The sequence below is a fragment of the Mesorhizobium sp. M8A.F.Ca.ET.161.01.1.1 genome (assembly GCF_004792105.1).
GTDB lineage: Bacteria > Pseudomonadota > Alphaproteobacteria > Rhizobiales > Rhizobiaceae > Mesorhizobium.
Genome location: NZ_SRTD01000003.1, coordinates 56847 through 113617 on the forward strand (window position 1 = coordinate 56847; position 56771 = coordinate 113617).

General features: G+C 64.3%; 50 protein-coding genes, 2 tRNA genes, 4 pseudogenes and 1 riboswitch (2 of these 57 cut by a window edge). Of the genes and pseudogenes, 27 read left to right on the top strand and 29 right to left on the bottom strand.

What is annotated here, in order from left to right:
- From EN804_RS08925 to EN804_RS08945, 5 genes and pseudogenes are all read left to right on the top strand, one after another.
- Nucleotides 1-882 carry the 3' portion of a malate--CoA ligase subunit beta gene (locus EN804_RS08925; protein WP_127871572.1) on the top strand. 303 nt of this gene lie to the left of the window's left edge, so the window shows 882 of its 1185 coding nt (coding positions 304-1185); its start codon lies off the left edge, out of view; the stop codon is at nt 880-882.
- A gap of 14 nt (nt 883-896) precedes the next feature.
- Nucleotides 897-1796: a succinate--CoA ligase subunit alpha gene (sucD, locus tag EN804_RS08930; protein WP_127871573.1), complete on the top strand. Its 900-nt coding sequence runs from the start codon at nt 897-899 to the stop codon at nt 1794-1796.
- 5 nt (nt 1797-1801) lie between these two features.
- Nucleotides 1802-4477, top strand: a complete 2676-nt coding sequence (locus EN804_RS08935) for a phosphoenolpyruvate carboxylase (RefSeq protein WP_135919210.1) — start codon at nt 1802-1804, stop codon at nt 4475-4477.
- Nucleotides 4478-4536: 59 nt separating this feature from the next.
- Nucleotides 4537-4671 (top strand): annotated as a pseudogene (locus EN804_RS08940) (succinate--CoA ligase subunit alpha); the annotation flags it as partial.
- A 623-nt stretch (nt 4672-5294) separates the two neighbouring features.
- Nucleotides 5295-5522 (top strand): annotated as a pseudogene (locus EN804_RS08945) (ATP-binding protein); the annotation flags it as partial.
- Between the two features lie 85 nt (nt 5523-5607).
- Here the strand turns inward: EN804_RS08945 and EN804_RS08950 are convergent.
- A tRNA-Leu gene (locus tag EN804_RS08950) sits at nt 5608-5692 on the bottom strand.
- 234 nt (nt 5693-5926) lie between these two features.
- On the opposite strand from EN804_RS08950, the gene lipB reads away from it, so the two are divergent.
- Nucleotides 5927-6670, top strand: a complete 744-nt coding sequence (lipB, locus tag EN804_RS08955) for a lipoyl(octanoyl) transferase LipB (protein WP_135919211.1) — start codon at nt 5927-5929, stop codon at nt 6668-6670.
- Between the two features lie 80 nt (nt 6671-6750).
- Here lipB and EN804_RS08960 read toward each other — a convergent pair whose 3' ends face one another.
- From EN804_RS08960 to mce, 6 genes are all read right to left on the bottom strand, one after another.
- Nucleotides 6751-8001, bottom strand: coding sequence for a site-2 protease family protein (locus tag EN804_RS08960; protein WP_135919212.1), 1251 nt, complete (start codon nt 7999-8001; stop codon nt 6751-6753).
- Between the two features lie 650 nt (nt 8002-8651).
- Entirely contained in the window at nt 8652-9380 is a 729-nt protein-coding gene (locus EN804_RS08970; protein WP_189524476.1) for an ABC transporter ATP-binding protein, read from the bottom strand.
- Nucleotides 9332-10618, bottom strand: a complete 1287-nt coding sequence (locus EN804_RS08975; RefSeq protein ID WP_127871574.1) for a lipoprotein-releasing ABC transporter permease subunit — start codon at nt 10616-10618, stop codon at nt 9332-9334. The genes EN804_RS08970 and EN804_RS08975 overlap by 49 nt, the downstream gene beginning before the upstream one ends.
- Nucleotides 10615-11943, bottom strand: coding sequence for a proline--tRNA ligase (gene proS / locus EN804_RS08980; protein WP_127871575.1), 1329 nt, complete (start codon nt 11941-11943; stop codon nt 10615-10617). Before proS ends, EN804_RS08975 begins: the two co-directional genes overlap by 4 nt.
- 650 nt (nt 11944-12593) lie before the next feature.
- Nucleotides 12594-12878 (bottom strand): DUF1467 family protein, encoded by a 285-nt coding sequence (locus tag EN804_RS08985; RefSeq protein ID WP_127276486.1) that lies wholly within the window; start codon nt 12876-12878, stop codon nt 12594-12596.
- Nucleotides 12875-13279 carry a methylmalonyl-CoA epimerase gene (gene mce / locus EN804_RS08990; RefSeq protein ID WP_127276488.1) on the bottom strand — a complete coding sequence of 135 codons (405 nt, stop codon included), beginning with the start codon at nt 13277-13279 and terminating at the stop codon, nt 12875-12877. Before mce ends, EN804_RS08985 begins: the two co-directional genes overlap by 4 nt.
- A gap of 196 nt (nt 13280-13475) precedes the next feature.
- Between mce and EN804_RS08995 the strand changes: the two genes are divergently transcribed.
- Complete coding sequence (locus tag EN804_RS08995) at nt 13476-14261, top strand: MBL fold metallo-hydrolase (protein ID WP_246693402.1); 786 nt, start codon at nt 13476-13478, stop codon at nt 14259-14261.
- Between the two features lie 21 nt (nt 14262-14282).
- On the opposite strand, the gene EN804_RS09000 is transcribed toward EN804_RS08995, so the two are convergent.
- The 17 genes from EN804_RS09000 to EN804_RS09080 all read right to left on the bottom strand — a co-directional run bounded on the left by EN804_RS09000 (nt 14283) and on the right by EN804_RS09080 (nt 32780).
- Entirely contained in the window at nt 14283-15953 is a 1671-nt protein-coding gene (locus tag EN804_RS09000) for a ribonuclease J (protein ID WP_135919213.1), read from the bottom strand.
- Between the two features lie 95 nt (nt 15954-16048).
- A complete protein-coding gene (locus EN804_RS09005; RefSeq protein WP_135919214.1) occupies nt 16049-16870 on the bottom strand; it encodes a biotin--[acetyl-CoA-carboxylase] ligase in 822 nt (273 codons plus the stop codon).
- Nucleotides 16871-16874: 4 nt separating this feature from the next.
- A complete protein-coding gene (gene nuoN / locus EN804_RS09010; protein ID WP_127276494.1) occupies nt 16875-18311 on the bottom strand; it encodes an NADH-quinone oxidoreductase subunit NuoN in 1437 nt (478 codons plus the stop codon).
- 19 nt (nt 18312-18330) lie between these two features.
- Complete coding sequence (locus tag EN804_RS09015; protein ID WP_127276496.1) at nt 18331-19836, bottom strand: NADH-quinone oxidoreductase subunit M; 1506 nt, start codon at nt 19834-19836, stop codon at nt 18331-18333.
- Entirely contained in the window at nt 19836-21809 is a 1974-nt protein-coding gene (gene nuoL / locus EN804_RS09020; RefSeq protein ID WP_135919215.1) for an NADH-quinone oxidoreductase subunit L, read from the bottom strand. The genes EN804_RS09015 and nuoL overlap by 1 nt, the downstream gene beginning before the upstream one ends.
- Before the next feature lie 10 nt (nt 21810-21819).
- Nucleotides 21820-22128 carry an NADH-quinone oxidoreductase subunit NuoK gene (nuoK, locus tag EN804_RS09025; RefSeq protein ID WP_127276500.1) on the bottom strand — a complete coding sequence of 103 codons (309 nt, stop codon included), beginning with the start codon at nt 22126-22128 and terminating at the stop codon, nt 21820-21822.
- 1 nt (nt 22129) lies between these two features.
- Entirely contained in the window at nt 22130-22750 is a 621-nt protein-coding gene (locus tag EN804_RS09030) for an NADH-quinone oxidoreductase subunit J (protein WP_127276502.1), read from the bottom strand.
- Nucleotides 22751-22982: 232 nt separating this feature from the next.
- Entirely contained in the window at nt 22983-23474 is a 492-nt protein-coding gene (gene nuoI, locus EN804_RS09035; RefSeq protein WP_023763316.1) for an NADH-quinone oxidoreductase subunit NuoI, read from the bottom strand.
- Entirely contained in the window at nt 23474-24517 is a 1044-nt protein-coding gene (gene nuoH / locus EN804_RS09040) for an NADH-quinone oxidoreductase subunit NuoH (RefSeq protein ID WP_135919216.1), read from the bottom strand. The genes nuoI and nuoH overlap by 1 nt, the downstream gene beginning before the upstream one ends.
- Before the next feature lie 2 nt (nt 24518-24519).
- On the bottom strand, nt 24520-26601 hold the full coding sequence (gene nuoG / locus EN804_RS09045; RefSeq protein WP_135866580.1) for an NADH-quinone oxidoreductase subunit NuoG: 2082 nt from the start codon (nt 26599-26601) through the stop codon (nt 24520-24522).
- Between the two features lie 73 nt (nt 26602-26674).
- A complete protein-coding gene (locus tag EN804_RS09050) occupies nt 26675-27370 on the bottom strand; it encodes an NADH-ubiquinone dehydrogenase (protein WP_135915671.1) in 696 nt (231 codons plus the stop codon).
- Nucleotides 27371-27436: 66 nt separating this feature from the next.
- Nucleotides 27437-28741: an NADH-quinone oxidoreductase subunit NuoF gene (nuoF, locus tag EN804_RS09055; protein WP_015317342.1), complete on the bottom strand. Its 1305-nt coding sequence runs from the start codon at nt 28739-28741 to the stop codon at nt 27437-27439.
- Nucleotides 28742-28751: 10 nt separating this feature from the next.
- Nucleotides 28752-30032, bottom strand: coding sequence for an NADH-quinone oxidoreductase subunit E (locus EN804_RS09060; RefSeq protein WP_135915670.1), 1281 nt, complete (start codon nt 30030-30032; stop codon nt 28752-28754).
- Nucleotides 30033-31223: an NADH-quinone oxidoreductase subunit D gene (locus EN804_RS09065; protein ID WP_127871586.1), complete on the bottom strand. Its 1191-nt coding sequence runs from the start codon at nt 31221-31223 to the stop codon at nt 30033-30035.
- 9 nt (nt 31224-31232) lie between these two features.
- A complete protein-coding gene (locus EN804_RS09070; protein ID WP_127871587.1) occupies nt 31233-31838 on the bottom strand; it encodes an NADH-quinone oxidoreductase subunit C in 606 nt (201 codons plus the stop codon).
- Nucleotides 31839-31842: 4 nt separating this feature from the next.
- On the bottom strand, nt 31843-32424 hold the full coding sequence (locus EN804_RS09075; RefSeq protein ID WP_015317338.1) for an NADH-quinone oxidoreductase subunit B: 582 nt from the start codon (nt 32422-32424) through the stop codon (nt 31843-31845).
- Complete coding sequence (locus EN804_RS09080) at nt 32415-32780, bottom strand: NADH-quinone oxidoreductase subunit A (protein WP_006335683.1); 366 nt, start codon at nt 32778-32780, stop codon at nt 32415-32417. Before EN804_RS09080 ends, EN804_RS09075 begins: the two co-directional genes overlap by 10 nt.
- A gap of 333 nt (nt 32781-33113) precedes the next feature.
- Between EN804_RS09080 and EN804_RS09085 the strand changes: the two genes are divergently transcribed.
- From EN804_RS09085 to EN804_RS09120, 8 genes and pseudogenes are all read left to right on the top strand, one after another.
- Complete coding sequence (locus EN804_RS09085) at nt 33114-34313, top strand: winged helix-turn-helix domain-containing protein (RefSeq protein ID WP_135919217.1); 1200 nt, start codon at nt 33114-33116, stop codon at nt 34311-34313.
- 29 nt (nt 34314-34342) lie between these two features.
- A riboswitch (cobalamin riboswitch) is annotated at nt 34343-34549 on the top strand.
- Between the two features lie 37 nt (nt 34550-34586).
- Nucleotides 34587-35021 carry a DUF1636 family protein gene (locus tag EN804_RS09090; protein ID WP_127871589.1) on the top strand — a complete coding sequence of 145 codons (435 nt, stop codon included), beginning with the start codon at nt 34587-34589 and terminating at the stop codon, nt 35019-35021.
- Nucleotides 35018-36070: a cobalamin biosynthesis protein CobW gene (gene cobW / locus EN804_RS09095; protein WP_135881838.1), complete on the top strand. Its 1053-nt coding sequence runs from the start codon at nt 35018-35020 to the stop codon at nt 36068-36070. Before EN804_RS09090 ends, cobW begins: the two co-directional genes overlap by 4 nt.
- Nucleotides 36071-36088: 18 nt before the next feature.
- A complete protein-coding gene (locus EN804_RS09100) occupies nt 36089-39610 on the top strand; it encodes a cobaltochelatase subunit CobN (protein ID WP_135919218.1) in 3522 nt (1173 codons plus the stop codon).
- A pseudogene (gene cobG, locus EN804_RS09105) lies at nt 39607-41100 on the top strand (precorrin-3B synthase); the annotation flags it as partial. The gene EN804_RS09100 and the pseudogene cobG, both read left to right, overlap by 4 nt.
- A gap of 5 nt (nt 41101-41105) precedes the next feature.
- The gene (locus tag EN804_RS09110; RefSeq protein ID WP_127871593.1) at nt 41106-41738 is read left to right on the top strand and encodes a precorrin-8X methylmutase; all 633 of its coding nucleotides are present in this window, start codon (nt 41106-41108) and stop codon (nt 41736-41738) included.
- Entirely contained in the window at nt 41735-42487 is a 753-nt protein-coding gene (locus EN804_RS09115) for a precorrin-2 C(20)-methyltransferase (protein WP_127280970.1), read from the top strand. Before EN804_RS09110 ends, EN804_RS09115 begins: the two co-directional genes overlap by 4 nt.
- Entirely contained in the window at nt 42484-43248 is a 765-nt protein-coding gene (locus tag EN804_RS09120) for a precorrin-3B C(17)-methyltransferase (RefSeq protein ID WP_127280969.1), read from the top strand. The genes EN804_RS09115 and EN804_RS09120 overlap by 4 nt, the downstream gene beginning before the upstream one ends.
- Here the strand turns inward: EN804_RS09120 and EN804_RS09125 are convergent.
- On the bottom strand, nt 43212-43970 hold the full coding sequence (locus EN804_RS09125; RefSeq protein WP_135866560.1) for a cobalt-precorrin-6A reductase: 759 nt from the start codon (nt 43968-43970) through the stop codon (nt 43212-43214). The two genes, EN804_RS09120 and EN804_RS09125, sit on opposite strands and share 37 nt — an antisense overlap.
- A 154-nt stretch (nt 43971-44124) precedes the next feature.
- Between EN804_RS09125 and cbiE the strand changes: the two genes are divergently transcribed.
- From cbiE to cobT, 7 genes are read left to right on the top strand one after another with little or no spacing between them, the layout of a single operon-like run.
- A complete protein-coding gene (gene cbiE, locus EN804_RS09130) occupies nt 44125-45351 on the top strand; it encodes a precorrin-6y C5,15-methyltransferase (decarboxylating) subunit CbiE (protein ID WP_135919220.1) in 1227 nt (408 codons plus the stop codon).
- Entirely contained in the window at nt 45348-45734 is a 387-nt protein-coding gene (locus tag EN804_RS09135; protein WP_127280202.1) for a cobalamin biosynthesis protein, read from the top strand. The genes cbiE and EN804_RS09135 overlap by 4 nt, the downstream gene beginning before the upstream one ends.
- Nucleotides 45731-46495 carry a precorrin-4 C(11)-methyltransferase gene (cobM, locus tag EN804_RS09140; protein WP_135919221.1) on the top strand — a complete coding sequence of 255 codons (765 nt, stop codon included), beginning with the start codon at nt 45731-45733 and terminating at the stop codon, nt 46493-46495. The genes EN804_RS09135 and cobM overlap by 4 nt, the downstream gene beginning before the upstream one ends.
- On the top strand, nt 46492-47310 hold the full coding sequence (gene cobA, locus EN804_RS09145; protein ID WP_135919222.1) for a uroporphyrinogen-III C-methyltransferase: 819 nt from the start codon (nt 46492-46494) through the stop codon (nt 47308-47310). The genes cobM and cobA overlap by 4 nt, the downstream gene beginning before the upstream one ends.
- A complete protein-coding gene (locus EN804_RS09150) occupies nt 47307-48620 on the top strand; it encodes a cobyrinate a,c-diamide synthase (protein ID WP_127871599.1) in 1314 nt (437 codons plus the stop codon). Before cobA ends, EN804_RS09150 begins: the two co-directional genes overlap by 4 nt.
- Before the next feature lie 3 nt (nt 48621-48623).
- Nucleotides 48624-49400, top strand: a complete 777-nt coding sequence (cobS, locus tag EN804_RS09155) for an adenosylcobinamide-GDP ribazoletransferase (RefSeq protein ID WP_135919223.1) — start codon at nt 48624-48626, stop codon at nt 49398-49400.
- A gap of 37 nt (nt 49401-49437) precedes the next feature.
- Nucleotides 49438-50448, top strand: a complete 1011-nt coding sequence (cobT, locus tag EN804_RS09160; protein WP_127279491.1) for a nicotinate-nucleotide--dimethylbenzimidazole phosphoribosyltransferase — start codon at nt 49438-49440, stop codon at nt 50446-50448.
- Between the two features lie 68 nt (nt 50449-50516).
- On the opposite strand, the gene EN804_RS09165 is transcribed toward cobT, so the two are convergent.
- On the bottom strand, nt 50517-50804 hold the full coding sequence (locus EN804_RS09165) for a hypothetical protein (RefSeq protein ID WP_135919224.1): 288 nt from the start codon (nt 50802-50804) through the stop codon (nt 50517-50519).
- Between the two features lie 38 nt (nt 50805-50842).
- Nucleotides 50843-51193: pseudogene (locus EN804_RS09170) on the bottom strand (IS1 family transposase); the annotation flags it as partial.
- A gap of 438 nt (nt 51194-51631) precedes the next feature.
- Here EN804_RS09170 and EN804_RS09180 point away from each other — a divergent pair.
- Complete coding sequence (locus tag EN804_RS09180; RefSeq protein WP_135919225.1) at nt 51632-51940, top strand: hypothetical protein; 309 nt, start codon at nt 51632-51634, stop codon at nt 51938-51940.
- A 258-nt stretch (nt 51941-52198) separates the two neighbouring features.
- Here the strand turns inward: EN804_RS09180 and EN804_RS09185 are convergent.
- Both EN804_RS09185 and EN804_RS09190 read right to left on the bottom strand, forming a co-directional pair.
- Nucleotides 52199-52274: transfer RNA gene (locus tag EN804_RS09185), tRNA-Lys, on the bottom strand.
- 106 nt (nt 52275-52380) lie between these two features.
- On the bottom strand, nt 52381-53289 hold the full coding sequence (locus tag EN804_RS09190; RefSeq protein WP_135919226.1) for a PhzF family phenazine biosynthesis protein: 909 nt from the start codon (nt 53287-53289) through the stop codon (nt 52381-52383).
- Nucleotides 53290-53390: 101 nt separating this feature from the next.
- On the opposite strand from EN804_RS09190, the gene EN804_RS09195 reads away from it, so the two are divergent.
- The 4 genes from EN804_RS09195 to EN804_RS09210 all read left to right on the top strand — a co-directional run.
- The gene (locus tag EN804_RS09195; RefSeq protein WP_135919227.1) at nt 53391-54683 is read left to right on the top strand and encodes an efflux RND transporter periplasmic adaptor subunit; all 1293 of its coding nucleotides are present in this window, start codon (nt 53391-53393) and stop codon (nt 54681-54683) included.
- A gap of 4 nt (nt 54684-54687) precedes the next feature.
- On the top strand, nt 54688-55395 hold the full coding sequence (locus tag EN804_RS09200; protein ID WP_127871606.1) for an ABC transporter ATP-binding protein: 708 nt from the start codon (nt 54688-54690) through the stop codon (nt 55393-55395).
- 3 nt (nt 55396-55398) lie between these two features.
- Nucleotides 55399-56616: an ABC transporter permease gene (locus EN804_RS09205; RefSeq protein WP_135919228.1), complete on the top strand. Its 1218-nt coding sequence runs from the start codon at nt 55399-55401 to the stop codon at nt 56614-56616.
- Between the two features lie 129 nt (nt 56617-56745).
- Nucleotides 56746-56771: the 5' portion of a hypothetical protein gene (locus EN804_RS09210; protein WP_127280734.1), read on the top strand. The gene runs 214 nt beyond the window's last position; only the first 26 of its 240 coding nucleotides appear in the window; it begins with the start codon at nt 56746-56748; its stop codon lies beyond the right edge, outside the window.

Below are 56771 nucleotides of genomic sequence, written 5' to 3' on the forward strand. Positions count from 1 at the left end.
GTCGACATCGCGCAGGAGCTTTATCTCGGCTTCGTGCTCGACCGCAAGGAAGAGCGCGTCATGATCGTCGCCTCGGCCGCCGGCGGCATGGAGATCGAGGAGATCGCCGAAAGAGCGCCGGATTCCATCATCCGCGCCACCGTCGACCCGGGCGTCGGCATGCAGCGCTTCCAGGCACGCGAGATCGCCTTCGGGCTCGGGCTGGAGGACAGCCTGATCGGCAAGGCGACCGAGACCATCTTCAGCTGCTACCAAGTGTTCCGCGACTACGACGCCTCGATGCTGGAGATCAATCCGCTGGTGGTGACCCGCGACGGCAGCCTGGTGGCGCTCGACGCCAAGATGTCGTTCGACGAGAACGCGCTGTTCCGGCGGCCGGAAATCTCCGAATTGCGCGACAAGAGCCAGGAAGATCCGCGCGAAACCTTCGCCAGCGACCGCGGCCTCTCCTATGTCGGCCTCGAAGGCAATATCGGGTGCATCATCAACGGCGCCGGGCTCGCCATGGCGACGATGGACATGATCAAGATCGCCGGCGGCGAGCCGGCCAATTTCCTCGACATCGGCGGCGGCGCCTCGCCCGAGCGTGTGGCGAAATCCTTCCGCGCCGTGCTCGGCGACAAGAATGTCGAGACCATCCTGGTCAACATCTTTGCCGGCATCAACCGCTGCGACTGGGTTGCCGAGGGCGTCATCAAGGCGATCCGCGAGGTCGGCGTCAGCGTGCCGCTTGTGGTGCGGCTGTCCGGCACCAGGGCCGAGGAAGGACGCAAGATCCTGGCCGATTCCGGCGAGGCGGTGATCGTCGCCGACACGCTCGCCGAAGCCGCCGAAAAAGCCGTCGCCGCATGGCGCGCGGCCACCAGTAAAAAAGCAGCCTGAGGGAGGACAGAAGAATGGCAATCCTGCTCAACCGCAGCACGCGCGTCATCGTGCAAGGTTTCACCGGCAAGATCGGCAGCTTCCATGCCGAGGACATGAAGCGCTACGGCACCAAGCTCGTTGGCGGCGTCACCCCCGGCAAGGGCGGCCAGACGCATCTTGGCCTGCCGATCTTCAACACCGTCAAGGGCGCGGTGCGCGAAACCCGTGCCGAGGCCAGCATCGTCTTCGTGCCGCCGCCCTTCGCCGCCGATTCGATCATGGAGGCGGCGGACGCGGGAATAAAACTCTGCGTCTGCATCACTGACGGCATCCCCTCGCAAGACATGATGCAGGTCAAGCGCTACATGCGTCGCTACCGCTTCGAGGACCGCATGCGGCTGGTCGGGCCGAACTGCGCCGGCATCATTACGCCCGGACAGGCGCTGATGGGCATCATGCCCGGCAGCATCTACCTTCCCGGCCGCGTCGGCATCGTCGGGCGGTCGGGCACGCTGGGCTACGAGGCCGCCTCGCAGATGAAGGCGCTCGGCATCGGCGTCTCGACCAGCGTCGGCATCGGCGGCGATCCGATCAACGGCTCCTCCTTCAAGGACGTTCTGAAGCTGTTCGAGCAGGACGACGAGACCGACGCCGTGGTGATGATTGGCGAGATCGGCGGGCCGCAGGAAGCCGAAGCCGCGATCTGGGCGCGCGACAATATGAGGAAGCCGCTGATCGCCTACATTGCCGGGCTTTCCGCCCCGAAAGGCCGCCGCATGGGCCATGCCGGCGCCATCATCTCGGCTTTCGGCGAGTCAGCGCAGGAGAAGGTCGAGATCCTGAAAGAGGCTGGCGTCATCATCGTGCCGACGCCGTCGTCCTTCGGCGACGTCGTGGCCGAGACGCTGGAGCGCACGAAGAAGGCGGCTTGAGGCGGTTGGAACAGAGCAGACGCATCAAATTTCGGGAGGACGAGCGCAGCCTCTTGTTGCGCCTGCTGCTTCAGGTCGCAAGCGCGCGGGAGCCGGAGATCGCCGCCGTTCTGACCGGACGTCGGTCGCTTGTCTCGCTTGCCGCGGAGCAGCGCATCCCGGCGCTTCAGGCGAGCGGCGTCTGGTTCCAGCTGCTCGCCATTGCCGACGAGTTGCTCGCCATGCGGGCGCGCCGCGAACTCGAACAAGGCGCGGGTGTCGACGACGTGCCCGGCTCCTTCGGCAGTGTGATCGCGCGGATGGCGGCGAACGGCCATTCGGCGGAGCAGGTCCAGGCGAGCCTCGACGAACTCTGCGTCGGCCCGACCATGACCGCGCATCCGACGGAGGCCAAACGCGTCACGGTGCTGGAGATCCACCGCCGTATCTATCGCAAGCTGACCGAACTCGACCAGCCGCGCTGGGCGCCGCGCGAACGCGACCTGCTGGTCGCCGATCTGGAAAGCGAGATCGAGCTTCTGTGGATGACCGGCGAGCTGCGGCTGGAGCGCCCGACGGTCGAACGCGAAATCGCCTGGGGCCTGCATTTCTTCCGCGAAGTCATCTTCGAGGCAACGCCGCAGCTCTATGGCAGGCTTGAAGGCGCCTTCGAGCGCCACTATCCGGCAGCGTCGATCAGAATCCCCTCCTTCATGCGCTATGCCTCGTGGATCGGCGGCGACCGCGACGGCAACCCGAATGTGACGGCCGCCGTCACCGCCCATGCCCTGGCCGAATACCGCGATACGGCCATAGGCTGGTATCTGGCGCAGATGCAGCGGCTGGTGACGGTGCTCAGCGCCAGCTCGAACGTCATCGACCTGCCGACGAGCTTCAAGCCGGTGCTGCAAACGGCGCTTGATAAAAGCCGACAGGCTGATGGGATCAACGCCCGCAACCCTGACGAACCGCTCCGCCAATTCGCTTCGGCCCTGCTTGCCCGGCTGGAGGCGACACGGGACGGCGGTGCGGCGGCGTACCCGTCGCCGGACGCGTTTCGTGCCGATCTGGAGGGGCTGTCGAGCGTTCTCGAAGCAATCGGCGGGCGCGCGGTGGCCAGGCGTTTCGTCCAGCCTCTGCTCTGGCAGGTCGGCAGCTTCGGCTTCCGCACCGTCTCGCTCGACCTCAGGCAGAACTCCACGGTCGTCAACCGCGTGCTGGCCGAGCTGTTTGCGCTGACGAACCCCGCCGATCCGGTCGCGGCTGGCACGCCGCAATGGTCGGCGCGCATTCGCAAAGCCATCAGCGAGGGCGAGCGGCTGGAGATAGACGCTGGGCGGCTCTCGGCTGAAGCAGGCGAACTGCTTTCGACATTCTCCGTCATCGCCAGGCACATCTCCAGCTCTGATCCCGACGCTGTCGGCTCTTTCGTTCTCTCGATGACCCGCTCCGCCGACGATCTGCTCGCGGTCTATCTGCTGGCGCAATATTGCGGACTTTCGACCGCGCCCGCCGGCGGCACAATCAGGCTGCGGATCGTGCCCTTGTTCGAGACCATCGCCGACCTGCAGGCCGCCCCTGGCATATTGAACGGATTGCTCGACGTCTCGCTGGTGAGGCGCACGGTGCGCGATTTCGGCGCGCGCCAGGAAATCATGCTCGGCTATTCCGATTCCAACAAGGACGGCGGCTTCCTCGCCTCCAATTGGGAACTGGCCAAAGCGCAGAAGCGGCTCGCTGCCGTCGGGCGCAAGCACAAGGTTGGGATCAGTTTCTTTCACGGCCGCGGCGGCTCCGTCAGCCGTGGCGGCGCGCCGACCGGCCGGGCGATCGCGGCGCAGCCGCAAGGCACCGTCGCCGGCACCATGCGGGTGACCGAGCAAGGCGAGGTTGTATCGTCGAAATTCGCCAATCGCGGCACCGGCCTCAACCAGCTCGAGATCCTCGCCGCCGCCGTTCTGGTCCACAGCGTCGGATCGCCGGGCGATGCCGAGACGAAGGAGACGCCGGAGTTCGACGAAGCGCTCGAGGCGCTCGCCGGCATGTCGCAGGCATCCTATGCCACGCTGATGGCCGAGCCCGGCTTCCTCGATTATTTCAACCAGGCGAGCCCGGTCGCGGAACTGGCGCTCCTGAAAATGGGCTCCCGGCCGGACCGCCGTTTCGGCGCCAACGGCATCGCCGACCTGCGCGCCATTCCATGGGTGTTCGCCTGGAGCCAGAACCGTCATCTGTTGACCGGCTGGTATGGCATCGGCAGCGCGCTGAGCGCCTTCGTCGCGGTGCGCGGCGAGGTCGGGCGCGACCTTCTGGCCCGCATGTTCGAGCACTCGCGCTTTTTCCGCCTGATCGTCGACGAAGCCGAGAAGACGCTCTACCAGGCCGACATGGAGATCGCGCGGCTCTACGCCGGCCTCGTGTCCGACAGCGATGCCGCCAAACGAATCTTTGCCCGCATCGCCGGGGAGTACGAGTTGACGCGACGCCTGATCGGCGACCTCACCGGGGGTGATCTTTCCGAGCGCTTTCCGATGTTCAAGCGGCGTTTCGACAGCCTGCGGCGGCAGATGGACGACATCCACCGGCTGCAGGTCGATCTGCTGCGTGATGTCAGGGCAAGGACGATGGATCAAAAGCGGGCAACCGACGCCTTGCTGGTGTCGATTAATTGCATCTCGGCTGGGCTGGGGTGGACGGGGTAGCTCGCCGGCTGGCCGAGTTACGTCAGTCACCTTGCTTCATCATTCTGGGCTGATTGCCGATCGCCCAGATCATCGGCCTGTCTGCCCCGAAAGGCCGCCGCATGGGCCATGCCGGCGTCATCATCGTGCCGACGCCGTCGTCCTTCGGCGAGGAGGTGGCCGATACGCTGGCACGGATGAAGAAGGCTGCATAACCTCTGGGAACAGGCTGCCTAAGGGCAGTTCCCGGAGCACGGGGCGGCGCGATCTGAATGCGCGGCCCAGCGGTCCCTTCCAAACAGTCGAAAAGCTCACGCCACGATGGAAGCCCGCCCGCTTTCGACGGCGGGCGATGTGGCAGAAGCCGGTTCGGCCCAGCCCTTAGGTCGGGCAGCCGAAGCTAGGACAAGCTATCGCCGTCACGGCGGACAGCTTTTCGCGCCTTACGAACATCGGCTTCACATAAGTCTTCTTCATGGTATCTCCCCTTTGCCAAAACCCACGAAGCGATTCGTGCCGTGGTCTGGATCGCTTTGTCAAGCGAGCTGAGAGCAATAACAAAACAGCGACAGCCTTGTTTAGCAGCTCAGCTGAGGAAGCGGCCCGCCGCTGGTGAACTTTAGTTGGCCGACAAAAATCCCTCTCGACAGCGGTCAGGCCGGCCCAACGTCCTGACGAGCGGGACTATCAAACATTCCCGAGTCTGACGCTTTGCCGTTCTAGAGGCGCGCACGGAGCCAAGATCAAGCCAAGATTGCGCAACAAAACTTAACATCACTTCATGCATACAGCCATTTTCACCTGAAATAGTCCGGGCATCGGCCTCTTACTGCCTCCCGACGGGCCGGGCATTTCCATGACAGCGCGCTCGCGCGTGTTCGAACCGTTCTTCAAGGAGGACATGTCACGCGGCGTTGCCTCGAAGCACGGCTTCGGGCTCGGCCTTTCCATCGTAGCGGATATCATCCAGGGGCACGGCGGCAAGATCGAGTTGCACGACAACCAGCCAAGCGGCCTCGTCGTGACCTTTGATCTGCCGAGTGGAACCGAGATCCGGCCCTTATAGCAGGCCGGCGCCATACTCAGGATCTGATGATCGCCAGATTGCAGGAGGTCATTTCAAGACGTCCGAAGGCTTGCCTCAGGAATACTGGTGCGGTCGAGAAGACTCGAACTTCCACGGGTTGCCCCACAGCGACCTCAACGCTGCGCGTCTACCAATTCCGCCACGACCGCACGTGGTAGGAGCCGGAACCGACCGGCTCGCGGCGTGTAGCAAATCGTTTCCGGCGAAACAAGTGCGTGGCGAGCAATAATGTCAGGCAATTGGGATAACGTTCCACAGGATTGCAATGAGCATCCCGAACTGGACGTTTGCGCCCGATATAGCCATATGGAGGCCAAAGGCATGTCGCCCAAAAGTGCAAGGCGGTTTTGGGGCCGTGACATGGATAAGCAAAGCGATACGTCATGACTGAACGCAGCCAGATCGCCACGTCGTTCCTGCCCTTGTCCGGTTCGGCGCCGGTCGAATGGCTGGTCGAACCCGGCCTTACCGCCTATCCCGACGCGCTTGCCTTCATGGAGGCGCGCGCCGAGGCGATCCGCAGCGGAGCTGCCGCCGAGATCGTCTGGCTGGTCGAACATCCGCCGCTCTACACCGCCGGCACCAGCGCCCGCATCGAAGACCTGATCGAGCCGGACCGCTTTCCGGTCTTTTCGGCAGGACGCGGCGGCGAATACACCTATCATGGGCCGGGCCAGCGGGTTGCCTATGTCATGCTCGACCTGAAGCGTCGGCGCGAGGACGTGCGCGCCTTCGTTGCCGCGCTCGAACAATGGATCATCGGCACGCTCGCCGCCTTCAACGTGCGCGGCGAGCGCCGCGAGGACCGGGTCGGTGTCTGGGTGGTGCGGCCCGATCGCCCTGCGCTGCGGGACGGTGCGCCGGCCGAGGACAAGATCGCGGCGATCGGCATCCGGCTGCGGCGCTGGGTGAGCTTTCACGGCATCGCCATCAATGTCGAGCCGGACCTCGCCCATTTCGGCGGCATTGTTCCTTGCGGCGTGCAGGACCACGGCGTCACCAGCCTCGTCGATCTCGGCCTGCCCCTGACCATGGCCGATCTCGACCTGGCACTGAAATCCGCTTTCGAGGACGTGTTCGGTCCCGCGACGGCCTTGCCCGCCGAAGCTTCGCGCAAGGCCGGCTGACACTGTCGGCCTGGGAACTGCATAAGGTGTATTGAGATTCAGGTCAGGCCGAGTCGAAAGCTGTGGGTTCCGAGCGCCCCTTAGATCAGTTGGGCGGAAGCCCATAGCACGCCGCAGCCATGGATGGCGAACACCGCCAGCAAGGCGCCTGCGATGACGAACCGGTCGAGGGTGCCGATCGGCTCCAGTTCGTGACGCGGCTTCACCCCGCTGCCGACGGTGAGCAGGCTGAGGATCGAAAACACCGCACCGGCCGCCAGCAGGAAGCCCGAGGAAAAACCAGCCCGCCAGCCAAGCGCCAGAAAGGCCGAAAGCAGCGAGAAGGACGCCAGCGCCAGGACCACCGGCCCTGGGCAGATCTGGCGCAGCACCTGGCCGCCGTCGAATTTCCACACCGGCACCAGATTGGCGATGTTGAACAGGGCAGCACAACCTGCGAGGGCGGCCAGCAGCGCGGCGGCAACCTTGTGACCCTCGTTCCCGGCAAGCACGCTGGCGGCGATGACGATCGGCACCAGGAAGGCGGAGAACCCCGCCCCCATCAACGCCACGAAGGCCACTTCGAAACGGCTGTTGTAGGGTCGTCCGCCAATGGCGATGCCGCCAAGCAGCGGGATGAAGATCATCCGCGCCCTGCGATGGCCCGTCAGCCGGAACGCCGCCATGTGGCCGAGTTCGTGCAATGCCACCACCGACGTCAGGATCGCGGCCAGCGCCAGCCCGCCGAGGTGGAGGCCGAAGAACGGCCACAGGATCAATGCCGACAGCACGGCAAAGCCGACTTGGCTCACAGGATGCTCGAACCATCCGCCCTTGCGGTACTGCCCGGTCCTTGCCCAGCGCTGCAGCTTGGAAAGCTCGCGGCGCATGGCGAAGTAGCGGAACACCAGGAAGGCGACGCCGCGATACCGGTCGGTCCGGCTGAGCGTCACGCGTGTGCCGCTGCCCTCCGAAACCAGCTCGGCGGTCTCGCCATAATCCTTCCAGAACGAGCCATCGAGCGCGGTATCCTCGATCACCCGCATCGAGAAGCGGCTGCCCTCGACGACATCTTCAAACCGCGCCCTGCGCTCTATCGGCTTGCCGTCGCGGCCTTCCCACGACAGCATGATGCGAGCCACGCCCTCTTCGTCCAGCGGCTGCGCCGACAGGATCTCGCCGGACCAGCCGGCATCGCTGCCAAGCGGCCACAGCGCCTGCCACAGGCGCTGCCGGTCCAGTGCCACGATGCGGCTGGACCGGACCGTGCGCAAACCAAGCGGCACGGTCATCAAGAGAAAGATCAGTCCGAGATTGCTGGCCACGAGAATGGCCGTGACGATGGGCGACACCTGGACGCTGCTCCCTGCCTGGAGGACGCACCCTAACGTCGCGGCGGCAAGAAAAGCTTAACGGCGGAGCGGCTTAGGGCCATCGGGAAACAGCGATGGCAGACGCCGCCATCTCACATGGCTCCGATCCAGATCGCCATGGAAACAAGAAACGCACTCATGCAAACCAGCGAGATGACATCCTGAACCAGATCGGTCATAACTCTCTCCTGTTGTCGATATGTTTCCAATTTGTTCTAATTTTGTTCCAATGTCAATCGCTAGGGGATAGAGCGATAGGCGGGGAATTTTGCACGGTTAGCGAAAGGTTAATCGTTCGCCACGAGACGATGCTGAAAGCGCGGCGGCGTAGGCTTCCAGTCCTGGAGATCAGGATTAGCGCGCGCTTGTATTAAAGCGTGGCCGAAGCAATAATTCTTGGGCTGGGGCACTGCCGGGCGATGGATATGGGGAAGTACGGAGGCGCGAATCAAGGTGACCGTTGGCGAAAGCGCATGCGACAAGGCCGCCGGCGACGCCTCTCTCGCAACCTTGTAATCTGGTTGTTCATCCTGGCGACGAGCGCGATATCGTCCACTCTGATCGCAATGAACGCTCACTGGCGATTCTAAGCTACCCCCGCGCGGTACATTCCAGGCGAGAACCGTTCCTTACAGCGGCACCACCTTGCCGTCGGCCAGCGTGACACGCCGGTCCATGCGCGATGCCAGTTCATGATTGTGGGTAGCGATCAGCGCGGCGAGCCCCGATTGCCGCACCAGCGCCTCCAGCGCCTCGAAGACGTAGGAGGCGGTCACCGGGTCGAGGTTGCCGGTCGGCTCGTCGGCGAGCAGCACCAAGGGCGCATTGGCGACCGCGCGTGCGATGGCGACGCGCTGCTGCTCGCCGCCGGACAGCTCGGATGGCCGGTGCGACGCGCGCTTGCCGATCTGCATGTAGTCGAGCAGTTGCGCCGCGCGCTCGCCTGCTTCCTTGCGCGGCAGGCCCTTGATGAGCTGCGGCATCATGATGTTTTCCAGCGCGGAAAACTCCGGCAACAGATGATGGAACTGGTAGACGAAGCCGACATCGTTGCGGCGGATCGAGGTGCGCTCGTCATCGGACAGCCGGCCACAGGCGCGTCCGGACAGGATCACGTCTCCGGCGTCAGGACGCTCCAGCAGCCCCGCCGTGTGCAGCAGCGTCGACTTGCCGGAGCCCGAAGGGGCCACCAGCGCCACCATCTCACCGCGCCGCAGCGAGAAGTCGGCGCCGTTCAGGATGGTGAGCTTGCGCGGCCCCTGGACGTAGTGCCGCTCGACACTCTTCAGCTCGATAATGACCTCGGCCACTACTCGTACCTCAAGGCTTCGACCGGATCGAGGCGGGCCGCCCGCCATGCCGGAAACACCGTTGCCAGGAAGGACAGCGCCAGCGCCATGATGATGACATAGGTCGTCTCGCGTGGGTCCATCTTGGCCGGCAACTGGCTGAGGAAATAGAGTTCCGGATTGAACAGCACCTTGCCTGTCATCCACGAGAAGAACTGGCGGATCGATTCGATGTTGGTGCAGATCAAGACGCCGAGCAGCACGCCGGCGAGTGTGCCCGTCACGCCGATCGCCGCTCCCGTCATCAGGAAGATGCGCAGGATGGCGCCGCGCGAGGCGCCCATGGTGCGCAGGATGGCGATGTCATGCCCCTTGTCCTTCACCAGCATGATCAGCCCGGAAATGATGTTGAGCGCCGCCACCAGCACGATCAGCGTCAGGATCATGAACATCACGTTGCGCTCGACCTGCAAGGCGGAAAAGAAGGTCTCGTTGCGCTGGCGCCAGTCGACCAGGTCGATGGGGCGTTGTGCCGCCTCCTCCACCTTCGGCTTCAGCGCGTCGACATCATCGGGATTGTCGACATAGATCTCGATGGTCTGCGCCCGGCCGTCCATGTTGAAATAGAGCTGCGCCTCGGAGAACGGCATGTAGACGATGGAGCTGTCATACTCCGACATGCCGACTTCGAAGATCGCCGCGATCTTGTAACCCTTCATGCGCGGCGTGGTCCCGAGCGGCGTCACATCGCCGTCCGGCGAGATCAAGGTGATGGTATCGCCGAGCGTCAGGCCAAGATTCTCGGCCATCCGCTTGCCGATGGCGACACCGTCGCCCGTATCGAAGCCGTCGAGCGAGCCTTGTTTGATGTTGCTGGCAACGATGGCGATCTTGCCGAGGTCTTCACCCCGGATGCCGCGAACCAGCGCGCCGCTGCCGCCGCCGACATTGCCTTGCGCCAGCACCTGGCCATCGATCAGCGGAATGGCGTATTTGACCCCGGCCACACCGTTGATGCGGCTGGCGACCTGGGCATAGTCCTCAAGCGGCGAATCGAGCGGCTGCACGATCAGATGGCCATTGACGCCGAGAATGCGCGTCAAAAGCTCGGCGCGGAACCCGTTCATCACGGCCATCACCACGATCAGCGTGGCAACGCCCAGCATGATGCCGAGGAAGGAGATCGAGGCGATCACCGAGATCACCGTCTCCTTGCGCCGCGAACGCAAATAGCGCCACGCAACCGTGCGTTCGAAGATGGAAAAAGGGCCGGCGCCGGCCGATCTCGCTGCCGCCGCCTCGCTCATGCGGCGACACCGAAGCGTTTTTTCGCGTCGGCGATCGGCAGCGTCACGCGCTCGCCGCTCTTGCGATTCTTGATCTCGATCTCGCCGGCGGCCACGCCGCGCGGCCCGACGATCACTTGCCAGGGCAGGCCGATCAGGTCGGCGGTGGCGAATTTGCCGCCCGGCCGCTGGTCGGTATCGTCGTAAAGCACATCCTTGCCGGCCGCGGTGAAGGCGGCATTGAGTTCGTCGCAGACGCGATCGCAGTCGGCGTCGCCCGCCTTCATGTTGATCAGGCCGATATCGAACGGCGCCACCGCTTCGGGCCAGATGATGCCATTCTCGTCGTGGCTGGCCTCGATGATCGCCGCGACCAGCCGCGACGGGCCGATGCCGTAGGAGCCGCCCGAGGCGAAATGATCCTTGCCGTCGGGCCCGGTCACCTTGGCGCCCATCGGCTTGGAGTATTTCTCGCCGAAGTGGAAGATATGGCCGACCTCGATGCCGCGCGCCGAGACCCGGTCGCCTGTCGGAACCTTCTCCCAGGCCGCCTCGTCATGCATCTCGTCGGTCGCGGCGTAAGGCGTCGTCCACGTCTTGACGATATCGGCAATTTCGCCGTCATTGGCGAAGTCGGTGTTCGCGCCGGGCACGGCAAGCGACAGATAATCGCGATGGCAGAAGACCTGGCTCTCGCCTGTGTCGGCCAGGATGATGAATTCGTGGCTGAGATCGCCGCCGATCGGCCCGGTGTCGGCCCGCATCGGGATTGCCTGCAGGCCCATGCGGGTGAAGGTCCGGAGATAGGAGACGAACATCCTGTTATAGGCGGCTCGCGCGCCCTCGAAGTCGAGATCGAAGGAATAGGCGTCCTTCATCAGGAATTCGCGCGAACGCATCACGCCGAAGCGCGGCCGCACCTCGTCACGGAACTTCCACTGGATATGGTAGAGGTTGAGCGGCAGGTCCTTGTAGGACTTGACGTAAGCGCGAAAAATCTCGGTGACCATCTCCTCGTTGGTCGGTCCGTAGAGCATGTCGCGGTCCTGGCGGTCCTTGATGCGCAGCATCTCCTTGCCATAGTCGTTGTAGCGCCCGCTCTCGCGCCACAGATCGGCCGACTGGATGGTCGGCATGAGAATCTCCAGCGCGCCGGCGCGGTTCTGCTCCTCGCGGATAATCTTGCAGACCTTGTCCAGCACCCGCTTGCCCAGCGGCAGCCAGGAAAAACTGCCCTGCCCCTGCTGGCGGATCATGCCGGCGCGTAGCATCAACCGATGCGAGACGATTTCGGCCTCGCGCGGATTTTCTTTGAGGATAGGCAGGAAATAGCGCGACAAACGCATGGACTGGTCCGTGAATGAGAATGGCCACGCCAGAATCGGCGCGGCGCAGGCTTGCTTGCCCCGGCTTCATAGCGATTTCATGACGGAATGGAAACCCGGCCATCCCTATACATCACCCCCTTCCGGCCCGGAATCCCTCGCTTCCGGATCAGTCGGCGCCGACAATGGAACGCGCCGAACGTCTTCGGGTCGAGCCGCCAATTCTTTGCGCGCGTCAATTGCGAACATGCCGCAAAGGCTCTGTCGAACTCGCCTGTTCGTTTCAAAAGCAAAGCCTGCCGCACTATTGTGCAGTGCAACACGAGAATGCCCGTTTCAAGGCAAAATTCTTCGTGACATTTTCATTTCCGTTGGGCTAATGTGCCCCGATAACCGAGAGGGCGGAGAAAAATCTGCCCTCCTACGCGGTCAAAGTCTTGGGAGGATGCGATCTAGGCGCGGTTACTCGCTGCCGCCGGATAACGGAAACAGATCGGACGCGTTTAATTGCAAGGCCTCGTGCCTTGCATTTTTTTTGTGCAATCATCTGGTTAGCGCCGCAAGTTGCAAGGTTGCGTGACCTTACGTCACCAGACGTTCGGCGGCGAAAACGCGGCAGCATCCCAATCAGCATCCGATGCTCGATGTGGTCGAAAGGACTTGCCGGCTCTCTACTTCGCTGGGGTCTGGCCGAAATCCGGCACGATGTGCGGGATGTCGTTGAGGCTGTATCCCAGCCCGTGCGTCAGACCGTAGAAAATGCCCATCAGGATCGCCGTCGCGATGGTGGTGCGGATCACGGCACGCAACATATGCGGCCCGCGCGGCGCGCTCGGAACCGTGCCCAGCGTCACGTCGTGATCATCGTCCTGCGTCTTGACGCTGAACGGCAGAACGGCAAACAGCACCACCCACCAGGTCGCGAAAAACAGGGCGGTGAACGAGACCCAGCTCATGATTGCTCCAGTTCGATTAGCGTACCGAAGAAATCCTTCGGATGCAGGAACAACACCGGCTTGCCATGCGCACCGATCTTGGGATTGCCGTCGCCAAGCACGCGGGCGCCGGCGGCCTTGAGCTGGTCGCGCGCCGCCAGGATGTCGTCGACCTCGTAGCAGAGATGATGCATGCCGCCTGACGGGTTCTTTGCCAGGAATGCCGCGATCGGCGAGCCCTCGCCAAGCGGCTCCAGCAATTCGATCTTGGTGTTGCCGACATTGACGAACACCACGGTGACACCATGCTCCGACAAAGCCTGCGGCTCGGTCAGTTCGGCGCCGAGCGTGTTGCGGTAAGCTGCAATGGCGGCAGCCAGATCCGGCACCGCAAGCGCGACATGGTTCAGCCGTCCGAGCATGTCCGAGCTTCTTTCTCCCAGATCCAATGACTGGCGTCATACGTTAAATCAGCCGCGATCAACAGCCATTCGGGAAGCGCGCACTGTCGCACCTGTTCCAACCGATATCGGCGAAGTACAAACGGCAATGTCTTGAATCAGCTCTGCCCGCCCCCGTGTTTTTACCTTCGATCTCGGGTCGTTCAAAGTTGCCGCCTTGCTCGATGCCGTCGACATCAGAGACGAGCTTGCATCGGCCTTCGCGGCCGGACAGCCGCCGGCGGCGGTGCTCGAACTCGCGGCCTCGAACTTCATCGACCAGGATCGCTACGAGCATTGCTTCATCCCGACGCTGATCGACACCGGTTCCGAAAAGATCCTGTTCGACACTGGCTGCGGAGATGACGGCGGTTCACTCCCGGACTGCCTGCAAACCCTTGGGCTCGGCCCCGATGACATCGACGTGGTGGTCATCACGCACGGGCACCCGGACCACATTGGCGGGCTGGTCAGGAATGGCCAACCTGTCTTCAGCCGAGCGCGATACGTATTCGGCGCGGCCGAGTTCGCCTTTTGGACCGAAGGAAATGCGGTGCGCTCGGCAAGGTTGGCCAATCGTGATCTGTTCAGGCGGATTTGCACCGGCCTGGCCGACCACGCGACATTCATCGCGCCTGGAGACGAAGTGGTGCCGGGCATCACTGCCATCGACGCGGCCGGTCACTCTCCCGGGCTCTTGGCATTCCTGGTCGAAAGCAGCGGACAGCAATTGCTGATCTGGTCGGACGCTTTCCTGCACTATGTCGTGTCCATCCAGCGTCCGGAGTGGCATGCGGATTTCGACGACGACAAGGAAAAGGCGGTCGAAACCCGCAAGCGGCTGCTGAGCATGGCTGCGGAGCGGCGCCTGCTCGTCGCCGGCCATCACATGCCGTTTCCGGGCCTGGGCCATGTCGGGCAGACAGGCGGGTCCTTTCGCTGGATTCCGGCAGCTATCAGCTGAACGTCTGACCAGCCGCCGCCTTCAGCGGGTGACGAAAACCGTCACCAGCGGTTTCTTGCCCCAGGCTTCGTTGGCCGCGCCGCGCACCGCGCGCCGCACCGCCTCCTGCACGAGGTCGAGGTCCTTGCGGCGCTGACGGGGGATCGAATCGACCGCGCCTACGGCCGCGTCGATCATCAGGTCCTCGAGCGTCTCGCCACGGGCATCGGCCTCGGCGACGCCGATTGCGACCAGGTCGGGATCGCCGGCCAGCTCGTACTTCTCGTCGAGCACGACATTGACCGCGACATGACCGGCAAAGGACAGCTTGCGCCGGTCGCGAATACCCATCGCCTGATCGGTGCCGATCAGATTGCCGTCCTTGTAGACGCGGCCGAACGGCACCTGGTCGATGATGGTGGCGGGTCCTGGCGCGAGCCGCAGCATGTCGCCGTCGCGCACCTGCGCCACCTGGCCGATGCCAGAGGTCGACATCAGCGAGCCCTGCGCCACCAGATGCGCGGCCTCGCCATGCACGGGAACGCCGATCTGCGGGCGCACCCATTCGTACATCTTGCGCAGTTCGCTGCGCCGCGGGTGGCCGGAGACGTGTACCAGTGCGTCGCCGTCCTCGATGGTCTTGATGCCGAGATCGATCAGGCGGTTCTTGATTTCGAGGATCGCCTTCTCGTTGCCGGGAATGGTGCGCGAGGAAAACACCACCGTGTCGCCCGCCGTCAGCGACACCGATTTCATCTCGTCGCGCGACAGTTTCGCCAGCGCCGCCAGCGGCTCGCCCTGGCTGCCGGTGCAGATGATGACCAGGTTCTCGCGCGGGATGAAGCCGAAATCCTCCTCGGCGATGAACTCCGGCAGCCCGTCCATATAGCCAAGCTCGTCAGCCACATCGATGACGCGCTTCAGCGAGCGGCCGAGCACCAGGCACTGGCGGCCGGCATCGCGCGCAGCCCTGGCAATCGAGACGATGCGCCCGACATTGGAGGAGAAGGTGGTGACGGCCACGCGGCCCTTGGCGGCCTGGATGACGCCTTTCAGGCCCTCGCCCACGGCCACTTCCGAAGGCGACTCGCCTTCACGCAGCGCATTGGTCGAATCGCAGATCAGCGCCAGCACGCCCTTGTCGCCATAGGCGCGGAACCGCGCCTCGTCGGTCTTGGGTCCGATCGTCGGTTCCGGATCGATCTTCCAGTCGCCGGTATGGATGACGGTGCCGGCAGGCGACGTGATCGCCAGCGACATGGGTTCGGGAATCGAGTGCGCCACCGGAATGGCTTCGATCTCGAAGGGACCGACGGTGAACTTTTCGCCCGCGCGGTAGATCGTCAGCGGGATTTTCGGCGCGCCCTGCTCGCCCTGCCACTTGGCTTCCAGCAGGCCGGCGCTGAACGGCGTCATCCAGACCGGCGCCTTCAGCCTCGGCCAGGTGTCGAGCAGCGCGCCGTAATGGTCCTCATGCGCGTGGGTGATGATGATGCCGCGCAGATTGGCGAGGTTCTCCTCGATGAAGCGCGTGTCGGGCAGAATCAGGTCGACGCCCGGATGCGCGGCGTCGGGAAAGGTGACGCCGACATCGATGACGATCCACTCGCGCGCGCTCGGCGGGCCGTAGCCGTAGAGGGCGAAGTTCATGCCGATCTCGCCGACACCGCCGAGCGGCACGAAGACGAGTTCGGCGTTGTCCGCTTTCGCCATGATTTTTCCCTTCCTGGCCCTCAGGCCAAGCCGTTAAAGCAATTCCGGCAAAGGTGTCTAACGGTTTTCAGTCCCGAATTGCCCAAAAAACAAAACTAAACCCGCGCGGACGCGACCGCACCGAAATGAACATCGCCGGCGGCGACCGTCAGAACAGCCCCGTCATCGTCGCGGATCACGAAACGGCAGTCCTCGTCAATGGTCTCGAACACGCCACGCACCACATTACCGTCAATTCTGACAGCAACCTCGCCGCCAAGGCCCGCGGCGCGGGCCAGCCAACGCTTTCTGATCGCGGCAAGGCCTCGTCCTTCGTCCCAAAGGCGGGCATTCTCGCTCCAGGCATCCGACAGTGCCAGAAACAGCGTTTCCGCATCGCAGGCAGCGCCCAATGCATGAAGCGATGTCGCGGGATAGGGCAAGTCCTGCGGGTGCGCCACCACATTGACGCCGATGCCGACCGCCACCGCGAAGCGGCCGCCGTCGAGCATCGCCGACTCCAGCAGGATGCCGGCCAGCTTGGCTCCGGACGCCAGCACATCGTTCGGCCATTTCAGCTCGAAGCGGTTCTGTCCCTGGCTCGCACCGTCTAGGCCTACCGAAATGCGGCCCTTCGGGACCGCCGCGTCGAGCGCGTCGGCCAGTGCCAGCCCGGCGACGAAACCGAGCGTCGCGGCAAGGCGCAGTTCACCGCCGGTGATGACGAGCAGCGTCGCCGCCAGATTGCCTTCCGGCGTTGCCCAGGCACGGCCACGCCGGCCGCGCCCGCTTTCCTGTTTCTTGGAAACGACCCAGAGCTTGCCCGGGTCGCCGGCGCGGGCATGGTCCAGCGCCAGCGCGTTGGTGGAGCCGACACTGTCATGCGCCTCGAGCCGGAACCCTTCCGACGCCGAGGTTGGAGCCAGCCGAAATGCCATCCCGTCAGAAAAATGTCTTGGCGGCGGCTTCGGCATAGGTGCCGATCGGCCCGCCGATCAGCACATAGAACAGCACGAAGGCGCCACTGACGCCGAGCACGACACGCAATTCGCTGGCCATCGGCACGAAGCCGCCGACCGGCTCGTCGAACCACATGATCTTGATGATGCGCAGATAATAGTAGGCGCCCACCACCGAGGCCAGCACGCCGATGATCGCCAGCGCATAGAGATTGGCGTTGATGGCGGCGAGGAAGACGTACCATTTTCCCCAGAAGCCGGCGAGCGGCGGGATGCCGGCCAGCGAGAACATCAGGATGGTCAGGATCGTCGCCATGACCGGGTTGGTCGACGACAGGCCGGCGAGATCGCTGATCTGTTCGACATTGCCTTCCTTGCGCCTCATGGCGAGGATGAAGGCAAAGGTGCCGAGCGTCATCACCAGGTAGATCAGCATATAGATGGCGACGCCGCGCACGCCGGCCTGGCTGTTGGCGGCAAGGCCGACCAGCGCGTAGCCCATATGGCCGATCGAGGAATAGGCCATCAGCCGCTTGATGTTGGTCTGGCCAATGGCGGCGAAGGCGCCAAGCGCCATCGAGGCGATCGAGATAAAGACGATGATCTGCTGCCAGTCGGAAGCGATCGGCTTGAACGCGCCCATGGTGACGCGCACGATCAGCGCCATCGCCGCCATCTTGGGCGCCGCCGCCAGGAAGGCCGTCACCGGGGTCGGGGCGCCCTCATAGACGTCCGGCGTCCACATGTGGAACGGCACCGCCGATATCTTGAAGGCAAGTCCGGCCAGCACGAAGACGAGGCCGAAGACGAGGCCAAGCTGGCGTTCTCCGCTGCCCAGCGCGGTCGCGATCTCCTGGAAGCCGGTGTTGCCGGTGTAACCGTAGACCAGGCTGATGCCGTAGAGCAGCATGCCCGATGACAGCGCGCCGAGGACGAAATATTTCAGGCCGGCTTCGGTCGAACGCAGATTGTCGCGGTTGATCGCCGCCAGCACATAGATCGCCAGCGACTGCAGTTCGAGGCCGAGATAGAGCCCGATCATGCCGTTGGCCGAGATCATCAGCATCATGCCGAGCGTGCAAAGCAGGATCAGCACCGGATATTCGAACTTGTCGAAACGCTCCGCCTTGGCAAAGCGCATCGACATGATGAGCGTCACCGCCGAGCCGACCAGGGCCAGCACCTTCATGAAGCGGGCGAAGGAGTCCTGGATGAAGGCGTGGCCATAGGCGCTGCCCTGCCCTGCGTGGAAGATCAGCCAGGCGCCCGCGATCACCAGCACGGCCACGGCAAGGCCGGTCACCGTACTTGCGGTTTTGGAACGCGAATAGGCCCCGACCATCAGCAGCGCGAGCGCGCCGATGGCAAGGATCAGCTCGGGCGTCGAGAGCGACAGGCTGGAGAGAAGGTCCGGCGTCATGGTTCGCAAAACCCCTGGGTCAGTTCGCCGCCGCGGTCTGCGCGGCGCCGATGGATGCGGTGACATTGGTGACGAGCGACTTGACCGACTGGGCCGTCGCGTCGAAGACGGGTGCGGGATAGACGCCGAAGAAGATGACCAGCACGACCAGCGGATAGATGATCGCCTTCTCGCGGGTCGACAGGTCGAGCAGCCCCTTCAGGCTGTCCTTGGTCAGCGCGCCGAAAATCACCCGGCGATAGAGCCAGAGCGCATAGGCGGCCGACAGGATGACGCCGGTGGCGGCGAAGAACGCCACCCAGGTGTTGACGCGGAACACGCCGAGCATGGTCAGGAACTCGCCGACGAAGCCTGACGTGCCCGGCAAGCCGACATTGGCCATGGTGAAGACCATGAACACGGTGGCGTATTTCGGCATGTTGTTGACGAGGCCGCCATAGGCGGCGATCTCACGCGTGTGCATGCGGTCATAGATGACGCCGACGCAGAGGAACAGCGCGCCCGAGACCAGGCCGTGGCTGAGCATCTGGAAGATCGCGCCCTGCACGCCTTCCTGGTTCATGGCGAAGATGCCCATGGTGACGAAGCCCATATGGGCGACCGACGAATAGGCGATCAGCTTCTTCATGTCCTCCTGCATCAGCGCCACCAGCGAGGTGTAGATGATGGCGACGACCGACAGCGTGAACACCAGCGGCGCGAACATTTCGGACGCCAGCGGGAACATCGGCAAGGAGAAGCGCAGGAAGCCGTACCCGCCCATTTTCAAGAGAATGGCCGCCAGGATGACCGAACCGGCCGTCGGCGCCTCGACGTGTGCGTCGGGCAGCCAGGTGTGCACCGGCCACATCGGCATCTTCACCGCGAAGGAGGCGAAGAAGGCGAGCCATAGCCAGGTCTGCATGTTGGCCGGGAAGCTGTGCGTCAGGAGCGTCGGAATGTCGGTCGTGCCGGACTGGTAGAACATCGCCATGATGGCGAGCAGCATCAGCACCGAGCCGGCCAGCGTATAGAGGAAGAACTTGAACGAGGCGTAGACGCGCCGCTTGCCGCCCCACACACCGATGATGATGAACATCGGGATCAGGCCGGCCTCGAAGAAGACGTAGAACAGCACGATGTCCAGCGCGCAGAACACGCCGATCATCAGCGTTTCCAGCAGCAGGAAGGCAATCATGTACGCCTTGACGCGCTTCTCGATCGCTTCCCACGACGCCAGGATGCAAAGCGGCATCAGGAAGGTCGTCAGGATGACGAACAGCATGGAAATGCCGTCGACGCCCATATGGTAGGAAATGCCGGAGTCGAGCCAGGCCACCTTCTCAACGAACTGGAAGCCGGCCTGCGAATTGTCGAAGCCGGTCCAGATAAACAGCGAGATGATGAACGTGAATGTCGTGGTCAACAGCGCGATGGCGCGGATGTTGCGGCGTGCGTTTTCACTGTCATCATTGATGAACAGGATCAGCAGCACACCAACCAACGGCAGGAAGGTGACCAGCGAGAGGATTGGCCAGGCGGTCATCAGAGCATCATCCAGGTGACGAGTGCGGCAACGCCGATCAGCATGGCGAAGGCATAGTGGTAGAGGTAGCCGGTCTGCAGCTTGACGACGCGGTTGGTGACATCGACGACGCGCGCCGAAACGCCGTCAGGCCCCAGGCCATCGATGATGGTCCCGTCGCCGGTCTTCCACAGGAAGGAACCGAGGCGCTTGGCCGGCCGCACGAACAGGAAGTCGTAGAGTTCGTCGAAGTACCACTTGTTGAGCAGGAAGGCGTAGAGCCCGCGATGCCGCGCGGCGAGATCGACCGGCATTTCCGGCGAGCGGATGTAGAACTTCCAGGCCAATGCCAGGCCGATCAGCATGGCGATGAAGGGCGACAGCTCGACCCACAGCGGCAATTCGTGGATTTCGTGCAGGATATGGTTGTCCGCCAGGGTGAACAGTGACGCCTTCCAGAATTCGGCATAGCCCTCGCCGATGAAGGCGCCGTGGAAGATGATGCCTGCAAACAAAGCGCCGGCCGCCAGGATGAACAGCGGCACCAGCATCACCGGCGGCGATTCATGGACGTGATGCATCACATCGTGGCTCGCCCGCGGCTCGCCATGGAAGGTCATGAAGATCAGCCGCCAGGAATAGAAGGAGGTGAAGCCGGCGGCGATCACCAACAGCACGAAGGCCAGGCCCGCAGCCGAATTATGGCCGGCAAAGGCCGTCTCGATGATGGCGTCCTTGGAGAAGAAGCCGGCGGTGCCGATCACGGTCACGGGAATGCCGACGCCGGTCAGCGCCAGTGTGCCGATCACCATCATCCAGTAGGTGGTCGGGATCAGCTTCCTCAAGCCGCCCATCTTGCGCATGTCCTGCTCGTCGGAGACGGCATGGATGACCGAGCCCGAGCCAAGGAACAGCAGCGCCTTGAAGAAGGCATGCGTGAACAGGTGGAAGATGGCAGCGCCATAGGCGCCGACGCCGAGCGCCACGAACATGTAGCCGAGCTGCGAGCAGGTCGAATAGGCAATGACGCGCTTGATGTCGTTCTGGACGAGACCGACGGTCGCGGCGAAGAATGCGGTGAAGGCGCCGATGAAGGTCACCACCGTCAGCGCCGAATGCGACAGCTCGAACAGTGGCGACAGCCGCGCCAGCATGAACACGCCGGCCGTCACCATGGTGGCGGCATGGATGAGTGCCGACACCGGGGTCGGGCCCTCCATGGCGTCGGGCAGCCAGGTGTGCAGCGGCACCTGCGCCGACTTGCCCATGGCGCCCATGAACAAGAGCAGGCAGACGACGGTCATCGCCGCCTGCTTGTCGAGCGCATGGCCGAGGAAGGTGAGCACAGCGGCACCCTGTGGCGCGCCTTCAGCGGGAATGAACGTCGCCGCATTGGCGAAGATGGTGCCGAGATTGACCGAGCCGAACAGCACGAAGAGGCCGAAAATGCCGAGCGCGAAACCGAAATCGCCGACGCGGTTGACGACGAAGGCCTTTATTGCCGCAGCATTGGCCGATGGCTTCTTGTACCAGAAGCCGATCAGCAGGTAGGACGCGAGGCCCACCCCTTCCCAGCCGAAGAACATCTGCACGAGGTTGTCAGCCGTCACCAGCATCAGCATGGCGAAGGTGAACAGCGACAGATAGGCGAAGAAGCGCGGCCGGTTCGGATCGTGGTGCATGTAGCCGATCGAATAGATGTGAACCAGCGCCGACACGGTGTTGACCACCACCAGCATCACCACCGTCAGCGTGTCGATCCGCAGCGCCCAGGAGACGTCCAGCCCGCCGGACTGAATCCAGTGCAGCACCGGCACGGTGAACACCTCGCCATGGCCGAAACCGACGCTGAAGAAGGCGACCCATGACAGCACGGCCGCGATCACCAGGAAGCCGGAGGTGATGTATTCGGATGCCTTGGCACCGAGCGCGTTGCCGAACAGGCCGACGATCAGGAAGCCGAGCAGTGGAAGGAAGACGATCGCTTGATACATAGTCGCCCCGTCAACCCTTCATGGTGTTCACGTCTTCGACCGCGATCGAGCCACGGTTGCGGAAGAAGACGACGAGAATGGCAAGTCCGATGGCGGCTTCAGCCGCCGCGACCGTCAGCACGAACAGCGCGAACACCTGGCCGACCAGATCGCCGAGCGCCGCCGAGAAGGCGACGAAGTTGATGTTGACCGCGAGCAGGATCAATTCGACCGACATCAGGATGACGATGATGTTGCGGCGGTTGAGGAAGATGCCGAACACGCCGAGCGTGAACAGAACAGCCGATACGGTCAGATAATGTGCGATGCCGACGACCATCTCAGACTCCTTCGCCCGACTTGACCTTGCGGATTTCCATGCCGGTCGCCGCGGTGCGGCCGACCTGGGCGGCGATCGACTGCCGCTTGACCCCTTCCTTGTGCCGCAGCGTCAGGACGATGGCGCCGATCATGGCAACCAGCAGGATGAGGCCCGAAATCTGGAAGTAGTAGAGGTAGTCGGTATAGAGGATGTCGCCGAGCGCTGCCGTGTTCGAGCGCGCGGCGAGATCCGGGATGGGCTTTGCGACCGTCGCGGCGAGCTTCGGGGCGAATGTGTAGCCGCCCAGCACGACGATCAGCTCCGCCGCCAGGATCAGCCCGACCAGCGCACCGATCGGCGCGTATTGCAGGGCTCCCTCCTTCATCTCGGCGAAGTCGACGTCGAGCATCATGACGACGAACAGGAACAGCACCATGACCGCGCCGACATAGACGACGAGCAGGATCATCGCCAGGAACTCGGCGCCGGTCAGCATGAACAGGCCGGCGGCGTTGAAGAAGGTCAGGATCAGGAACAGCACCGAATGCACGGGGTTGCGCGACGAAATGACCATGAACGCCGATGCCACCGCGACAAAGGCGAAGAGGTAGAAAAAGGCCGCCTCTAGTCCACTCAGCATTGGGGATCCCCCGGGTTCCTGTCCAAACAGGACACTCGCCCTGTTCGTTGTCTCTGGCTTCGTCGTACCGAAGCCGCGTTGTCCTATCGCATGTTCCGATCGGGTTGAAATACCCGATCGAAAGAAACATGCGACACTTTTGTCTTCCGGAGGATGATCTTGTCCGAAAAGTCTGCAACTTTTCGGGATCATCCTCTAGACGAGGCCCTTCGCCCCGTCCATGCGTCAAATCTCAGCGATAGGGCGAGTCCAGCGAGATGTTGCGCGCCAGTTCGCGCTCCCACCGGTCGCCATTCGCCAGCAGCCTGTCCTTGTCGTAGTAGAGTTCCTCGCGCGTCTCAGTCGCGAACTCGAAATTCGGCCCCTCGACGATGGCGTCGACCGGGCAGGCTTCCTGACAGAAGCCGCAATAGATGCACTTCACCATGTCGATGTCGTAACGCACCGTGCGGCGCGTGCCGTCATTGCGGCGCGGGCCGGCTTCGATGGTGATGGCCTGCGCCGGGCAGATCGCCTCGCACAATTTACAGGCGATGCAGCGCTCCTCGCCATTGGGATAGCGGCGCAGCGCGTGCTCGCCCCGGAAGCGCGGGCTGACCGGCCCCTTCTCGTGCGGATAGTTGATCGTCTCCTTCGGCGCGAAGAACTGGCGCATCGACAGGAAGAAAGCGCTGACGAAATCCTGCAGCAGCAGCGATTTTGCGGCCTGGGACAAAGCGGACATCACGCAAACCCCGTGATCTTGAGGAAGGCCGCGGTGGCGACGACCATGAACAGCGAGATCGGCAGGAACACTTTCCAGCCCAGCCGCATCAGCTGGTCGTAGCGGTAGCGCGGCACGAAGGCCTTCACCATCGAAATGCCGAAGAACACGAAGCAGACCTTCAGCACGAACCAGATGACGCCGGGCACCCAGGTGAAGGGCGCGAAGTCGAAGGGCGGCAGCCAGCCGCCGAGGAACAGGATGGTGGCCAGCGCGCACATCAAGACGATCGCGACATACTCGCCGAGGAAGAACAGCAAGAACGGCGTCGACGAATATTCGACCATGTGGCCGGCGACCAGTTCCGATTCGGCTTCGACCAGATCGAAGGGTGGCCGGTTCGTCTCGGCCAGCGCCGAGACGAAGAAGATGATGAACATCGGGAACAGGGCCAGCCAGTTCCAGTCGAGGAACGTGTTGGGCAGGCCGAGCCGTGTGCCAATTCCGTCATGCTGCGACAGCACGATATCGCTGAGGTTGAGCGAGCCGGCGGTGAGCAGCACGGTGACGATGACGAAGCCGATCGAGACTTCATAGGATACCATCTGCGCGGCCGAACGCAGCGCGCCGAGGAACGGATATTTCGAGTTGGACGCCCAGCCGCCCATGATCACGCCATAAACCTCCAGCGAGGAGATGGCGAAGACATACAGGATGCCGACATTGACGTTGGCGATCGCCCAGCCTTGGCTGACCGGAATGACCGCCCAGGCCGAGATCGCCAGCACGGCCGAGACCAGCGGCGCCAGCAGGAAGACGCCCTTGTTGGCGCCGGACGGGATGACCGGTTCCTTGAAGACAAACTTCAACAGGTCGGCGAAGGCCTGCAGCGTGCCCCAGGGGCCGACGACGTTCGGGCCCCGGCGAAGCTGCACGGCCGCCCAGATCTTGCGGTCGGCGTAGAGGATATAGGCGACGAAGATCAGCAGCACGACGATCAGCACGACCGACTTCAGAAGGATCAGCAGCGCCGGCAGCACGTAGAAGGAGAAGAAGGTGTCCATGCTTATTCCGCCGCCTGCTTGAAGCCGCTCTTGGCCAGTGCCGAGCATTCCGCCATCACGGCCGATGCCCGCGCGATCGGGTTGGTCAGATAGAAATCCTTGACCGGCGAGGTGAAGGTGCCCTTGTTCAGCCGCCCGCCGAGCTTCGCCACGCTGGCGATATCCTCGGCGTTGCCGGCTGCGACCTGGTCGATGCGCGCCAGATGCGGGTATTCGCCATAGAGCTTGGCACGCAGTTGCGGCAGCGAGTCGAACGGCAGTTTCTTGCCCAGCACGTCGGACAGCGCCCGCAATATCGCCCAATCCTCGCGCGCATCGCCCGGTGCGAAGCCGGCGCGGTTTGTCTGCTGCACCCGCCCCTCGGTGTTGACGTACGTGCCCGACTTTTCAGTATAGGCCGCCCCCGGCAGGATGACGTTGGCGCGGTGCGCGCCGGCGTCGCCATGCGTGCCGACATAGACGACAAAGGCGCCGCCGGTCTTGCTCATGTCGATCTCGTCGGCACCGAGCAGGAACAGCACATCCGTCTCGCCCAGCATGCCGGCAACGTTCTTGCCGCCTTCGCCCGGCACGAAGCCGAGGTCGAGGCCGCCGACGCGTGCCGCCGCATTGTGCAGCACGGCAAAGCCGTTCCAGTCGGCGCGAGCAGCATTCACGGCAGCGGCGAGCCTGGCCGCCTGGCCGAGCACGGCCGCACCGTCGGCGCGCGCCAGCGCGCCCTGGCCGACGATGATCAGGGGATGCGTCGCCTTCTTCAGCGTCTGGAAGAACTTGCCGTTGCCGTCCGCCAGATCCTTGAGCGAGTCCGGCCCGGCGCCCAGTTGTTCGTAGTCATAGCGCGTGTCGCCGACATCGCCGATGACGCCGACCGGCAGATTGCCGAGGCGCCAGCGCTTGCGGATGCGGGCATTGAGCACAGAGGCCTCGAAGCGCGGATTGGCTCCGATGATCAGCACCGCGTCGGCCTGCTCGATGCCTTCGATGGTCGGGTTGAAGATATAGCTGGCGCGTCCGAGCGCCGGATCGAGCGCGGCGCCGTCCTGGCGGCAATCGGTGTTCTTCGAACCGAGCGAAGCCATCAGGAGCTTCAACGCAAAGATTTCCTCGACCGCCGCGAGATCGCCTGCGATCGCGCCGATCTTCTCAGGCGTCGTCTTCGACACCGCGTCCTTGATAGATGCGAACGCTTCGGCCCAGCTCGCCGGAACCAGCTTGCCGTCCTTGCGCACATAGGGGCGGTCGAGGCGCTGCGTGCGCAGGCCGTCCCAGATGAAGCGGGTCTTGTCGGAAATCCATTCCTCGTTCACGGCCTCGTTGACGCGCGGCAGGATGCGCATCACTTCCCGGCCACGGCTATCGACGCGGATCGCCGAGCCGACGGCGTCCATGACGTCGATGGATTCGGTCTTGGTCAGCTCCCACGGCCGCGCCTGGAAGGCGAAGGGCTTGGAGGTCAGCGCGCCGACCGGGCAGAGATCGATGACATTGCCCTGCAGCTCCGAGGTCATTGCCTGTTCGAGATAGGTGGTGATCTCGGCATCCTCGCCACGGCCGATCAGGCCGAGTTCGGAAATACCGGCAACCTCGGTGGTGAAGCGGACGCAGCGCGTGCAGTGGATGCAGCGGTTCATCACCGTCTTGACCAGCGGGCCGATATACTTGTCTTCGACCGCGCGCTTGTTCTCGTGATAGCGCGAGGAATCGACGCCGAAGGCCATCGCCTGGTCCTGCAGGTCGCACTCGCCGCCCTGGTCGCAGATCGGGCAATCCAGCGGGTGGTTGATCAGCAGGAATTCCATCACGCCTTCCCGGGCCTTCTTGACCATCGGCGTGTTGGTGAAGATTTCCGGCGGCTCGCCGTTGGGGCCGGGGCGCAGGTCGCGCACGCCCATGGCGCAGGAGGCCTGCGGCTTGGGCGGCCCACCCTTCACCTCGATCAGGCACATGCGGCAGTTGCCGGCGATCGACAGCCGCTCGTGGAAGCAGAAGCGCGGCACTTCCGCGCCCGCGTCTTCCGCCGCCTGCAGCAGCGTGTAGTGGTCGGGTACAGTGATTTCTTTCCCGTCGACCTTGAGCTTTGCCATTCGTCTCAAACCCCTGCGGATTTCCCGCAATCTCATTTCCCGGGCGCGGCAGGAGCAGCGCCCGACATTTCGTTTACTTCTTGGCGGCCAACGCCGCGGCCTGGGCAGTCCAGTCGTCACGGCCGATACGGCCGTTGAACGAGAGATAATCGTCGACCCAGGCGATCTCCTGCGGCGACCATGCGGCGATCTGGGCGTAGGTCCAGATACCCAGGCCGTTCAGCACCTTTTCCAGCTTCGGACCGACGCCCGATATCGCCTTGAGGTCGGACGGTTTCGCCGGCTTCTCCATGGCCTTGGGCTGCCTGAAATCTTCCGGCAGCAGCACATCGGAGGCCTCACCCGCTGCCGGAGCGGCATTCGCGGTCGGCACGATGACAGCGGCTTCCCTGGCTGCGATATCGGTGACCTCCTGGGCGAAGGACTGCGCCTCGGCAATCATGGTCTTCGCCGTCGCCCGCGCCCTGGCGGACGACGAATTCGCGCCCTCGAATTGCTCGACGCGTGCCTCGAAATCCTCGATCAACGGCTGCATGAGCCGATGTGACGCCTCGGCGGCTCCCGAAAGCGCTCCCATCCAGACGCCGAAGGCATGATTGGCGAGCCCCATGCCAAGCGCCGACATCGCCACCGCACCCGCGACAGGATGCGCGAAAAGGTTGACGGCGCTGGCCATCTCCTTCGGCATCATCCTGGTCAGGTCCTGGTTCATCTTGTCGATCTGTTCCAAATTGGGCATCAATGAGTAGGGTGTCGAATACGGCGCCATAGAGTTCTCCTGGTCGTTTCTTCGTCCGCCCCGCCCCGTTTTCTTCCCGAATTCAAAAGTTTCTTTTTATTCCGCCGCCACCATCACCGGTTCGGCCCGGTGCGCGTTGCGTGAAAACTCGTCGATGCGCCGCTCCACCTCGCCACGGAAATGCCGCATCAGGCCCTGGATCGGCCAGGCCGCGGCATCGCCCAGCGCACAGATCGTGTGGCCCTCGACCTGCTTGGTGACGTCGAGCAGCATGTCGATCTCGCGCTTCTGCGCCTCGCCGCGCACCAGCCGCTCCATCACCCGCCACATCCAGCCTGTGCCCTCGCGGCATGGCGTGCACTGGCCGCAGCTCTCGTGCTTGTAGAAGTAGGAAAGCCGCGCGATCGCCTTCACGACATCGGTCGACTTGTCCATGACGATGACGGCCGCGGTGCCGAGGCCGGATTTGAGGTCGCGCAGCGCGTCGAAATCCATCGGCGTGTCGATGATCTGCTCGGCCGGCACCAGCGGCACCGAGGCGCCGCCCGGAATGACCGCAAGCAGATTGTCCCAGCCGCCGCGGATGCCGCCACAATGCGTCTCGATCAGTTCGCGGAACGGGATCGACATCGCCTCTTCGACGGTGCACGGATTGTTGACGTGGCCGGAGACGCAGAACAGCTTGGTGCCGACATTGTTGGGCCGGCCGAAGGACGAGAACCACGCGGCCCCCCGGCGCAGGATGGTCGGCGCCACGGCAATCGATTCGACATTGTTGACCGTGGTCGGGCAGCCATAGAGGCCGACATTGGCCGGGAATGGCGGCTTCAGCCGGGGCTGGCCCTTCTTGCCTTCGAGGCTTTCCAGCAGCGCGGTTTCCTCGCCGCAGATATAGGCGCCGGCGCCGTGATGCATGTAGATTTCGAAATCGTAGCCCGACGTGTTGTTCTTGCCGATCAGCTTGGCCTCGTAGGCCTCTTCGATCGCCCGCTGCAGCGCCTCGCGCTCGCGGATGAATTCGCCGCGCACATAGATATAGGCGGCAATCGCGCCCATGGCGAAGCCGGCCAGAAACGCGCCCTCGACCAGCGTGTGCGGATCGTTGCGCAGGATGTCGCGGTCCTTGCAGGTGCCGGGCTCGGATTCGTCGGCGTTGATGACGAGATAGCTCGGCCGGCCGTCGCTCTGCTTGGGCATGAACGACCATTTGAGGCCCGTCGGGAAGCCGGCGCCACCACGGCCGCGCAGGCCCGACGCCTTCATCTCGTTGACGATCCACTCACGCCCCTTGGCGACGATGCCGGGCGTGTTGTCCCAGGCGCCGCGCGCCATGGCGCCGGCCAGCGACTTGTCGAAGAGGCCGTAGATGTTGGTGAAGATGCGGTCTTTGTCCTGAAGCATTTTTCGTCCCTCAGACCGGCTTCTTGCCGAAAACGCGGATGTATTCGGCAACGCCGCCCTTGGCGAGCGCCTTGGCTTGCGCAACCCAGTTGTCGCGGTCGATGCGGCCCTGGAAGGAGAGATAGCCGTCGACCCATTCGCGCTCGGCCTTCTTCCACGACGCGACTTGCGCGAAGGTGAAGATGCCGAGCGTATGCAGGATGCCCTCGATCTTCGGGCCGACTCCCGAGATCAGCTTGAGATCGTCGACCGCGGCCGGCCTGTCGATACCGGCCGGACGATTCTTGTCCTCGAGCGACGGTTTTGCCGGCTTCGCGGCTGGCACCTTGGCTTCCGGCGCCTTGAAGGCCGAAGCCGGTTCGACCTTGGCCGTCGGCCCATTGCGCTGCTTGGCAACCTTCTCGACTTCCGGCGCTGCCGTATTCGCGTTGGCGGCCGAATGCAGCGGCGCCGAAACGCTCGCCGCCTTTTCCGCCGCCGGCGCCACCTTGGCCTTTGATGGCGTCTTTAGCGCCGGGCTGGTCTCAGGCGCATCGGTTTTCGGCTTGCTGGCATTGGACGGCGCGACAGGAGCGCCAGCCGGTGCCGGCACCGGCGCCGCGATGATCGCGCCGGGCGCTGCCTTGGCGGCCTTGGCTGCTTCCCGGGCTTCACGGTCGCGGGTCGATTTGAGGATCGCCTTTTCGCTCTTGAGCGTCGTCAAACCGGAGGCCGGCTCCGAGCCGGTGCGGCCGTTCTGCGGTCCCGGCGCCACCGAGGCGCCCTTGCCGGCATCATAGAGATCGATGATTTCGGCCAACCGTTCAGGCGTCAGATCCTCGAACGTATCCTTGAACACCATGACCATCGGTGCGTTGACGCAGGCGCCGAGGCACTCGACCTCCTCCCACGACAAGGTGCCCTTGTCGTTGGTGTGGAACTGGTCGTGATGGATTTTCGAGCGGCACACATCCATCAGCGCTTCCGAACCGCGCAGCATGCACGGCGTGGTGCCGCAAACCTGGATATGCGCGCGGGTGCCGACGGGATTCAACTGGTACTGCGTGTAGAAGGTCGCGACCTCGAGCCCACGAATGCGCGGCATGCCGAGCATGTCCGAAATCGTCTCGATCGCCGCCTTGGTGACCCAGCCTTCCTGCTCCTGCGCTATCATCAGAAGCGGGATGATCGCCGATTGTTCGCGCCCCTTCGGATATTTCTTGATCCACTGCTTGGCCGCCGCCGCATTCGCCTTGTTGAAGGCGAAGGACGCTGGCTGGACGCTGGCTTCTGCGAGACGGCGGACTGACATTTAGCGATCGACCTCACCAAACACGATGTCGAGGGAGCCAAGAACGGCGGTGACGTCGGCCAGCATGTGGCCGCGGCACAGGAAGTCCATGGCTTGCAGATGCGCGAAACCCGGCGCGCGCAGCTTGCAGCGATACGGCTTGTTGGTGCCGTCGGAGACGAGATAGACGCCGAACTCGCCCTTCGGCGCCTCGACCGCCGCATACACCTCGCCGGCCGGCACGCGATAGCCCTCGGTGTAGAGCTTGAAGTGGTGGATCAGCGCTTCCATCGAACGCTTCATCGCCTGGCGCTTGGGCGGCACCACCTTGCCGTCGAGGTTCGACACCGGGCCGGTGCTTTCCTTGCCGAGCAGAAGATCGACGCACTGGCGCATGATCCGCGCCGACTGGCGCATTTCTTCCATGCGCACGAGATAACGGTCGAAGCAGTCGCCGTTCTTGCCGATCGGGATGTCGAAATCCATCTCCGAATAGCATTCATAGGGCTGCGACTTGCGCAGATCCCACGGCGAGCCCGAGCCGCGCACCATGACGCCCGAAAAGCCCCAGGCCCAGGCATCGGCCAGCGAAACGATGCCGATATCGACATTGCGCTGCTTGAAGATGCGGTTGCCGGTGAGCAGCTTGTCGAGATCGTCGAGCGATTTCAGGAACGGGTCGATCCATTTGCCGATGTCCTCGACCAGCTGCCGTGGCAGGTCCTGGTGGACGCCGCCGGGCCGGAAGTAGGCCGCATGCATGCGCGAACCGGAAGCGCGCTCATAGAACACCATCAGCTTTTCGCGCTCGACGAAGCCCCACAGCGGCGGCGTCAGCGCACCGACGTCCATCGCCTGCGTCGTCACATTGAGGATGTGCGACATGATGCGGCCGATCTCGCAATAGAGCACGCGGATCAGCTGGCCGCGCCTCGGCACCTCGATGCCGAGCAGGCGCTCGGCGGCAAGCGCGAAGGCGTGCTCCTGGTTCATCGGCGCGCAATAGTCGAGCCGGTCGAGATAAGGCACCGCCTGCAGATAGGTCTTGGCCTCGATCAGCTTCTCCGTGCCGCGATGCAGCAGGCCGATATGCGGATCGACGCGGTCGACGACTTCGCCGTCGAGTTCGAGGACCAATCTCAAAACACCATGCGCCGCAGGGTGTTGAGGTCCAAAGTTGATGTTGAAATTGCGGACGGAGGTTTCAGCCATTCTGGCGCCTCAATTCGTCTTGGCTTTTTCGTCCCCGGGCAGCACGTAGTCGGTGCCTTCCCAAGGGGAAAGAAAATCAAAATTGCGGAATTCCTGCTTGAGCTCGACCGGCTCGTAGATGACGCGCTTGGCTTCGTCGTCGTAGCGCACTTCGACGAAACCGGTCAGCGGGAAATCCTTGCGCAGCGGATGGCCTTCGAACCCGTAATCGGTCAGCAGGCGGCGCAGGTCCGGATGGCCCGAGAACAGCACGCCATAGAGATCGTAGGTCTCCCGCTCGAACCAGTCGGCGCCGGGATAGACGCCGGTGACCGACGGCACCATCGTCTCCTCGTCGGCCTGCACCTTGATGCGGATGCGGACATTCTGCTTCGGCGAAAGCAGGTGATAGACGACGTCGAAGCGCTTGGCCCGCGACGGATAGTCGGCGCCGCAGACATCGATGATCGAAATGAACTGGCAGCGCGCATCGTCGCGCAGGAAGGTCATTACCTCGATCAGGTTTTGCGGCTCGACGTGAACGGTAAGCTCGCCATAAGCGAGCACAGCGTCGCTGAAGCGGCCAGGCAGCTTCTCGCCGAGATAGGTCGACAGTTCGCTAAGGGATGCGGCCATGGATTTACCGTTCGATCGTGCCGGTGCGGCGGATCTTCTTCTGCAGGAGAAGAATGCCGTAGAGCAGGGCTTCGGCGCTCGGCGGGCAGCCGGGCACATAGATGTCGACCGGCACGACCCGGTCGCAGCCGCGCACCACCGAATAGGAATAGTGGTAATAGCCGCCGCCATTGGCGCAGGAGCCCATCGAGATGACGTAGCGCGGCTCCGGCATCTGGTCGTAGACCTTGCGCAGCGCCGGCGCCATCTTGTTGGTCAGCGTGCCGGCCACGATCATGATGTCGGACTGGCGCGGAGACGCGCGCGGCGCGACACCGAAGCGCTCCGAATCGTAACGCGGCATCGAGGTGTGGATCATCTCGACCGCGCAGCACGCCAAACCGAAGGTCATGAACATCAGCGAGCCGCTGCGCGCCCAGGTGATCAGCGCCTCGGTCGAGGTGACCAGAAAACCCTTGTCTGCAAGCTCATTGTTGATTTCGAGGAAGAAGGGATCGTCCTCCCCCACCGGCCTGCCGGTGTTGGGATCGATGATGCCCTTGGGCTTTGGCGCGACGAGGGTGCCTGAACTGTCGTTCAATCCCATTCCAGCGCTCCTTTTTTCCATTCATAGGCAAAGCCGATGGTCAGCACCGCCAAAAACACCATCATCGACCAGAAGCCGAGCATGCCGATCTTCGAGAAGGACACTGCCCAGGGAAACAGGAAGGCCACTTCGAGGTCGAAGATGATGAACAGGATCGACACCAGGTAGAAACGAATGTCGAACTTCATGCGGGCATCGTCGAACGAGTTGAAACCGCACTCGTAGGCGGACAGCTTTTCGGGATCGGGGTTGCGGTAGGCCACCAGGAACGGTGCGACCAGCAGCGCCAGGCCGACCACCAGCGCCACGCCGATGAACAGGACGATGGGCAGGTACGAACTGAGGAGTGCGTTCATGCAGCGGCTTTCCGTTGGCGCCAATCCACGTTGATTACAGCACCGGACCTTAATGCGGAAGCGTGACAGTTTAACCGCTGAACCGTTTTAAGGAGCCTATGCTGCAACGCGGCGAGGGTTAGCGCAGCACTTCCAGCGAAGCAAGTCAAACCTTGTTCAAAACAACGAGCTGGACGGCATTCCGGGAGAAACTGGTCTCATAGGCTCCTGTTTGATTTCCTTCTCTTTTTACTCCACTTTTCTCTCCTGACAGGGTTGCCGCCAAAACCCTGCTAGCATGGGCTGGAATCACCCATCACATCTTTGTCAAAGCACCCTCAGAGTGACGCCTGCATGAAGGAAAAGATCTCGCTAGCCGCCGCCCGGCGCATCGCGCTCGCCGCTCAGGGATTTCTCGATCCCCGCCCCGCCGGCATGCCCGACCGCCGCCATTTCGCCCGCGTTCTGTCCCGCACCGGCCTGTTGCAGATCGATTCCGTCAGTGCGGTGGTGCGTGCCCACTATATGCCGCTCTATTCGCGTCTGGGTCCCTATCCCGTCGCCTTGCTCGACAACGCCGCCGTGACGCGCAAGCGCACGGTGTTCGAATATTGGGCGCACGAGGCCTCATTCCTGCCGGTCGAGACGTACCCGCTGATGCGCTGGCGCATGCAGCGCGCCGAGCAAGGCGATGAAATGTATCTGGGGCTGGCCAAATGGGGCCGTGAGCACGCTGCCTATATAGAAGAGATCTACCGCCAGGTCGTCGATCGTGGCCCGATCGCCGCTTCGGCGCTGGAAGGCCAGAAAGGCTCCGGCGGCTGGTGGGGTTGGAGCCACGCCAAGCACGCCTTCGAATGGCTGTTCTGGGCCGGCCGCATCACCACGGCGCACCGGCGCGGTTTCGAGCGCTTCTATGACCTGCCCGAGCGGGTGCTGCCGCAAGCGATCCTCGACCTGCCGGTACCGGCGGCCGAGGATGCACATCGCGAATTGCTGCGCATTTCCGCCCGCGCCCACGGCATCGCCACATCAGGCGACCTGCGCGACTATTTCCGGCTCTCCCCCGCCGACATGAAAGGCCGGCTCGAGGAACTGGTCGAACTCGGCGAGTTGTTGCCGGTCCGTGTCGAGGGGTGGGACAAGCCAGCTTACCTTCATAGGGATGCGCGTTTGCCACGCAAGATCGAGGCCCGCGCCCTGCTGGCGCCGTTCGATCCCGTCGTCTTCGAGCGCTCGCGCTCGGAGCGGCTGTTCGATTTTCACTATCGCATCGAAATCTACACCCCGGCCGAGAAGCGCCAATACGGCTACTATGTCCTGCCCTTCCTGCTTGGCGACAGGATCGTGGCGCGCGTCGACCTCAAAGCCGACCGGCCGGCCAGTGTCCTGCGCGTCCATGCCGCCTATGCCGAGCCCGGCGCGCCGCCTGAAACCGCCGCTGAACTTTTCGAGGAATTGAAGCAGATGCAGGGCTGGCTTGGGCTTGAACGCATCGAAGTGACGCCTGCCGGCGACCTCGGCCCGGCGCTGTCCGACATCGCGGTGTCGTAAGCTCGCGTTGACACCGCTGCCCGCAAGAGCCTAAATCCGATCCAGACGGTCTCCTCTCGGCAAAGGGAGGAGCCAAGAGGGAATGCGGTGCGGGCCGAAAAGCCCAAATCCGCGGCTGTCCCCGCAACTGTAAGCGAAGAGCCAAGGCCGAAAGCCACTGGGATTGTCCCGGGAAGGCGGCTACCCAAGGCGATGACCCGCGAGCCAGGAGACCTGCCGTCTGGAATGCAAGAATCCGATCGCCCGGCGGGTTTTCCGGGCAAGGAGCCTGATTTGGATCGCGACAGCAGTTTCTCGGCTGAAACAACGGACATTTCGTCCGGCGGGGATGATTCCCTGGCCGGCATCACTGTCATCGTCTGCGCCTCCTGTCGCGACGAGACCGGTTCCGACGCCCATCCCCGGGCCGGCGAACTTCTGGCTGAAGATACCCGCCAAGCCGCCTCGGGCGAGCAAATTCGCATCCGCACGGTCGAATGCCTCGGCAATTGCAAGCGCAGGCTGAGCGCCGCGATCCTGCGCGACGGATGCTGGAGCTATGTGTTCGGCGACCTGACCACAACCAGCGGCGCCGATCTCGTCGCCGGCGCGAAACTCTTCGCCACCTCGACCGACGGCCTCATTCCCTGGCGCGGCCGGCCCGATAGCCTCAAGCGCGGCCTCGTTGCCCGCATCCCTCCTCTCGACATGCTGAAGGACTTGATATGACCGCTCCAAATTCGGCCGGCAATCTCTCCCGCGTTCCCTGCACCGTCGTTACCGGCTTCCTCGGCGCCGGCAAGACGACGCTGGTCCGCCATCTCCTGGAAAATGCCGGCGGCAAGCGGATTGCCATCATCGTCAACGAATTCGGCGATATCGGCATCGACGGCGAAATCCTCAAGGGCTGCGGTATCGACACCTGCCCCGAGGAAAACATCGTCGAACTGGCCAATGGCTGCATCTGCTGCACCGTCGCCGACGATTTCGTGCCAGCGCTCGACCAGATCCTGTCGCTGACGCCGAAGGTCGACCACATCCTGATCGAAACCTCCGGTCTCGCCCTCCCCAAACCTTTGGTCCAGGCGTTCCAGTGGCCGACGGTGAAAAGCCGCGTCACCGTCGATGGCGTCATCGCCGTGGTCGACGGTCCCGCACTTGCGGAAGGCCGCGTCGCCAACGACATGGAAGCCCTGCAGGCGCAACGCGCCGGGGATGAAAGCCTCGACCATGACGATCCGGTCGAAGAGGTGTTCGAGGACCAGATCGCCTGCGCCGACCTGATCATCCTGTCGAAGAGCGACCTGATGGACGCCGAGGGCTCGGCCCGCGCCAACGCCATCGTCAACGAACACTCCGCCCGCGCGGTGAAGATCGTGCCGACGTCGCATGGCAAGGTCGATCCCTCGGTGCTGCTCGGGCTTGGTCTTGCCGTCGAGGACGACATCGAGAACCGCAAGTCCCATCACGACGGCGCATTCGACCACGAGCATGACGACTTCGACACATTCATCGTCGACATTCCCTCGATCGCCAATCCCGACGATCTGGCAAAACGTGTCGCAGAGGCCGCCGAACAGGAAAACGTGCTGCGTGTAAAAGGCTTCGTCGAGGTCGGCGGCAAGCCGATGCGGCTCCTGCTGCAGGCCGTCGGCCCACGCGTCAATCATTACTATGACCGTGCCTGGAGCGCCGAGGACGACCGCCGCTCGCGCCTGGTCGTCATTGGTCTCAAGGGGCTGAACCGTCCGGCGATCGAACGTATCCTCGCCGGCTGATTTCAGACACGGACCGCGATGCACATCCTCACCACGACCTCCGCTTCGCTTGACGACCTCGCCGAGCCTGTCGATCTCAGGCAGACGCCGGCGGATATCGTGGCCTTGTCCTTCACCGACAGCGATCTCGCCGGACTGGCGGCGGCGTGGAAGGCGGACGCCGACCGCCTGCCCTCCATGCGGCTTGCGGCACTGCGCGACCTGCGCCATCCCATGTCCGTCGACCTCTGGATCGACAGCGTCGCCCGCCATGCCAAGGTCATCCTGGTGCGCATCCTCGGCGGCAACGACTGGTGGCGCTATGGCTGCGACCAGCTGGCGGTGATTGCCCGTGAGCGCGGCATCAAACTGGCGCTGCTTCCGGGTGAAAGCCATGACGAGGATCTCAGGCTGATCGAAGCCTCGACGCTGCCACGCGCCGAACTCGACGGCCTGCTTGGCTATTTCCGAGAGGGCGGCCCGGCCAATATGAGCGCGCTGGTTCGGAGGCTGGCAGGCCTGGCTGGACAGGATACGTCCGTCGCCAGTCCGGTCAGCGTGCCGAAGGCCGGTTACTATCAGTCTGGATTGGGGGTCGCGGAGGAGCCGGACCTTTCAGATGTCGGCGCTCCCATCGTCCCTATCCTCTTCTACCGCTCGATGCTGCTCGCGGCCGACGTTGCCCCGATCGATGCGCTGGCCGAGGCCTTGCGCTCCCAGGGACTGGCAGCGGTCCCGATCTTCGTTTCCAGCCTTAAGGATCCTGTGTCCCTGGCGTTCGTCGAAAATGCCATCGCATCGCTGAAACCTGCCGCCATCATCACCGCGACCGCCTTCGCTTCGGGCGCCGAACCCGGCGTCGAAACCCTGTTCGACCGCGCCGGCGTACCCGTCTTCCAGGTCATCGTCGCCACCACGCGCCGCGATGTCTGGGAAAACAACCAGCGCGGCCTGGCGCCGGCCGACCTTGCCATGCATGTCGTGCTGCCCGAACTCGACGGCCGCATCCTTGCAGGCGCCATTTCCTTCAAGGGCGAGAGCGATGTCGATCCGGCGCTTGGCCACCGTGCGCTGGCCAACCGGCCGGAACCGGATCGTGTGACGCAGGTGGCTAAGCGCGTTGCGGCCTTCATCCGCCTGCGGGAGACATCGCGCGCAGAGCGCAAACTGGCGATCCTGATTCCCGATTATCCCAGCGCTCCTGGCCGCACCGGATATGCGGTCGGGCTGGATGTGCCGTCCAGTGTGCTGGCGATGCTGCACGACTTGAGCGAACAGGGCTATGCCGTTGAGGGGATTCCGCAAACACCGCGCGCGTTGCTGGATCTGCTGGAGCACGGCAATGATCGATTGGGGCTCGACGACTATGGTGCCTTTTCTATTGAGCTTCCGACATCGGCAATTGCCGCGGTAGACGCCGCGTGGGGCAGAGCAGATCAGGAGACAGGTTTGCGCGAGGCGCCCCCCTCTGTCCTGCCGGACATCTCCCCCACACGGGGGGAGATTGTGCCCGCATCTCCGCTTTCGCCAATCTCGAAGGTTAAAGAACGGGCGCCGAAGTTGCCAATCTCCCCCCTCGTGGGGGAGATGTCCGGCAGGACAGAGGGGGGCGCTCAAGCGCCAGCCTCAGCAAACTTCCCCTTCCGTGCCGCAACCTTCGGCAACATCACCGTGGCACTCGCCCCTGATCGCGGCCGTTCCGCCGATCGCCGCGCCGATTACCACGACCCGACACTGCCTCCGCGCCACGCCTTGATCGCCTTCGGCCTCTGGCTGCGCAAATCGCTCGGCGTCCATGCCTTGATCCACGTCGGCGCCCACGGCACGCTGGAATGGCTGCCCGGCAAGACCGTCGCGCTTTCGCAAAACTGCTTCCCCGAGATCGTGACCGGGTCCCTGCCCGTCATCTATCCCTTCATCGTCTCCAATCCAGGCGAGGCGGCGCAGGCCAAACGGCGCATCGCCGCCGTCACCCTTGGCCATCTGCCGCCGCCGCTCGCCGGTGCAGGTCTCGACGAGCACCAGCACAAGCTCGAACGCCTGGTCGATGAATACGCCCAGGCCGATGGCCTTGACCGCCGCCGCCGCGACCGTCTCGCCAGGCTGATTGTCGAAACCGCGCAAAAGACCGGCCTTGCCTCCGAAGCCGGCGTCGCCAAAACCGATGCGCCCGACGAAGCGCTGCGCCGCATCGACGCCTGGCTCTGCGATCTCAAGGATTTCGCTATCAAGGACGGGCTGCATATCTACGGCCGCGCGCCCGAGGGCGAGCCGGATGCCATGCGCCGCCAAAGCGCGGCAGCCGAGAAGTCGGCGCTGTTCGCCGCGCTCGATGGCTGTCACGTCAAGGCCGGCCCGGCTGGCGCGCCCGCACGGGGCCGCTCCGACGTGCTGCCCACTGGCCGCAACCTGTTCACCTCGGACCCGCGCACTATGCCGACGCCGACCGCCTACGACCTGGGCAAGGCGGCGGCGGTAGAAGTGGTACGCGGCTACCTGCAGTCGCATGGCGACTGGCCTCGTTCCCTGGTCATCGACCTCTGGGGCTCGGCCTCGCTGCGCACCGGCGGCGAGGAGATCGCGCAGGGCCTGGCGCTGATGGGCTGCCGGCCGCAATGGGACACTGCCACCGGCCGCATCACCGGCATCGAGGTGCTGCCGCCGGCTATACTCGGCCGTCCGCGCGTCGACGTCACCTGGCGCATATCAGGCCTGTTCCGCGACATGTTCCCGACCCAGATCGCGTTGATCGATGCCGCCGCCAACGCCGTTGCCGCCCGCGACGAGGACGATTCGGAAAACCCGCTCGCCGCCAAGACCCGCGCCGATGGCAAGATCAGCCCGCGCATCTTCGGCACATCGCCCGGCACTTACGGCGCCGGCGTCGAGGATCTGTTGTCGAGAGGCGACTGGAGCGCGCGCGATGAGATCGGCCGCGCCTATCTCGACGCCACCTCGCATGCCTATGGCGGCGCCGGCGGCGAAGGCGTCTCGGCGCCTGGCGCCTTCGAGGGACGCATCGCCGAAGCCGATCTTATGGTTCACACCGGCGACGATCCCGGCCGCGATATTCTTGAAGGCTCAGCCGACGTCGCCTTCATCGGCGGCTTTTCGGCCGCCCTGGCCACACTCGGCAGGAACGCCGACGTCATCGTGCTCGACACCACCGATCCGCAAAAACCGAAACCGCGATCGGTCGGCGAGGCCGTGTCGCGTGTGGTGCGTGCCCGCGCCGTCAACGCACGCTTCATCTCAGGCCAGATGCGGCACGGCCCGCGTGGCGCCTCCGAATTCGCCGAAACGGTCGATCGGCTGGTCGGCTTCGCCGAGACCACCCATGCCATTTCAGGCGCGCTGATCGAGGCCGTGCACGATGCCTATCTCGGCGATCCGGACGTTCGCGCCTTCATCCTGCGCGAAAATCCCGCCGCCGCCAAAGTCATCGCCGAGCGCTTCCTGTCGGCGCGCCGCCGCGGCCTCTGGCATCCTTTGCGCAATTCCATCGACGACGATCTCGCCGCGCTGATTGCGGAAGCCAACGCGCCCGGGGTCGCGGCATGAACGCCTTCTCGCGCCGTGGCGCCTGCCCCGCTCTGTCCGCGCCGATGCAGACAGGCGACGGCCTGCTGGTGCGCCTGAACCCGGTCGCCGGAGGTCCATCCTCCGGAGGGTTGTCGCCGAAGCTCTTGATCGGGATCGCCGAATCCGCCTTGCGGCACGGCAACGGCATCATGGAAGTCACCGCGCGCGGCAGCCTGCAGATACGCGGCCTCACGGCGGACAGCACTGCGTTGCTGGCGGCGGAGGTGGATGCATTGGGAATCGCGGTGCGCACCGGGGTGCCGGTCGAGACCGGCCCGCTGGCAGGCATTGACCCGCAGGAGATCGCCGATCCCCGGCCGATGGCGGAAGAGATTCGCGTGGCCGTCGAGGAAGCCGGGTTGACGCAGCGGCTGGGACCGAAGGTTTCGGTGATCGTTGACGGTGGCGGACAACTGACGCTGGATGCGGTAACGGCCGATGTGCGGCTGAGGGCGGTGCGAGCCGATACAGCCAGCCGTTGGCTTGTATCCGTCGCGGGTGACGGGCGGACCGCCAAGCGGCTCACCGTGGCGGATGAGGATGCGGCACGCGACATTGCTGTCGCGGCGCTGCGGATGGTTGCCGAGAAAGGCCGGGACGCACACACGCGGGATTTGTCGGGGCGGCAATTGGAGTCTCTCGCAAGCTGGCACTCTACGGCGCCCCCCTCTGTCCTGCCGGACATCTCCCCCACAAGGGGGGAGATCAACGGCTTCGACGCTGGCTTTTCAACAACACCGGAGATTGGCGAAACCATCGGTGACAGCGCAATCTCCCCCCTTGAGGGGGAGATGTCCGGCAGGACAGAGGGGGGCGCCTCGCGCAAACCTATCGGGCTTTTCCCCTTGGCCGGTGGAACTTTCGCCCTCGGCATCGGCCTGCCCTATGGCAGCATCCCAGCGGACAAAATCATCGCCCTCGCAAAAAGCGCCCTCGCCCTCGGCACCACCGAAATCCGCCTCGCCCCAGGCCGCGCCTTGCTTTTCCTCGGCCAGCCGGCGACCGCCAACCAGCCCCTGCAAGACACAGCCGCCACCCTCGGCTTCGTCACCTCCCCCGCCGACCCCCGCACCCGCATCGCCGCTTGCCCCGGTACGCCGGCCTGCGCGTCCGGCCGCATCGCCACCCGCGACATCGCCGAGACGATCGCCACCGAAAACGCCGACATCCTCGATCCCTCCCTCATCCTGCACATTTCCGGCTGCGCCAAGGGCTGCGCGCATCCCGGCCCGGCGGCGCTGACTTTGGTCGGCGGCGAAAACGGAGCCGGACTTGTCGTGAACGCGACGGCAAAGGCTCTTCCTGCCGGCTACAGGCCGGGCTATGACGCCGCGCGCGGCATCGGCCGCGTCGCCGCGGTGATCCGCGGCGCTCGATATCAGGGCGAGACCGCCGCCGCTTGCCTGACAAGGCTGGGCGCGGCCGGCATCGCCGAAACTTACCAACGGGCCCAACCTTACCAACGGAAATGAGCATGGCCGCCTACGACTACATCCACGACGGCACGGCGATCTACGAGCGTTCCTTCGCCATCATCCGCGCCGAGGCCGATCTCTCGCGCTTCTCGGAGGCCGAGGCCGATGTCGCCATCCGCATGATCCATGCCTGCGGCCAGGTCGAAGCCGCCAGGAATTTTGTCTTCTCCCCCGATTTCGTCACCGCCGCCCGCAAAGCCCTGGCGGCGGGCGCGCCTATCTTCTGCGACGCGGAGATGGTCTCGCATGGCGTCACCCGCGCCCGGCTGCCGGCCGGCAATGAGGTGATCTGCACCTTGCGCGACCCGCGCACGCATGACATCGCGAGGGAGATCGGCAACACCCGCTCGGCCGCCGCGATCGACCTGTGGGGCGAGCGCATGGCCGGTTCGGTTGTCGCCATCGGCAATGCCCCGACCGCGCTCTTCTACCTCCTGGAGAAGCTGCGCGATGGCGCGCCGAAGCCAGCTGCCATCATCGGCATGCCAGTCGGCTTTGTCGGCGCCGCCGAATCCAAGGATGCGCTGGCCGAGAATTCCTATGGCGTGCCCTACGCCATCGTGCGCGGCAGGCTCGGCGGCAGCGCCATGACCGCCGCCGCGCTCAATTCGCTGGCGAGGCCTGGTCTGTGAACGCGATTTCCAAAGGCAGGCTTGTCGGTGTCGGCACGGGTCCCGGCGACCCCGAATTGTTGACGCTGAAGGCCGCGCGAGCCTTGGCCGAGGCCGATGTCGTGGCCTATTTCGCCAAGCGCGGCAACAACAGCAATGCGCGCGCCATCGTCGAAGCGCGCTTCCGGCCCGACATGCTGGAACTGCCGCTGCTCTATCCCGTGACCACCGAAATCGACAAGGATCACGACGACTACCGCTCGCAGATATCAGGTTTCTACGAGGAATCGGCCGACAAGGTCGCCGAGCACCTAGATGCTGGCCGGATGGTCGCCGTGCTGTCCGAAGGCGACCCGCTGTTCTACGGCTCTTATATGCACCTGCACGTCCGTCTCGCCAATCGTTTCCCGACCGAAGTCATTCCCGGCATCACCGCCATGTCCGGCTGCTGGTCGCAGACCGGTGTGCCGATCGTCCAGGGCGACGACGTGCTGACCGTGCTGCCCGGCACGATGAGCGAGTTCGAGCTGACACGCCGGCTCGCCGACACCGACGCCGCCGTCATCATGAAGGTCGGCCGCAACCTGCCCAAGATCCGGCGCGCACTGGAAGCGACCGGAAAGCTGACGCGCGCCGTCTATGTCGAGCGCGGCACCATGGCCGGCAGCGTCTCGATGCGGCTTGCCGACAAGCCGGACGACAAGGCGCCCTACTTCGCCATCGTGCTGGTCGCCGGCTGGTCCGGCCGCCCGACTGGAGCGCAGGCATGAGCGGCCGTCTCACCGTCATCGGCCTCGGCCCCGGCAATGCCGACCAGGTCACGCCGCAAGCCAGCCGCGCTGTCGCCGAGGCGAAATTCTTCTACGGCTACAAGCCTTATCTCGACCGGCTTGATCTGCGCCCCGACCAGACCCGCGTCGCTTCCGACAATCGCGAGGAACTCGCCCGTTCCAAGGACGCGCTGACCAAGGCCGCCGAAGGCCACGATGTCGCCGTGGTGTCCGGCGGCGATCCCGGCGTCTTCGCTATGGCCGCCGCTGTCTGCGAGGCGATCGAGGCCGGTCCGGCCGAATGGCGTGCGGTCGATGTCGCCGTGGTGCCTGGCGTCACCGCCATGCTGGCGGTCGCCGCCCGCATCGGCGCGCCGCTCGGCCACGACTTCTGCGCCATTTCGCTGTCCGACAATCTGAAGCCTTGGGATTTGATCGAACTGCGTCTTCTGGCGGCGGCTGGCGCCGGCTTCGTCATCGCGCTCTATAACCCGATCAGCAAGGCGCGTCCCTGGCAGCTTGGCCGCGCCTTCGAATGCCTGACCGCCATCCTGCCCGGCACGACGCCGGTGATCTTCGGCCGTGCCGCGGGCCGGCCAGACGAGCGCATCGAGGTCTATCTGCTGGCCGACGTCGACGCTGAAAAGGCCGACATGGCGACCTGCATCATCATCGGTTCGCCGGAGACCCGGATCATCAAGCGCGGCGACAAACCGGCGCTGGTCTACACGCCGCGCTCGGCGTCGGGTTCGACGAAATGATCGATCATGGCGGCCAGCGCTTCGACGGTTTCAGCCGAAGGCACCTCCGGCAAGGCCGGCCTGCGCACCATGACCACCTCGATGCCGAGCGTTCGCGCCGCGGCAATCTTCCCGTATGTCGCCGCGCCACCGCTGTTCTTCGACACCACGACACCTATGTGATGCTTTTCGAGCAAAGCGCGTTCTTCCCTCTCGTGAAACGGGCCCCGCGCCAGCAGATAGTCGGCGTCGGGCACAACCAGCTTCGGCTCGACCGGATCGACGCTGCGGATGAGATAGTGGTGCTGGGGTGCTGCCTCGAAGGCGGCGACCTCCTGCCGGCCAAGCGCCAGAAATACGCGGCGCGGCACATCGCCAAGCGCCCGCGCGGCGCCGGCAACGCTATCGATCTCAAGCCAGCGGTCGCCTTCTACGGCCTCCCACCCCGGGCGCCGCAAGGCAAGGATCGGCACGCCGGTCTTGCGCGCGGCCATTGCAGCATTGGCGGAGATCCGCGCCGCGTAGGGATGCGTGGCGTCGATCAGCAGACCAGTGCCGGTCTCCCTGAGATATGCGGCCAGTCCATCGGCGCCGCCGAATCCACCGCTTCGCACCGGCACGCCCTGCGCAACCGGGCTTTCCGTGCGGCCGGCCAGAGAAAGCGTGACGAGGAAATCCTCCACCAGTTTTCCGGCCAATTGGCGCGCTTCTGTTGTGCCGCCGAGGATCAGAATCTTCTTCATGGGCACCATGTCAAACATCGTCGGCGCTGCCCCTCACCCTTACCCTCTCCGCGTGAAGGACGGGGAGAGGGAGGCGTCGGCGCCGGAGCTTCTCCCTTCTCCCCGTCACTATACGGGGAGAAGGTGCCGGCAGGCGGATGAGGGGCGGCGCGACATGTCAAAAAATCAGCCAACGCCAAAATGGCTTACGGTAGTCGGCATCGGCGAGGACGGTTTAGCGGGTCTCGGCGACGAGGCCAAGCGTCGGATCGCCGAGGCGGAGTTCATCTTCGGTGGCAAGCGGCACCTGGCGCTAGTCGCTTCTTTCGCCAGGGGTAAGCCATGCCCCTGGCCGGTTCCTTTCGATGCCGGGATGGCCGATGTCCTGGCGCTCACCGGCAGGAATGTCTGTGTGCTCGCCTCCGGCGACCCGTTCTTTCACGGTGTCGGCGCCACCCTCGCCCGCAAGGTCCAGCCACAGGAGATGCATGTCATATCAGCTCCGTCGGCGATTTCGCTGGCCGCGGCGCGGCTCGGCTGGGCGCTGCAGGACATCGAGATCATCTCGTTGCACGGCCACCCGGTCGACCTGATCCGCCCGCTGCTGCAGCCCAACGCGCGCATCCTGGCGCTGACGTCGGATGGCGACGCGCCCGCTGCAATTGCCCGCCTGCTCACCGAGCTCGACTTCGGCGCTTCACGGTTGACGGTGCTGGAGGCGTTGGGCGGACCGAAGGAGACATTGCGCTCAGCGCGTGCCGATGCCTTCAATCTGGAAAACATCAATCCACTCAACGTGCTGGCGATCGAGATTGATTCGAATCCGCAAGGGCGCGTGCTGCCCCTCACATCGGGCCTTGCCGATCATATGTTCGAGCATGACGGCCAGATCACCAAACGCGAAATCCGCGCCATCACCCTGTCGGCGCTGGCGCCGAGACGCGGCGAAGTGCTGTGGGATATCGGCGCCGGCTCAGGCTCCATCGGCATCGAATGGATGCTCGCCCACCCTTCGCTGCGCGCCATCGCCATCGAGGCCGACCCGGCCCGCGCCGCCCGCATCGGCCACAATGCCGTTGCCTGTGGTGTTCCCGGCCTCGTCATTGTGGAAGGCAGCGCGCCCAAGGCACTGGCCAAACTAGCGACGCCCGATGCAATCTTCATCGGCGGCGGCGGCAGCGACACCGGTGTCTTGAACGCCGCCATCAAGGCGCTGCGCGCAGGCGGCCGTCTCGTCGCCAACGCGGTGACGCTGGAGATGGAAGCCCTGCTTCTCGCCCAGCACACTAGGCGCGGCGGCGATCTTGTCAGGTTAGGCATTTCCCGCGCTTCGCCTGTCGGCTCGATGCAGGCGTGGCGGCCGGCCATGCCTGTCACGCAATGGAGCTGGGTCAAGCCATGATGGTCGCGGGCATCGGCAGCCGAAAAGGCGTCACCGTCGAGGACGTGCTCGCGGCGATAGAAACCGCGCTCGAAGCGCATGGGCTGGCGATGTCGGCTCTTTCGGCCCTGGCCACCGCGGCGCTCAAGAAGGATGAAGACGCGATCGCTGCCGCCGGCCGCGCGCTGAACCTTCCGGTCATCATCGTCGATGACGCAGCTCTCCAGGCAGCCTCGCCACGGACGCTCAGCAGCTCCAGCCTCTCGCGGGACCTGGCCGGCACACCATCGGTTTCCGAAGCGTCGGCCCTTGCCGTCGCCGGCAAAGGCGCCAGCCTGCTTGGTCCGCGCACGGTGCTCGGCGCGGTCACCTGCGCCATCGCCATCAGCGGAGACGCCGAATGACCGTCCATTTCATCGGCGCCGGTCCCGGTGCCGCCGACCTCATCACGCTGCGTGGCGCAAGGCTCTTGGCGAGTTGCCCGGTCTGCCTCCATGCCGGCTCCATCGTCGCGCCGGAATTGCTGCAGCATTGCGCGCCGGGAACGAAGCTGATCGACACCGCGCCGATGTCGCTCGACGAGATCGAGGCTGAATATGTGGCGGCCCACAAGGCCGGCCATGACGTTGCCCGTCTGCACTCCGGCGACCTGTCGGTGTGGAGCGCGGTTGCCGAGCAGATCCGCCGGCTGGAAAAGCATGGCATCCCCTACACGCTGACGCCGGGCGTCCCTTCCTTCGCGGCGGCGGCCGCCGCACTTCGCCGCGAGCTGACCATTCCCGAAGTCGCGCAAAGCCTGGTGCTGACCCGCGTTTCCGGCCGCGCCTCTAAAATGCCGCCTGGCGAAACGCTGGCCGCTTTCGGCCGCACCGGCGCCACGCTGGCCATTCATCTTGCCATCCATGCCATCGACCGCGTCGTCGCCGAACTGACACCGCACTATGGCGGCGATTGCCCGGTCGCGATCGTCTTCCGCGCCTCCTGGCCGGACGAGCGCGTGCTGACCGGCACGTTGGAGACCATCGAGGCAAAGCTCGCCGCCGATCCGATGGAGCGTACGGCGCTTATCTTCGTCGGCCGCTCGCTGGCGGCGGAAGGCTTTGGCGAGAGTTCATTGTACGACGCCCATTATCAGCGGCGTTTTCGCGGACGGGACGGATTGTGAGCGGCAGCACCAAAAACAAAGGCGAAAACGCCACGCTCGAACAGGCGCTCGCGCGTCTGAACTTCAAGCCGCGTCGGCTCGAGCCCGGCCATGTCTGGCTGGCCGGCGCCGGCCCCGGCGACCCGGGTTGCTTGACGCTGGAAGTGCTGGCGGCACTGGCCGAAGCGGACGCACTGGTCTACGACGCGCTGGTTTCGCCTGACGTGGTCTCGGTTGCCGGAAACGCCGAGCTTTTCTTTGCGGGAAAACGCGGCGGCCAACCTTCGATGAAGCAGGATGACATCACCGCCCTGCTGGTGCGGCTGGCGCGTGAAGGCCGCCGCGTCGTCAGGCTGAAGGGCGGCGACCCTTATATTTTCGGCCGTGGCGGCGAGGAGGCGCTGGCACTGGCGCGCGAAAACATCCCATTCCGTGTGCTGCCGGGCCTGACATCGGGCCTCAGCGCATTGGCGGCCACCGGTATCCCGGCCACCATGCGCGGCATCAACAAGGCTGTCATTTTGGCGACCGGCCACGCCGCCGGCACCGATGACGACATCGACTGGGCGGCAATCGCCCGTACCGGCCAGCCGGTCGTCGTCTATATGGGCATGGCCAATCTGCCTGTCATAGCGGCAGCCCTGCTCGACGGCGGGCTTGCGCCATCGACGCCGGCGGCCGTGATCGTCGCCGCGACGACGCCGCAGGAGCGGACCGTCGTCGCCACGCTCGCCACCATTGCCGAGGCAGCGGCGGCGGCCGGGCTTGCCTCACCGGCATTGATCGTCGTCGGCGGCATCGTCGCCATGCGCGCGGCACTGGCAGGGCAAGCATGACCGCGCGCGCGATCATCATCGGCGCGCCACGCTCCGGTTCTGGCAAGACCAGCGTTACCATCGGCATCTTGCGCGCGCTGACCCGGCGCGGCCTGAAGGTGCGCGGCGCCAAATCCGGCCCTGACTATATCGATCCCGGCTTCCACACCGCCGCCACCGGCCTGTCCGGCGTCAATCTCGACAGCTGGGCGATGTCGCCGTCGCTGCTCAATGCGCTGGCCGCACAGGCGGCCGACGATGCCGATTTCGTCATCCTCGAAAGCGCCATGGGTCTGTTCGACGGCATCCCGGCCGCGCAGGGGCGCACCGGTTCGGCCGCCGATCTGGCGCGGCTTTACGGCCTGCCGGTGCTGCTGGTGCTCGACGTGTCGGGCCAGTCGACCACGGCGGCGGCCGTCGCCAAGGGCTTTGCCACCTACGATCCGGATGTGCACATGGCGGGCGTGGTGCTGAACCGGCTGGGTAGCGAGCGCCACCGTCGGCTCTCCGGCGACGCCATCGAGGCGATCGGACTGCCCGTCGTCGGCGCCATCCTGCGCGATCCCACGCTCAATTTGCCCGAACGCCATCTCGGCCTCGTCCAGGCCGGCGAATATGACGACCTGGTGGCGCATCTCGATCGGCTCGCCGACATGGCCGAGAAGTCGCTCGACCTCGATGCGATCATGGCGCTGGCAACACCCCTCGCCCCGGCAGTTGGCGACTTTGCCGACGCGCTGCGGCCGCCCGGCCAACGCATCGCGCTGGCAGAGGACGCCGCCTTCAGCTTCCTTTATCCGCATGTCGCCGCCTGTTGGCGCAAGGCCGGCGCGGAAATCGTTCCGTTCTCGCCGCTCGCCGACCAAGCGCCCGACGAGGATTGTGATGTCTGCTGGCTGCCCGGCGGCTACCCCGAGCTTCACGCCGGCACACTCGCAGCCGCAATGAATTTCCATGCGGGAATGGCGCGTTTCGCCGCGAAGAAGCCGGTCCATGGCGAGTGCGGTGGTTTCATGGTTCTTGGTGAAGCGCTGGAGGATGCTGGCGGCGAGACGCATCGCATGCTCGGCCTGCTCGGCCATTCCACCAGCTTCGCCAGGCGCAAGATGAATCTCGGCTACCGCGAGGCGCGGCTGCGCGCCGACTGTCCGCTGGGGCCGCAAGGTGCGCTGATCCGAGGTCACGAATTCCACTATGCGCAGATGACGGCCGCCGGCAATGACGAGCCGCTGGCCGACCTCGCCGACGGCCAGGGCAATCCGCTCGGCGCTTCCGGCTACCGGCGCGGCCATGTCAGCGGCACCTTCTTTCATGCGATTGCGAAGAGCTAGGCCATGAAGCTCCCAAGAATCACCCTGTCGCCTCGGCAAGTCCTCGATGACATCGCGCTCTGCCTGGTCTTCTTCACGCGCCTGCCGCTGCCCGTGCTCGATTTTCGTGGCCGCAGCCTCGCCGCCGCGATCTGGGCCGCTCCGATCGCCGGCCTTGCCGTCGGCTTGATCGGCGCGATCGTCTTTGCCACTGCGGAACGCTTTGGCCTTGCCATTGGGCCATCAGCCGCCCTGGCCCTTGTTGCAACCGTGCTCACCACCGGCTGCCTGCACGAGGATGGCCTCTCCGACGTCGCCGATGGCTTCGGTGGCGGCAAGTCGCGCGGACGCAAGCTCGAGATCATGCGCGACAGCCGCATCGGCGCCTATGGTGCGATGGCGCTGGCGCTGGCGCTGCTGACCCGCTGGAGCACGCTGTCGGAACTCCCCGATCCCACGCAAGCCCTCTTCGCTCTGGTGGCCGCGCATGCGGCCTCGCGTGGCGTGCTCGGCGCCTTCATGCACCTCTTGCCGCCGGCACGATCCGACGGCCTGTCGGCCGACGCCGGCACGGTATCGCTCGGCACCGCCATAGCCGGCGGCGTGCTCGGCGCGATCCCTTTGCTGTTGCTTGGCCCCGGCGGCGCCATCGCCGCGCTCGTCCTGCTTGGCCTGCTGTTTGCCGCTTTCCACGCTCTTTGCCTCAACCAGATCGATGGCCAGACCGGCGATACGATCGGCGCCTTGCAGCAGGTGAGCGAAATCGCGGTGCTTCTCGTCGCTTCCGTCGCCCTTTCCTGATCCCTTGACCTGATTCCCTTCTGGAGACCTTGCCCCCATGCCCTTCAAATCCCTCGATGAACTGCGCGCTGCCTGCCTTAATCTGCCCGCCGGCAGCGAGACGGCGGCCGATGCCGTTGCCCGCCGTCAGGACACGCTGACCAAGCCGCAAGGCAGCCTCGGCCGGCTGGAAACCATCGCCGCCTGGCTGGCGCGCTGGCAGGGCCGCGATATGCCCAAGCTCGACCGCGTGAAAGTCTTCGTCTTCGCCGGCAACCACGGCGTCACCGCGCAGGGCGTGTCGGCCTACCCTTCCGAAGTCACCGTTCAAATGGTGGCGAATTTCGCCGGCGGCGGTGCCGCCATCAACCAGTTGGCCCGCATCGCCGGCGCCGAACTCGACGTCATCCCGCTCGACCTCGACCAGCCCACTGGCGACTTCACGCAGACATCGGCGATGGATGAGAAAGCCTTTCTCGCCGCGGTTTCCGCCGGTTATGACGCGGTCACCAAGGACATCGATCTCGTCTGCTTTGGCGAAATGGGCATCGGCAACACCACGCCGGCCGCCGCCATCTCGGCTGCCCTGTTCGGCGGCGGCGCGGAAAAATGGACTGGACGCGGCACCGGCGTCGACGATGCCGGCCTGAAGCGCAAGGTGGTCGCCATCGAAGCCGGCCTGAAGCGCCACGCCGCCGCCCTTGCCGATCCGCTGGGGATCGCGGCCAGCCTTGGCGGACGCGAACTCGCCGCGATCTTTGGCGCGACGCTGGCCGCACGGCATCTGGGCATACCCGTACTGCTCGACGGCTTCGTCTGCACCGCTGCCGCGGCACCCCTGGCGAAGCTGCACCCGACCGGCCTCGCTCACACCATCGCCGCCCACGTCTCGGCCGAATCGGGCCATCGCGGCCTGCTCGAAGCGCTCGCCCTGCCGCCGCTGCTTGATCTCGGCATGCGGCTCGGCGAAGGCTCAGGCGCGTGCCTGGCCGTCAACATCGTGCGCTCGGCGCTGGAATGCCATGCGAGAATGGCGAGCTTTGCCGAGGCCGGCGTGTCGGAGAAGTAATGCGCGGATCGCCTTGAGGTACAAACCCTCATAAATTTTGGTAGTGGGTCAGTTTGAAATTGCGAGCATCATTCCTCGATCTCATAGGAACCTATAGGGCCCAGCATGGCAGCGACATGGGCGATCACATCGGATAGGATGTCGTGGCGCGCGTGATAATATGGATCAGCGACCTTCGCGAGGCGATCCTTGGGTATTTCCTGCGCATGGGCGTGAAAGAACGCTAGGTGTTTCGCGGTGTTCAAAATCTCCCGCCTGGTTCTGGACATTTGCTCGTCATTATCCCGAAACGGATGCTTCATGACGAAATGCATACGTTCAACGGCATCTGGGTATTTGGTCAGATGCAGATGCATAAACTCTTCGATTTGACTGTCGCTGAACGTTCGCTGTCTCAATTAAGTTTCTTTCGATAAGCCCCGCGAGCCATTGGCTTCTCGGCTTCTTTCGCTTCAATCAACGCGACAATATCACCGATCTCCCAAAGCTTGTCAGTCACGCCAGCGGCCATCGCCGGGGTGACGCGCAGCGTCTTATGGATGCGGACGAAATTGTAATACATGAAGTGCAGAGCGACCGCATTAGCGTGAGCTTCAACCTTTTTGGAAAAGCCATTGGTCAGGCGGGTGAAGCGGCGCATGTGCATCCGCATGGTGAGGTTCTGGCGCTCGGCAAATGACGTGCTGACGTGCTTAGGATCGGGATTGCCTTCGACCGTCTCTTTGCGTGCGCCAGGCGAGCGGCTTCTTATCTTCAGCCTCGCCGGTGGCGAGCGAGACAATCGACTTCGCCAACTGGTTAGGATCGCGCGGGCGCTTTGGGTGCTTCTCTGTCATGGCTTGAAGATGGCATGCGCTTCAGCCTATTTTCCAGACAGAGCGTAGGCGAAAGCGCCTATTGTGATCGGGGCGGAATTTCAAACTGACCCACTACCTAAATTTTCGAAGACCCCGAAACAGGGGGGCGCGATGTCCTTGCTCGAACCGACTGAAATTTCGACAGCAAGAGAAGGCACGGGCGCGCTCGGCCCTTCTGCAGGCTCCAAGGACGCATATTAGCAAGAAAGAATATATTAACGGCTGTGATGCAGCCTTCCATAAGGGGATGGGAAACGCCTCCTCATCGGACGTTCCAAACGCGCGCCCTCAAGCGCCGGGACGCTCGACCAATGCGGAGCAAACGCATGAGTGTCGGAGCAGCTCTCGAACTATTGCTACGGTTGATTCATAGCCGAGCCATGAAGTTGGCGGCGTTGCCGGAGGATGAAAGGGATGTACACTACGATCTCATCCGCCGCGCATGCTGCGAAGCAGCCGAGCACATCGGGCAAAACCCCGACAAGGCAGCCATCACGGCAAACGATATGGTTGAGTTTGTTCACGCGCTGGTGGGAATCATCGAAGTGGGCCGTGGACCAGATCAAGGGGCAAGCACCGACCGACCGCCAGCGCGACATTTTGGCAGCCGGGGGCATGGCATGACGCGCATCTAGAGCATGATGCCGAACAAGTGTGACGCGGTTTTCGGACGACATCATGCTCCATCTCTTTGATTTAGAGGCGGATGGGTTTCGCAAGCTTTGAATTTCCGGAGAGGCCGACGGGGGCTTTTTGGTCGGATTGAGCGGGAAAGAAACCAGGACGCAACTTCGATGCTGCCCAAAATATTCAGACATAGCGCGGATACCGACTTCCGCCTGCATCCGTCAGGGTCCCTCACCTCGTCCAACAAATTGATTTTGTTAGATTTTTGGTGGGTGCGCACAGGATTGAACTGTGGACCCGCTGATTAAGAGTCAGCTGCTCTACCAACTGAGCTACGCACCCACTCGGCCGGTAAAAACCGGCGTTGGCGGCCATATAGCCGCCGATACCGATCCTGTCCAGCCCTGCCGGAATCATTTCCCGACAAATCGACAAAGCCCGGAGGCGATCAGAGGAAAAGCTTGCCTTCCGCGACTTTGATCGCATTGCCGCCAATGCGCGCGGAGGCCAGTTTTCCGCCCTGCACGGTCAATTCGAGGCGGATGCGCGATGGCCGCCCCATCTCCAGTCCCTGTTCGATCCACAATTGCGAAACCCCGTCGGTCGGAGCGTCGAAATGCATGATGGCGCCGGCGAAGGCCGCCGCCGCCGAACCCGTCGCCGGGTCTTCATAGGACGGCGTGCCCGGCACGATCATGCGCACGTGGAAAGCGCTTTCGTGGTTTACCGTCTCGCGGCAATAGACATAGGGGCTGGCAAAGGCCCATTCGCTCTTGCGCGGCGCCAGTTCCGACCACGCCTGATTGTCCAGCCGGATCCGGCCCGCCGCCTCGATATTGGCGACCGGAATGGTCACGTAGGGCACGCCCGCCGACCAGAAGGCGACACGGTGATTCTCGAAGCCGATTTCATGCGGTGCCAGGCCAAGCGCCGCGCCGATCGCCACCGGATCGGCTTCGAGCTTCAGCGGCTCCGGCAGCTTGGCCAGGTCGAATTCGGCGAAGGTGGCGCCATCGTGCTGGCTCACGGCGCAACGCACCGGTCCGATATTTTCCTCCAGCACGAAGATGCCGGCACCGTCCTCACCGGCCAATTCCGCCAGCGCAATGGCCGAGCCCACCGTCGGGTGGCCCGCGAACGGCATTTCATAGTCGGGCGTGAAGATGCGGATGCGGTTTCGGTGCTTGGGATTGTCCGGCGGCAGCACGAAAACCGATTCGGACAGGTTGAACTCGCGCGCGATGGCTTGCATCGCGGCGGTGTCCAGACCTTTGCAATCCAACACCACCGCCAGCGGGTTGCCGGCCAGTCGCTCGGTCGTGAACACATCGTAAAGCAAGTAATTCCGGGTTTGCATTCCTGCCTCAATCCCAACATGGGCGAAATTTAATTTGATATTTGAACCGGTAAGCCTGATCTGTGCACAGATAGGGACATTGCGCATCATAGGGGTCCGAGGTGGACCAGATTGTCAATCTGCCAAAGACGGAATCGGATTCCGCCATCGAGAAGGCGCTGGGGCTCGACCACGCCGGCCGGCGCAGGACGCGCCGCCGCGGTTGGCTCTACGCGCTGCTGACCCTGATCGTCCTCGTCGCGGCTTTTGCCGGCTATCAATGGTATGCCGGCACGCCGACCAGGATCGACTATACGACAGTGCCGGCCGCCAAGGCCGACCTCACCGTCCAGGTGTCGGCGACGGGCACGCTGCAGCCGCTCACCCAAGTCGACATTTCCAGCGAATTGTCCGGCATCATCCGCTCGGTCTCCGCCGAGGAGAACCAGCAGGTCAAGAAGGGCGACGTGCTGGCGACGCTTGATACGGTGAAACTCGAGGTCCAGATCGAACGCGCTGAGGCATCCGCCAAGGGCGCCGCAGCCAATGTCGAAGACGCCACGGTGACGCTGGCCGAGAACGAAAGCGCGCTGGTACGCGCAGCGGCCTTGACAAAACGCGGCATGGCGACCGACCAGTCGCTCGAAGCGGCAACCGCGACCCGCGACCGCGCCAAGGCGGCGCTCGACAGTGCGCAAGCCAATCTCGCCATCGCCCAGGCCGACCTCAAGGCGCAGCAGACCGACCTTGCCAAGAGCACCATCTACGCGCCGATCGACGGCATCGTATTGACCCGTTCGGTCGACCCCGGCCAGACGGTCGCTTCCTCGCTGCAGGCGCCGGTGCTGTTCGTCATCGCCGCCGATCTCAGAAACATGGAGTTGGTGGCCGCGGTCGACGAAGCCGACATCGGCGCGGTCAAGTCGGGCCAGCATGCCCGCTTCACCGTCGACGCCTTCCCCGACCGGCCGTTCGATGCCGAAATTCGCGACATCTCCTATGCCTCGGTCACGACGGATGGCGTCGTCACCTACAATGCACGGCTCGAGGTCGACAACGGCGAACTTCTGTTGCGGCCCGGCATGACCGCCACCGTTGCGGTGGTCACGCGGCAGGCCAAGGACGTGCTCACCGTGCCTTCTTCCGCCTTCCGCTACCGCCCGGCGCAGCAAGCGGCACGCGGCTGGAGCTTGAGCGACCTATTCACCGGCCGCATGGGTCGCCCCGGCGGCAACCGCCAGCGCCAGGCCGCGAAGGCACCGACCGATGGTTCCCGCACGCTCTATGTGCTGGATAACGGGCGGCCGCATCCGGTCAACGTCAAGATCGGCTCCACCGACGGCGAGCTGACCGAGATCACCTCCGGCCTGGAGGAAGGCGCGCAGGTGATCACCGCCTCGCAGTCGCGGAGCTGAGGCCATGGCCGCCGGTGCCGCCCTCATCACCTTCGACAAGGTCTGGAAGAGCTACGGCCAGGGCGAAGCCAAGGTGCATGCGCTGGCCGGCGTCGACCTTGCCATCAAGCGCGGCGAATTCGTCGCCATCATGGGTCCGTCCGGCTCCGGCAAGTCGACGGCGATGAATATCATCGGTTGCCTCGACACGCCGACGGCCGGAACCTATTCCTTTATGGGCGTCGATGCCGGCCGGCTCGACCGCAACCGCCGCGCCATGCTGCGCAACCTCTATGTCGGCTTTGTCTTCCAGGGCTACAATCTCCTGGCCCGCACCACGGCGGCGGAGAACGTCGAACTGCCGCTGATCTATCGCGGCGTCGCTGCCCGCGAGCGCCGCGACCTCGCCATGCAGGCGCTGGCCGAGGTCGGCCTCGTCGGCCGCGAGCACCACACGCCGGCCGAACTTTCCGGCGGCCAGCAGCAGCGCGTGGCGATCGCCCGCGCCATCGTCACCAGGCCGACACTGCTCGTCGCCGACGAGCCGACCGGCAATCTCGACACCGCGCGCACGCATGAGATCATGGAGCTGCTGACGCGGCTGAACAGGGAGCTTGGCCTGACCATCGCCATGGTTACGCACGAGGCCGATGTCGCCGAATACGCCGAGCGCACCATCCGCTTCCTCGACGGCCACGTGGCCTCCGATTCCATGAACCTGGAAGTGGCATAGGCCATGATCTGGGAAACCGTACGCCTGTCGCTGCGCTCGATCCGCCGCAACGTGCTGCGCTCGTTCCTGACCTTACTCGGCATCGTCATCGGCGTTGCCGCCGTCATTGCCATGCTGACCATCGGCTCCGGTACCACGCAGAAGGTCAAGGCCGACATTTCCAAGCTCGGCAGCAATCTGCTGGTCGTGCGTGCCGGGCGCCCGGCCGGCCCCGGCGGTCCGGGCGGGCTCGACCAGGCGGTGCGGCCGCTGGCCGAAAAGGACCTGGCGGCGCTGGTTGCGCATCTCACCGGCGCGCGCGCCATATCGCCGTCATCGCAGAAGCAGGTGCGCGTCATCTTCGGCACCGAAAGCCTGACCTCTGGCGTCACCGGCACCGACAGCGCCTATCTCGACGCACGCGACTGGAAACTGGTCTCGGGCCGCCCGTTCAGCGATTCCGAAACCCGGTCGGGCACCGGCGTGTGCCTGATCGGCGAAACGGTGCGCCAGCAATTCTTCGGCGCCGGCGATCCCGAGGGCGAGATCATCCGCGTCAACCGCACCTCCTGCAAGATCGTCGGCCTGCTCGAGCCCAAGGGCTATACCGGCTTCGGCCAGGACCAGGACAATGTCGTGCTGATGCCGCTCGCCGCCTATCAGCGCCGCATCGCCGGCAACCGCGACATCGACAACATCTACATCGCCGCCGACGACCGCACGCCGACCACCGAATTGCAGCCGCGCGTCGAGGACATTTTGCGCGATGCGCGCCATATGACCCCCGACCGCGAAAGCGATTTCGCCATCCGCGACATGACCCAGATCGCCGATGCCATGGCCAGCGCCACCACCACCATGACCGGCATGCTTGGCGCGGTCGCCGGCGTCAGTCTGCTGGTCGGCGGCATCGGCATCATGAACATCATGCTGGTGTCCGTCACCGAGCGAACGCGCGAGATCGGCATCAGGCTCGCCATCGGCGCGCATGAAAAGCACATCCTCATCCAGTTCCTGGTCGAGGCGACCGTGCTGTCGCTGCTCGGCGGCATCATCGGCATCCTGATCGGGCTGGCGCTGGCCGGCCTCGCCTCCGTGACCTTGACCATACCCTTTGCGCCAAGCCCCGCGGTGATCCTGCTCGCAGTCGGCTTCTCCGCCCTGATCGGCGTGGTGTTCGGCTTCTTCCCGGCCCTGCGCGGCGCCAGGCTCGATCCGATCGACGCGCTAAGGCACGAGTAAGGGAGCAAGCTGCAAAGGCGCCCGGCACGCCGCGCCGGTTTTTGCGCAACCTTGGACGTTTCCGCCCTGCCCCTGTCGTCACTGTGTCGGCGATGTTATGCCAAGGCATTTCTGGTCGAGGAGCAGCTGATGAGCAAGAAGGCGCGCGTGATCCT

What these genes read in the sequence shown, in the direction of transcription:
- sucD (WP_127871573.1), top strand. Translation starts at nt 897, where the DNA reads ATGGCAATCCTGCTCAACCGCAGCACGCGCGTCATCGTGCAAGGTTTC.
- lipB (WP_135919211.1), top strand. Translation starts at nt 5,927, where the DNA reads ATGACTGAACGCAGCCAGATCGCCACGTCGTTCCTGCCCTTGTCCGGT.
- EN804_RS08970 (WP_189524476.1), bottom strand. Translation starts at nt 9,380, where the DNA reads ATGGCGGGCGGCCCGCCTCGATCCGGTCGAAGCCTTGAGGTACGAGTA.
- EN804_RS08975 (WP_127871574.1), bottom strand. Translation starts at nt 10,618, where the DNA reads ATGAGCGAGGCGGCGGCAGCGAGATCGGCCGGCGCCGGCCCTTTTTCC.
- proS (WP_127871575.1), bottom strand. Translation starts at nt 11,943, where the DNA reads ATGCGTTTGTCGCGCTATTTCCTGCCTATCCTCAAAGAAAATCCGCGC.
- EN804_RS08985 (WP_127276486.1), bottom strand. Translation starts at nt 12,878, where the DNA reads ATGAGCTGGGTCTCGTTCACCGCCCTGTTTTTCGCGACCTGGTGGGTG.
- mce (WP_127276488.1), bottom strand. Translation starts at nt 13,279, where the DNA reads ATGCTCGGACGGCTGAACCATGTCGCGCTTGCGGTGCCGGATCTGGCT.
- EN804_RS09000 (WP_135919213.1), bottom strand. Translation starts at nt 15,953, where the DNA reads ATGGCGAAAGCGGACAACGCCGAACTCGTCTTCGTGCCGCTCGGCGGT.
- EN804_RS09005 (WP_135919214.1), bottom strand. Translation starts at nt 16,870, where the DNA reads ATGGCATTTCGGCTGGCTCCAACCTCGGCGTCGGAAGGGTTCCGGCTC.
- nuoN (WP_127276494.1), bottom strand. Translation starts at nt 18,311, where the DNA reads ATGACGCCGGACCTTCTCTCCAGCCTGTCGCTCTCGACGCCCGAGCTG.
- EN804_RS09015 (WP_127276496.1), bottom strand. Translation starts at nt 19,836, where the DNA reads ATGACCGCCTGGCCAATCCTCTCGCTGGTCACCTTCCTGCCGTTGGTT.
- nuoL (WP_135919215.1), bottom strand. Translation starts at nt 21,809, where the DNA reads ATGTATCAAGCGATCGTCTTCCTTCCACTGCTCGGCTTCCTGATCGTC.
- nuoK (WP_127276500.1), bottom strand. Translation starts at nt 22,128, where the DNA reads ATGGTCGTCGGCATCGCACATTATCTGACCGTATCGGCTGTTCTGTTC.
- EN804_RS09030 (WP_127276502.1), bottom strand. Translation starts at nt 22,750, where the DNA reads ATGCTGAGTGGACTAGAGGCGGCCTTTTTCTACCTCTTCGCCTTTGTC.
- nuoI (WP_023763316.1), bottom strand. Translation starts at nt 23,474, where the DNA reads ATGTCCGCTTTGTCCCAGGCCGCAAAATCGCTGCTGCTGCAGGATTTC.
- nuoH (WP_135919216.1), bottom strand. Translation starts at nt 24,517, where the DNA reads ATGGACACCTTCTTCTCCTTCTACGTGCTGCCGGCGCTGCTGATCCTT.
- nuoG (WP_135866580.1), bottom strand. Translation starts at nt 26,601, where the DNA reads ATGGCAAAGCTCAAGGTCGACGGGAAAGAAATCACTGTACCCGACCAC.
- EN804_RS09050 (WP_135915671.1), bottom strand. Translation starts at nt 27,370, where the DNA reads ATGGCGCCGTATTCGACACCCTACTCATTGATGCCCAATTTGGAACAG.
- nuoF (WP_015317342.1), bottom strand. Translation starts at nt 28,741, where the DNA reads ATGCTTCAGGACAAAGACCGCATCTTCACCAACATCTACGGCCTCTTC.
- EN804_RS09060 (WP_135915670.1), bottom strand. Translation starts at nt 30,032, where the DNA reads ATGTCAGTCCGCCGTCTCGCAGAAGCCAGCGTCCAGCCAGCGTCCTTC.
- EN804_RS09065 (WP_127871586.1), bottom strand. Translation starts at nt 31,223, where the DNA reads ATGGCTGAAACCTCCGTCCGCAATTTCAACATCAACTTTGGACCTCAA.
- EN804_RS09070 (WP_127871587.1), bottom strand. Translation starts at nt 31,838, where the DNA reads ATGGCCGCATCCCTTAGCGAACTGTCGACCTATCTCGGCGAGAAGCTG.
- EN804_RS09075 (WP_015317338.1), bottom strand. Translation starts at nt 32,424, where the DNA reads ATGGGATTGAACGACAGTTCAGGCACCCTCGTCGCGCCAAAGCCCAAG.
- EN804_RS09080 (WP_006335683.1), bottom strand. Translation starts at nt 32,780, where the DNA reads ATGAACGCACTCCTCAGTTCGTACCTGCCCATCGTCCTGTTCATCGGC.
- EN804_RS09085 (WP_135919217.1), top strand. Translation starts at nt 33,114, where the DNA reads ATGAAGGAAAAGATCTCGCTAGCCGCCGCCCGGCGCATCGCGCTCGCC.
- cobW (WP_135881838.1), top strand. Translation starts at nt 35,018, where the DNA reads ATGACCGCTCCAAATTCGGCCGGCAATCTCTCCCGCGTTCCCTGCACC.
- EN804_RS09100 (WP_135919218.1), top strand. Translation starts at nt 36,089, where the DNA reads ATGCACATCCTCACCACGACCTCCGCTTCGCTTGACGACCTCGCCGAG.
- EN804_RS09110 (WP_127871593.1), top strand. Translation starts at nt 41,106, where the DNA reads ATGGCCGCCTACGACTACATCCACGACGGCACGGCGATCTACGAGCGT.
- EN804_RS09120 (WP_127280969.1), top strand. Translation starts at nt 42,484, where the DNA reads ATGAGCGGCCGTCTCACCGTCATCGGCCTCGGCCCCGGCAATGCCGAC.
- EN804_RS09125 (WP_135866560.1), bottom strand. Translation starts at nt 43,970, where the DNA reads ATGAAGAAGATTCTGATCCTCGGCGGCACAACAGAAGCGCGCCAATTG.
- cbiE (WP_135919220.1), top strand. Translation starts at nt 44,125, where the DNA reads ATGTCAAAAAATCAGCCAACGCCAAAATGGCTTACGGTAGTCGGCATC.
- EN804_RS09135 (WP_127280202.1), top strand. Translation starts at nt 45,348, where the DNA reads ATGATGGTCGCGGGCATCGGCAGCCGAAAAGGCGTCACCGTCGAGGAC.
- cobM (WP_135919221.1), top strand. Translation starts at nt 45,731, where the DNA reads ATGACCGTCCATTTCATCGGCGCCGGTCCCGGTGCCGCCGACCTCATC.
- EN804_RS09150 (WP_127871599.1), top strand. Translation starts at nt 47,307, where the DNA reads ATGACCGCGCGCGCGATCATCATCGGCGCGCCACGCTCCGGTTCTGGC.
- cobS (WP_135919223.1), top strand. Translation starts at nt 48,624, where the DNA reads ATGAAGCTCCCAAGAATCACCCTGTCGCCTCGGCAAGTCCTCGATGAC.
- cobT (WP_127279491.1), top strand. Translation starts at nt 49,438, where the DNA reads ATGCCCTTCAAATCCCTCGATGAACTGCGCGCTGCCTGCCTTAATCTG.
- EN804_RS09165 (WP_135919224.1), bottom strand. Translation starts at nt 50,804, where the DNA reads ATGCATCTGCATCTGACCAAATACCCAGATGCCGTTGAACGTATGCAT.
- EN804_RS09180 (WP_135919225.1), top strand. Translation starts at nt 51,632, where the DNA reads ATGAGTGTCGGAGCAGCTCTCGAACTATTGCTACGGTTGATTCATAGC.
- EN804_RS09190 (WP_135919226.1), bottom strand. Translation starts at nt 53,289, where the DNA reads ATGCAAACCCGGAATTACTTGCTTTACGATGTGTTCACGACCGAGCGA.
- EN804_RS09200 (WP_127871606.1), top strand. Translation starts at nt 54,688, where the DNA reads ATGGCCGCCGGTGCCGCCCTCATCACCTTCGACAAGGTCTGGAAGAGC.
- EN804_RS09205 (WP_135919228.1), top strand. Translation starts at nt 55,399, where the DNA reads ATGATCTGGGAAACCGTACGCCTGTCGCTGCGCTCGATCCGCCGCAAC.